This window comes from Arthrobacter sp. 05T444 (assembly GCF_056395905.1).
The window spans coordinates 1-56,768 of sequence record NZ_JBFTKK010000001.1 but is presented as its reverse complement, the minus strand read 5'-3'; the positions used below and the strand labels follow the sequence as shown (position 1 = coordinate 56,768).

Annotated in this window: 50 protein-coding genes, 1 tRNA gene and 2 pseudogenes (1 of these 53 running past the window's edge); 18 read left to right on the top strand and 35 right to left on the bottom strand. The window is 66.9% G+C overall.

Annotated features, from left to right (window positions below):
- Positions 1-1,041, top strand: partial view of an MFS transporter gene (locus AC1DD3_RS00265; RefSeq protein WP_230118653.1) — the 3' portion only. 276 nt of this gene lie to the left of the window's left edge; the window shows 1,041 of its 1,317 coding nt (coding positions 277-1,317); the start codon falls outside the window, past its left edge; the stop codon is at positions 1,039-1,041.
- Here AC1DD3_RS00265 and AC1DD3_RS00260 read toward each other — a convergent pair.
- Together AC1DD3_RS00260 and AC1DD3_RS00255 are read right to left on the bottom strand one after the other, a co-directional pair.
- Positions 1,038-1,556 carry a PLP-dependent transferase gene (locus AC1DD3_RS00260; protein WP_476880733.1) on the bottom strand — a complete coding sequence of 173 codons (519 nt, stop codon included), beginning with the start codon at positions 1,554-1,556 and terminating at the stop codon, positions 1,038-1,040. The genes AC1DD3_RS00265 and AC1DD3_RS00260 overlap by 4 nt on opposite strands.
- A 4-nt stretch (positions 1,557-1,560) precedes the next feature.
- On the bottom strand, positions 1,561-1,755 hold the full coding sequence (locus AC1DD3_RS00255) for a hypothetical protein (protein ID WP_230118688.1): 195 nt from the start codon (positions 1,753-1,755) through the stop codon (positions 1,561-1,563).
- 133 nt (positions 1,756-1,888) lie between these two features.
- Here AC1DD3_RS00255 and AC1DD3_RS00250 point away from each other — a divergent pair, with 133 nt between their 5' ends.
- Complete coding sequence (locus tag AC1DD3_RS00250) at positions 1,889-2,401, top strand: Lrp/AsnC family transcriptional regulator (protein ID WP_230118652.1); 513 nt, start codon at positions 1,889-1,891, stop codon at positions 2,399-2,401.
- Between the two features lie 47 nt (positions 2,402-2,448).
- Here the strand turns inward: AC1DD3_RS00250 and AC1DD3_RS00245 are convergent, their stop codons facing one another.
- The gene (locus AC1DD3_RS00245) at positions 2,449-3,687 is read right to left on the bottom strand and encodes an MFS transporter (protein WP_476880732.1); all 1,239 of its coding nucleotides are present in this window, start codon (positions 3,685-3,687) and stop codon (positions 2,449-2,451) included.
- Positions 3,688-3,858: 171 nt separating this feature from the next.
- Between AC1DD3_RS00245 and AC1DD3_RS00240 the strand changes: the two genes are divergently transcribed.
- Genes AC1DD3_RS00240 through zapE form a run of 4 tightly spaced genes read left to right on the top strand, consistent with a single transcriptional unit; the run spans position 3,859 to position 6,392 of the window.
- The gene (locus tag AC1DD3_RS00240) at positions 3,859-4,419 is read left to right on the top strand and encodes an Lrp/AsnC family transcriptional regulator (protein ID WP_230118650.1); all 561 of its coding nucleotides are present in this window, start codon (positions 3,859-3,861) and stop codon (positions 4,417-4,419) included.
- A gap of 9 nt (positions 4,420-4,428) precedes the next feature.
- Complete coding sequence (locus AC1DD3_RS00235) at positions 4,429-4,854, top strand: DUF1761 domain-containing protein (protein WP_476874543.1); 426 nt, start codon at positions 4,429-4,431, stop codon at positions 4,852-4,854.
- A gap of 25 nt (positions 4,855-4,879) precedes the next feature.
- Positions 4,880-5,875, top strand: a complete 996-nt coding sequence (gene corA, locus AC1DD3_RS00230; protein ID WP_230118648.1) for a magnesium/cobalt transporter CorA — start codon at positions 4,880-4,882, stop codon at positions 5,873-5,875.
- Positions 5,876-5,879: 4 nt separating this feature from the next.
- Positions 5,880-6,392, top strand: coding sequence for an AFG1/ZapE family ATPase (gene zapE, locus AC1DD3_RS00225; RefSeq protein ID WP_476880731.1), 513 nt, complete (start codon positions 5,880-5,882; stop codon positions 6,390-6,392).
- 66 nt (positions 6,393-6,458) lie between these two features.
- Here zapE and AC1DD3_RS00220 read toward each other — a convergent pair whose 3' ends face one another.
- Positions 6,459-8,450: a glycogen debranching N-terminal domain-containing protein gene (locus AC1DD3_RS00220; protein ID WP_476880730.1), complete on the bottom strand. Its 1,992-nt coding sequence runs from the start codon at positions 8,448-8,450 to the stop codon at positions 6,459-6,461.
- Positions 8,451-8,613: 163 nt separating this feature from the next.
- Here AC1DD3_RS00220 and AC1DD3_RS00215 point away from each other — a divergent pair, with 163 nt between their 5' ends.
- Complete coding sequence (locus tag AC1DD3_RS00215) at positions 8,614-9,687, top strand: LacI family DNA-binding transcriptional regulator (RefSeq protein WP_476880729.1); 1,074 nt, start codon at positions 8,614-8,616, stop codon at positions 9,685-9,687.
- A 74-nt stretch (positions 9,688-9,761) separates the two neighbouring features.
- Here the strand turns inward: AC1DD3_RS00215 and AC1DD3_RS00210 are convergent.
- From AC1DD3_RS00210 to galU, 5 genes are all read right to left on the bottom strand, one after another.
- A tRNA-Ala gene (locus AC1DD3_RS00210) sits at positions 9,762-9,834 on the bottom strand.
- Positions 9,835-9,881: 47 nt separating this feature from the next.
- Complete coding sequence (locus AC1DD3_RS00205; RefSeq protein WP_476880728.1) at positions 9,882-10,682, bottom strand: SDR family oxidoreductase; 801 nt, start codon at positions 10,680-10,682, stop codon at positions 9,882-9,884.
- Between the two features lie 24 nt (positions 10,683-10,706).
- A complete protein-coding gene (locus AC1DD3_RS00200; protein WP_230118643.1) occupies positions 10,707-11,693 on the bottom strand; it encodes a hypothetical protein in 987 nt (328 codons plus the stop codon).
- Between the two features lie 111 nt (positions 11,694-11,804).
- A complete protein-coding gene (locus AC1DD3_RS00195; RefSeq protein ID WP_476880727.1) occupies positions 11,805-12,425 on the bottom strand; it encodes a GNAT family N-acetyltransferase in 621 nt (206 codons plus the stop codon).
- 6 nt (positions 12,426-12,431) lie between these two features.
- Positions 12,432-13,337, bottom strand: coding sequence for a UTP--glucose-1-phosphate uridylyltransferase GalU (gene galU, locus AC1DD3_RS00190; protein WP_230118641.1), 906 nt, complete (start codon positions 13,335-13,337; stop codon positions 12,432-12,434).
- An 88-nt stretch (positions 13,338-13,425) separates the two neighbouring features.
- Between galU and AC1DD3_RS00185 the strand changes: the two genes are divergently transcribed.
- The 3 genes from AC1DD3_RS00185 (at position 13,426) to cpaB (ending at position 15,378) form a co-directional block, all read left to right on the top strand.
- On the top strand, positions 13,426-14,037 hold the full coding sequence (locus tag AC1DD3_RS00185) for a 5-formyltetrahydrofolate cyclo-ligase (RefSeq protein WP_230118640.1): 612 nt from the start codon (positions 13,426-13,428) through the stop codon (positions 14,035-14,037).
- A 149-nt stretch (positions 14,038-14,186) separates the two neighbouring features.
- Positions 14,187-14,453, top strand: coding sequence for an FmdB family zinc ribbon protein (locus tag AC1DD3_RS00180; protein ID WP_230118639.1), 267 nt, complete (start codon positions 14,187-14,189; stop codon positions 14,451-14,453).
- Between the two features lie 190 nt (positions 14,454-14,643).
- On the top strand, positions 14,644-15,378 hold the full coding sequence (gene cpaB, locus AC1DD3_RS00175; protein WP_230118638.1) for a Flp pilus assembly protein CpaB: 735 nt from the start codon (positions 14,644-14,646) through the stop codon (positions 15,376-15,378).
- 16 nt (positions 15,379-15,394) lie between these two features.
- Here cpaB and AC1DD3_RS00170 read toward each other — a convergent pair whose 3' ends face one another.
- The 11 genes from AC1DD3_RS00170 to AC1DD3_RS00120 all read right to left on the bottom strand — a co-directional run bounded on the left by AC1DD3_RS00170 (position 15,395) and on the right by AC1DD3_RS00120 (position 32,252).
- Positions 15,395-15,619, bottom strand: coding sequence for a hypothetical protein (locus AC1DD3_RS00170; RefSeq protein WP_476880861.1), 225 nt, complete (start codon positions 15,617-15,619; stop codon positions 15,395-15,397).
- Positions 15,616-19,623, bottom strand: a complete 4,008-nt coding sequence (locus AC1DD3_RS00165) for an AAA family ATPase (protein WP_476880726.1) — start codon at positions 19,621-19,623, stop codon at positions 15,616-15,618. Before AC1DD3_RS00165 ends, AC1DD3_RS00170 begins: the two co-directional genes overlap by 4 nt.
- Positions 19,624-19,796: 173 nt before the next feature.
- Positions 19,797-21,386: a glutamine-hydrolyzing GMP synthase gene (guaA, locus tag AC1DD3_RS00160; RefSeq protein ID WP_230118637.1), complete on the bottom strand. Its 1,590-nt coding sequence runs from the start codon at positions 21,384-21,386 to the stop codon at positions 19,797-19,799.
- Between the two features lie 78 nt (positions 21,387-21,464).
- The gene (locus AC1DD3_RS00155; RefSeq protein WP_230118636.1) at positions 21,465-21,974 is read right to left on the bottom strand and encodes a DUF3817 domain-containing protein; all 510 of its coding nucleotides are present in this window, start codon (positions 21,972-21,974) and stop codon (positions 21,465-21,467) included.
- Positions 21,971-22,819: an SURF1 family protein gene (locus tag AC1DD3_RS00150; protein WP_476880725.1), complete on the bottom strand. Its 849-nt coding sequence runs from the start codon at positions 22,817-22,819 to the stop codon at positions 21,971-21,973. The genes AC1DD3_RS00155 and AC1DD3_RS00150 overlap by 4 nt, the downstream gene beginning before the upstream one ends.
- Positions 22,820-22,878: 59 nt before the next feature.
- On the bottom strand, positions 22,879-23,367 hold the full coding sequence (locus AC1DD3_RS00145; RefSeq protein WP_230118634.1) for a PTS sugar transporter subunit IIA: 489 nt from the start codon (positions 23,365-23,367) through the stop codon (positions 22,879-22,881).
- Positions 23,368-23,419: 52 nt separating this feature from the next.
- Entirely contained in the window at positions 23,420-25,171 is a 1,752-nt protein-coding gene (locus AC1DD3_RS00140; RefSeq protein ID WP_230118633.1) for a glycerol-3-phosphate dehydrogenase/oxidase, read from the bottom strand.
- An 89-nt stretch (positions 25,172-25,260) separates the two neighbouring features.
- The gene (locus AC1DD3_RS00135) at positions 25,261-26,397 is read right to left on the bottom strand and encodes a GuaB3 family IMP dehydrogenase-related protein (RefSeq protein ID WP_230118632.1); all 1,137 of its coding nucleotides are present in this window, start codon (positions 26,395-26,397) and stop codon (positions 25,261-25,263) included.
- 220 nt (positions 26,398-26,617) lie between these two features.
- Positions 26,618-28,453 (bottom strand): ABC transporter ATP-binding protein, encoded by a 1,836-nt coding sequence (locus AC1DD3_RS00130; protein ID WP_230118631.1) that lies wholly within the window; start codon positions 28,451-28,453, stop codon positions 26,618-26,620.
- A 63-nt stretch (positions 28,454-28,516) separates the two neighbouring features.
- The gene (gene guaB, locus AC1DD3_RS00125; protein WP_230118630.1) at positions 28,517-30,028 is read right to left on the bottom strand and encodes an IMP dehydrogenase; all 1,512 of its coding nucleotides are present in this window, start codon (positions 30,026-30,028) and stop codon (positions 28,517-28,519) included.
- 190 nt (positions 30,029-30,218) lie between these two features.
- Entirely contained in the window at positions 30,219-32,252 is a 2,034-nt protein-coding gene (locus tag AC1DD3_RS00120; RefSeq protein WP_476880852.1) for an acyltransferase family protein, read from the bottom strand.
- A gap of 161 nt (positions 32,253-32,413) precedes the next feature.
- Here AC1DD3_RS00120 and AC1DD3_RS00115 point away from each other — a divergent pair, with 161 nt between their 5' ends.
- The gene (locus AC1DD3_RS00115) at positions 32,414-33,382 is read left to right on the top strand and encodes a DUF389 domain-containing protein (RefSeq protein WP_476880724.1); all 969 of its coding nucleotides are present in this window, start codon (positions 32,414-32,416) and stop codon (positions 33,380-33,382) included.
- Between the two features lie 14 nt (positions 33,383-33,396).
- On the opposite strand, the gene AC1DD3_RS00110 is transcribed toward AC1DD3_RS00115, so the two are convergent.
- From AC1DD3_RS00110 to AC1DD3_RS00095, 4 genes are all read right to left on the bottom strand, one after another.
- Positions 33,397-34,095, bottom strand: a complete 699-nt coding sequence (locus AC1DD3_RS00110; protein ID WP_476880723.1) for a hypothetical protein — start codon at positions 34,093-34,095, stop codon at positions 33,397-33,399.
- A 269-nt stretch (positions 34,096-34,364) separates the two neighbouring features.
- Positions 34,365-35,975, bottom strand: a complete 1,611-nt coding sequence (gene groL, locus AC1DD3_RS00105; protein WP_476880722.1) for a chaperonin GroEL — start codon at positions 35,973-35,975, stop codon at positions 34,365-34,367.
- Between the two features lie 76 nt (positions 35,976-36,051).
- Positions 36,052-36,348, bottom strand: coding sequence for a co-chaperone GroES (groES, locus tag AC1DD3_RS00100; protein WP_230118626.1), 297 nt, complete (start codon positions 36,346-36,348; stop codon positions 36,052-36,054).
- A gap of 219 nt (positions 36,349-36,567) precedes the next feature.
- Positions 36,568-36,969: a hypothetical protein gene (locus tag AC1DD3_RS00095; protein ID WP_230118625.1), complete on the bottom strand. Its 402-nt coding sequence runs from the start codon at positions 36,967-36,969 to the stop codon at positions 36,568-36,570.
- 53 nt (positions 36,970-37,022) lie between these two features.
- Here AC1DD3_RS00095 and AC1DD3_RS00090 point away from each other — a divergent pair, with 53 nt between their 5' ends.
- Positions 37,023-38,261, top strand: coding sequence for a THUMP-like domain-containing protein (locus AC1DD3_RS00090; protein WP_230118624.1), 1,239 nt, complete (start codon positions 37,023-37,025; stop codon positions 38,259-38,261).
- A gap of 28 nt (positions 38,262-38,289) precedes the next feature.
- Here AC1DD3_RS00090 and AC1DD3_RS00085 read toward each other — a convergent pair whose 3' ends face one another.
- Together AC1DD3_RS00085 and AC1DD3_RS00080 are read right to left on the bottom strand one after the other, a co-directional pair.
- Positions 38,290-39,108, bottom strand: coding sequence for a shikimate 5-dehydrogenase (locus AC1DD3_RS00085; RefSeq protein WP_476880721.1), 819 nt, complete (start codon positions 39,106-39,108; stop codon positions 38,290-38,292).
- A 105-nt stretch (positions 39,109-39,213) separates the two neighbouring features.
- Entirely contained in the window at positions 39,214-40,953 is a 1,740-nt protein-coding gene (locus AC1DD3_RS00080) for a glycoside hydrolase family 3 protein (RefSeq protein ID WP_476880720.1), read from the bottom strand.
- A gap of 139 nt (positions 40,954-41,092) precedes the next feature.
- Between AC1DD3_RS00080 and AC1DD3_RS00075 the strand changes: the two genes are divergently transcribed.
- Positions 41,093-42,244, top strand: coding sequence for a glutamate--cysteine ligase (locus tag AC1DD3_RS00075; RefSeq protein ID WP_476880719.1), 1,152 nt, complete (start codon positions 41,093-41,095; stop codon positions 42,242-42,244).
- A gap of 37 nt (positions 42,245-42,281) precedes the next feature.
- Here AC1DD3_RS00075 and tsaD read toward each other — a convergent pair whose 3' ends face one another.
- The 6 genes and pseudogenes from tsaD to AC1DD3_RS00045 form a co-directional block, all read right to left on the bottom strand.
- A complete protein-coding gene (gene tsaD / locus AC1DD3_RS00070) occupies positions 42,282-43,415 on the bottom strand; it encodes a tRNA (adenosine(37)-N6)-threonylcarbamoyltransferase complex transferase subunit TsaD (RefSeq protein ID WP_476880718.1) in 1,134 nt (377 codons plus the stop codon).
- 161 nt (positions 43,416-43,576) lie between these two features.
- Positions 43,577-43,996: pseudogene (gene rimI, locus AC1DD3_RS00065) on the bottom strand (ribosomal protein S18-alanine N-acetyltransferase); the annotation flags it as partial.
- A 53-nt stretch (positions 43,997-44,049) separates the two neighbouring features.
- Entirely contained in the window at positions 44,050-44,721 is a 672-nt protein-coding gene (gene tsaB / locus AC1DD3_RS00060) for a tRNA (adenosine(37)-N6)-threonylcarbamoyltransferase complex dimerization subunit type 1 TsaB (protein ID WP_476880717.1), read from the bottom strand.
- The gene (gene tsaE / locus AC1DD3_RS00055; protein WP_476880716.1) at positions 44,721-45,365 is read right to left on the bottom strand and encodes a tRNA (adenosine(37)-N6)-threonylcarbamoyltransferase complex ATPase subunit type 1 TsaE; all 645 of its coding nucleotides are present in this window, start codon (positions 45,363-45,365) and stop codon (positions 44,721-44,723) included. Before tsaE ends, tsaB begins: the two co-directional genes overlap by 1 nt.
- Positions 45,362-46,567, bottom strand: a complete 1,206-nt coding sequence (gene alr, locus AC1DD3_RS00050) for an alanine racemase (protein ID WP_476874517.1) — start codon at positions 46,565-46,567, stop codon at positions 45,362-45,364. The genes tsaE and alr overlap by 4 nt, the downstream gene beginning before the upstream one ends.
- A gap of 91 nt (positions 46,568-46,658) precedes the next feature.
- Complete coding sequence (locus tag AC1DD3_RS00045; protein WP_476874516.1) at positions 46,659-47,750, bottom strand: carbohydrate kinase family protein; 1,092 nt, start codon at positions 47,748-47,750, stop codon at positions 46,659-46,661.
- Between the two features lie 139 nt (positions 47,751-47,889).
- Here AC1DD3_RS00045 and AC1DD3_RS00040 point away from each other — a divergent pair, with 139 nt between their 5' ends.
- Positions 47,890-49,341, top strand: a complete 1,452-nt coding sequence (locus AC1DD3_RS00040) for a family 4 glycosyl hydrolase (RefSeq protein WP_476880715.1) — start codon at positions 47,890-47,892, stop codon at positions 49,339-49,341.
- 59 nt (positions 49,342-49,400) lie between these two features.
- On the opposite strand, the gene AC1DD3_RS00035 is transcribed toward AC1DD3_RS00040, so the two are convergent.
- Positions 49,401-50,663: a glycosyltransferase gene (locus AC1DD3_RS00035; protein ID WP_476880714.1), complete on the bottom strand. Its 1,263-nt coding sequence runs from the start codon at positions 50,661-50,663 to the stop codon at positions 49,401-49,403.
- Positions 50,664-50,831: 168 nt separating this feature from the next.
- Between AC1DD3_RS00035 and mshA the strand changes: the two genes are divergently transcribed.
- From mshA to AC1DD3_RS00020, 3 genes are all read left to right on the top strand, one after another.
- Complete coding sequence (gene mshA / locus AC1DD3_RS00030) at positions 50,832-52,109, top strand: D-inositol-3-phosphate glycosyltransferase (RefSeq protein WP_230121468.1); 1,278 nt, start codon at positions 50,832-50,834, stop codon at positions 52,107-52,109.
- A 54-nt stretch (positions 52,110-52,163) separates the two neighbouring features.
- Positions 52,164-53,846, top strand: a complete 1,683-nt coding sequence (locus AC1DD3_RS00025) for a formate--tetrahydrofolate ligase (protein ID WP_476880713.1) — start codon at positions 52,164-52,166, stop codon at positions 53,844-53,846.
- A gap of 302 nt (positions 53,847-54,148) precedes the next feature.
- Positions 54,149-55,108, top strand: a complete 960-nt coding sequence (locus tag AC1DD3_RS00020) for a DUF559 domain-containing protein (RefSeq protein WP_476880712.1) — start codon at positions 54,149-54,151, stop codon at positions 55,106-55,108.
- Positions 55,109-55,188: 80 nt separating this feature from the next.
- Here the strand turns inward: AC1DD3_RS00020 and AC1DD3_RS00015 are convergent, their stop codons facing one another.
- Positions 55,189-55,812 (bottom strand): DUF2306 domain-containing protein, encoded by a 624-nt coding sequence (locus AC1DD3_RS00015; RefSeq protein WP_230121519.1) that lies wholly within the window; start codon positions 55,810-55,812, stop codon positions 55,189-55,191.
- A 100-nt stretch (positions 55,813-55,912) separates the two neighbouring features.
- On the opposite strand from AC1DD3_RS00015, the gene AC1DD3_RS00010 reads away from it, so the two are divergent.
- Positions 55,913-56,536, top strand: a complete 624-nt coding sequence (locus AC1DD3_RS00010; RefSeq protein ID WP_476880711.1) for a MerR family transcriptional regulator — start codon at positions 55,913-55,915, stop codon at positions 56,534-56,536.
- Between the two features lie 87 nt (positions 56,537-56,623).
- Here the strand turns inward: AC1DD3_RS00010 and AC1DD3_RS00005 are convergent.
- A pseudogene (locus AC1DD3_RS00005) lies at positions 56,624-56,768 on the bottom strand (inositol-3-phosphate synthase); the annotation flags it as partial.

Below are 56,768 nucleotides of genomic sequence, written 5' to 3'. Positions count from 1 at the left end.
ATCGGACGCGTCCGGGCGATGACCTGGGGCATCTGCGCCGCCACCGCGCTGGGGCTGCTCGTTCCGCTGGCTACGTCGTTCCCCTTGCTCCTTGGACTCCGGATGCTGGAAGGCATGGCACTGGGCGGCATCCCCGCGATTGCGATCGCCTACCTGAACGAGGAAATCAACAAGGCCCATGCCGCCATGGCCGCCGGCAGCTATGTGGCCGGAACCACCCTGGGCGGACTGGCCGGACGGCTGGTGGCCGGGCCGGTCGGCGAGCTGTGGGGCTGGCGCGCCGCCGCCCTCGCAGTCTCCGCGCTGGCCACCGTCGCCGCTGTCTTGTTCCTGGTCCTTGTGCCGAAGGCCCGCGGCTTCAGGGCCGTTCCGGCCAAGGGCCTCCGGGGAGCCGCGCGGACGCTGGGCGGCCACGTACGCAATCCGCGCCTGCTGGCACTCTACGTCCAGGCGTTCCTCCTGATGGGCGGCTTCGTGGCCGTCTACAACTACCTCGGATTCCGGCTCTCCGGGGAACCCTTCAGCCTTCCGGCCACCGTCATCAGCCTGATCTTCCTCGCCTACCTGTCCGGGACCGTGACGTCGCGCTGGGCGGGCGGGCTGACACTGCGCTTCGGCCGGCGCTCCGTGCTGCTGGCGGGCATCGTCCTGATGGCGGCGGGCATGGCCCTCACCCTCACCCAGGTGCTCGTCCTCATCCTGGCAGGGCTGCTCATTTTCACCGGAGGCTTCTTCGCCGCCCACAGCATCGGAGCGGGCTGGACGGGTGCCATCGCCGTCACCGGCCGGGCGCAGGCCGCGTCGCTATACAACCTCGCCTACTACCTGGGGTCCAGCATCATCGGCTGGGCCGGCGGCCTGGTCTACCAGTCCCTCGGCTGGACGGCCCTCGCCGTCACCGTGATTGTGCTGGGATGCACGACGGCGGTGATCACCGCCGTCGTGCATCCCGCCGCGGCGGGCGGTACCGGCCGCCGCCCGCACCACAGGGAGCGCGGGCGGCAGGCGGCCGGACAGGAGAACCCGGCAGCCGGCGGCTAGCGGGTCCCTTCGATGGCCTGGACCAGGTCTCCGAGAATGTCCGTGGCGTCTTCGAGCCCCACCGAGACCCGGAGGAGGCTGGCGTGCGGCTTGGCCTCCGGGGCCACCGGGCGGTGCGTGAGGCCTGCCGGGTGCTGGATGAGCGTGTCGACGCCGCCAAGGGACACCGCGTGGGTGATCATCCGGACGGCGGCAGGGACCCGCCCGGCATGTTCGGCGCTGCGCAGTTCAAAGGCGAGCAGGGAACCGGGCCCGGACATCTGCGTTCCCACCAGCCCGTGGGGATCACCTTCGGGAAGGCCCGGGTAGCGGACCGTGCGCACCAGCTCATGTTCCGCCAACCCGGCGGCCACCTTGTGGGCGGTGGACTGCTGCGCCCGCACCCGGACGGGCAGCGTAGCAAGTCCGCGGTGAAGGAGGTAGGCCGGCCACGGTGTGAGGATGCCGCCGGTGACGGCCCTGACTTGACGGAGGCGGGTGGCCCACTCCGGCGAAGACCCCACTACACCGCCCATGGCATCACCATGGCCTCCCATGAACTTGGTTGCACTGTGCAGCACCAGGGCGGCACCCCATCTGCTCGTAGGCGAGGCCGGCGTCCGCGACCGAGGGCAGCGGAGCCGTGGTGGAAAGGTCGATGGGCACCGCATGGATACCCTGGCCTGTGAGCCCGTCGCGGCCGGCGTGGACTGCCAGTGAGTCGAGAGAACGCATTCTGCTCCTTGTGAATTATTCGCCATTGAACGCCGCGAGTATCTGGCAAATATTCGGAGATATACAGTCCTTGTGAATGGATCGGCCGGAAAGCCGCGACTATGATGAACGGAGAACACTTCGAGGAGGATCCGTGACCACGAACGCGAAGAATATTCGGCCTGGATCGGGAAATGCCGAGCCGCTGGACGCCATCGACGAACGGTTGCTGGCCGCGTTGGTTGACGACGCCCGGATCTCCAACAAGCAGCTTGCCGAACTGGTGGGTATCGCCCCGTCGACGGCACTGATGCGCACCAGGGCACTCTCCGAGCGCGGCATCATCCAGGGGTTTGAGGCCAAACTGAGCCTGTCCGCAATCGGCCGCTCCGTCCAGGCCCTGATCGCCGTCCGGCTCCGCGCCCACGACCGCGAGCAGATCGACCGTTTTACGGCCCGCGTCCCCAGGCTGCCGGCAGTGCTGTCGACGTTCCACACCTCCGGCTCGGTGGACTACTTGCTGCACATCGCCGTCGCCACCACCGAGGACCTCCGCGACTGGGTCCTGGACAACCTCGCCACAGATCCTGTGGTGGGACATACCGAAACCACGCTGGTGTTCGACCACATGCAGGGCAACCACGGGCCGCTTCCGGAGCAGGACTAGGCGTTACCGCCGCAGGCAGCAAAACGCCGCCCCGTCAGGCGTCCCCGTCAGGCGTCCCGAAGGGACTGGCGCAGCGTGACCGCAGCAAGCGTCCCGGCCGCAATGCCGCAGAGCACGACGAATCCGGCGACGGCCCCCTCAAGCCCGTAGGCCGCCGTCGCGATTCCCAGCCCGACCACCGGGACTGCACTGCCGAGGTACGTGATCACGTACACCGTGCTGATGATCTGGGCGTGACGGGAGGCTTCCACCTTGCCTGCCACGTCGTTGAACACGGTGCGGAAGGCGATGCCCTGGCCGACGCCGGCGGCCAGGCTGGCACCGACCAGCAGCCAGGAGTTGCTCCAGGACGCCGCGGCGGCGATGAACATTACCGACCCTCCAAGCAGGGCCAGCCCTGCCGGAACCGCGAACCGGCCGCGGACACTGAGCAGCTGGCTCAAGGCTGATGCGCCGAGGGTGAGTCCGGACAGGACGCCGATGAGCGGCCGGGAATCAATGCTGAGGATCCGGGCGAAGTAGCCGGGCGCCAGTGAGAGGCAGAAGCCAAAGACGGTGAAGCTCAGGAACCCGACGGCGGCGGCCAGCCAGAACGCGCCGCGCGCCTCCTCCGACACCGAGGGGCGTCGGGGCGCGAGGGCCCGAAGCGGCCTCGGTCCCTCAGCCGGCTTGATGGCGGGACGGGCGCGGAGCAGGTACAGCGGGACCAAGAGTGCCAGCAGGACCAGGGAGTGAATGAAGTAGGGCGTGGAGGTGGGGCCGGGGAGGAGCGACAGGACTCCCCCGATGGCCGGACCGGCCGCGACTCCCCCGGCAGAGGCCAGAAGGGTGAAGCGTGAGGCCCACTCGGGCCGCGCCGGGAGCAGTTCGCGCAGCGCGGCGGAGCTGGCGCCCGTGGCCAGGGCCACGGCCACGCCCTGGAGGGCCCGCCCCGCCGAAAGCGCCGCAAGGCTGTCCGCGTGGGCGAAGACGAAGGCACCCGCCAGCCCCGTCAGCACAGCGAGCAGCAGTGCTGCGCGGCGTCCGATGTGGTCCGACCAGTGTCCCGCCAGCATAAGGGTGGACACGAGGGCGAGGACGTAGACGGAAAATGCCACCGTGATGTCGAAGGAGCTGAGACCGAGCGTTGCCTGCAGCAGAGGGTACAGCGGCGTTGCCAGATTGGCCCCCACCAGCAGCGTGAAAATCACCACGCCGGCCATCGCAAGCCGTGCGGTGTTGGAAGCATCCCAACCCCACCGGCTGGCGGCGGCCGGTCGCATTCGAAGTTCGCTGAGGACGGTCATACCCGTGCCCTTGCCTGTGTCCCGCGGCTCCGGCTCCTTGTGGGAGCGTCCGCCGCGAATGAGAATGGATACCTAAAGAATGAGGCAGGAGTGCGTACCGGAACCCTCTTTCGTGGGAAAATTGAGCAAAACAGTCAATTTTCTAACGCAGAAGTGAACCGGAGTGATGATTTGAACAGCCTGGACCCTACCGACCTCAGGATTCTGCTGGAACTGGTCCGTGATCCGCGGGTCCAGATCGGCGAACTGAGCGACAAACTGGGCATTGCGCGGAACACAGCACAGTCGCGCGTGCGCCGGATGCTGCGCTCCGGCATACTTCACGACGGCGGCCGGGAAATCGACCTCGAGTCGGTGGGGTACGACGTCGTCGCTTTCGTGACGATCGAGGTGACCCACCGCGAACTCGACGGCGTTGTGGGCGCCCTGCGCCTCCTTCCCCAGGTCCTGGAGGTGCACGAAATTTCCGGCCGGGGCGACGTCTGGTGCCGGGTGGTGGCCACGGATACGCATAACCTGCAGGCCGCCCTCCGTTCGATCCTCCGGATCAAAGGGGTCATCCGGACGGAAACCGTCCTGGCGCTTCACACGCACATCCCGTACCGGACGGAACCGCTGATCAGCCGTCTGGCCCAGGGAGCCGGTGCCCAGGGAGCTGCAGTTCCGGGCACTCCAGGCCCGCCGGCGCGGCCGGCGGCTGGCCGCGCGGCCGACCGCCGCCTTGGGGAATAGGATTCGAAGATGGATTGGCTCTCGTATGTTTCCCAGATCAACTGGCTCGCCGTGCTGCTTGCCTTCGTCGCCAGCATGGCCATCGGCTTTGTCTGGTACCTTCCCGCAGTGCTGGGCAACAGGTGGATGGCGGCGCTCGGCAAGACCGAAGACGACCTGAAGAACGCCGAGGGCGGCGCCGGCATCTGGGTGCCCATGATGGTGGCTGCCGCCCTGACGGCCGTCCTGCTCGCTGTGCTGATCAGCAAGCTGGGGCTGCACAACGCCCTGGCGGGCGGCCTGTTTGCCTTCGTGCTGGCTGTTGTTTTCCGCGCTGGAGGCCACGTCGTCCACAACGGCTTCGCCGGACGCCCTGCGGCCGTGACCCTCATCGATTCCGGCCATGATGTGCTAGCCGTGACTGCCGCCGGTGTCATCATCGGCGCGATGTCCTGAACGGTCGGACAGGAAGCCGCACACCGTGACCATCATCGACAACGCCGTCTACGTTGACGGGATCCGCAGGGCAGAACCCGAAAGCCTTGAGCAGACCTTTGAGACGCTGTCAGCCCACGGCGGCCTGGCCTGGATCGGGCTCTATCGGCCGACAGAACCCGAAATGGCTGCCGTCGCCGCGGAATTCGGCCTCCATGAGCTCGCGGTCGAAGATGCCATCTCGGCCCACCAGCGGCCGAAGCTGGAGCGTTACGGCGACAACCTTTTCACGGTACTGAGGCCTGCGCGCTACATCGACGACACGGAGACCGTGGAGTTCGGCGAACTGCACATCTTCACGGGCAAGAACTTCGTGGTGACCATCCGGCACGCGGAGATGTCCGGCGTTGGGCAGGTCCGGCGCCGGCTGGAGGCGAGGCCTGATCTCCTCCGCCACGGTCCGGAAGCTGTGCTGTACGCGCTCCTGGACAAGGTGGTGGACGACTACGCTCCGGTGGTGGCCGGTCTGGAAAACGACATCGACGAGATTGAGGACCAGCTGTTCGCCGGCGACTCCACGGTGTCGCGGCGCATTTATGAGCTGGCCCGCGAGGTCATCCAGTTCCAGCGCGCCATCCATCCCCTGCCCGAGATGATGCAGCAGCTGAAACGGGGATTCGAAAAGTATGTGGTGGACACGGACCTCCAGCACAGCCTGCGGGATGTGGAGGACCATGTGGAGCGGGTGATTTCCCGGGCCAACTCTTTCCGGGACCTCCTGCAGAACGCCCTCACGCTTGACGGGACGCTGACGGCCAACCGGCAAAATGAGGCGAGCGCTGAGCAGAACGAGCAAGTAAAGAAGATCTCGTCCTGGGCCGCGATCTTCTTCGCGCCGTCGTTCGTGGCGGGTGTGTACGGCATGAACTTCGACCACATGCCCGAGTTGCACTGGGTCTTCGGGTATCCCATGGCGATCGGGCTGATGGCGGGCACCGCCGGGCTGATGTACGCCATCTTCAAGCGGAAGGGCTGGCTCTAGCGACATGTCCGGGTACAGCCGCGGGCTCATCATCACCCCGGGAACCGACCGGCAACTGGGCGCCTGCGGGCTGTTCCGGCCGGCGCCGTCCCAGCAGCGGGTCGTGGCACTCCCCTCGCAGGCCATCGCGGTCAAGAACGCAGATCCGGACATAATCTGGGTCAGCTTCGCCGCGCTGTGCGGCAGCCCGCTGGGAGCTGGGGACTACCTGTCACTGGCGAGCGGGTTCACCGCCTGGGTGATCGACGGCGTCCCGTCCCCCGCCGTGGAGTCCGCCGCGGGTTCCGCCGCCGCCTGGCACCGCTTCCTGGAGGTGCTGGACCTGCTCCACGAGCGGGACGTCACGCCCTTCCTCATCGGTCCAGGGCCCCTCGACTGGGAGGCCGCCGCTGCCCGGACCGCCGGACCGCCGTCGCAGGACCCCTCCGCCCTGGTCAGGATTGCGGACAGGTTGGCCGTACTGCGCAGGGTCGAATCCGACGAACAGCTGGAAGACGAACAATCCAGCGGCTGCTAGCCGCCTCCCCAGCCGGCCGGTGCGGACGCACCGCACCTGCGGTCTGGCCGGACTGCGTGGGCGAGGCTACTTCGGCCCGGTGGAAACCAGCAACTGGTCCTGGCTGCGCGCGCCCGGATCCTCTGCTTTCTGGCCGAGGGCCGCGGCGATCACTACTGAGCTGGCCGATGCCCAGGCCTGCGGGCGGCAGCTTGCGGGGAACGGTACGGGAGTACGCACCGCGTCCGAGCCGTGGCCGCCAAACAGTTCAGGCAGCCGCCAGTCATTGGCCTCGGCCACGTGCAGCAGCCCCGACGCAAGCTGGGCGGCTTCGGCCGAAAAGCCGTCGGCCAGCATGCCGCTGATGATCAGGGCGGTGTCGTGGCTCCACACCGCTCCGGCGTGGTACCGAGTCGGCCAGTAGCCGCCGTTGGTGCTGGACAGGGTGCGGACGCCGTACCCGGAAAACATGGTCGGGTCCATGATGCGCCGGACCACGATCTCCTTCTCCACGTCGTTCAGGATGCCCGTACCGAGCAGGTGGCCCATGTTGGACGTGACGCCGTCAACGGCCTTCTTGTCCGCATCGAGGGCCAGGGCTGGATAGGGACCCAAATCGTCCTCGCACCAGAACTGGGCACGGAACCGCTCAGCCATGCCGGCTGCGTAATCCCGCCACTCCTGGGCGCCGGGCCGGGCGAAGGCCTCCAGCAACTCGGCCCCGACCACTGCTGCCTCATAGGCATAGGCCTGGACCTCAGCCAGGGCGATGGGCCCGGCTGCCAGGGAACCGTCGTGCCAGCGGATGGCGTCAACCGAGTCTTTCCAGCCCTGGTTAACGAGTCCGTGCCCGGAGGTGTCGAGGTATTCGAGGAACCCGTCCCCGTCCAGGTCACCATGGTCCCGGAGCCACTCCAGGGCATCCTGGAGGTTGGGAAGAAGCTCCGCCACTTCCGCATCGGGCATGCCGGCTTTCCAGGCGTCGTGCAGGAGGCAGATCCAGAGCGGAGTGGCGTCGATGGTGCCGTAGTACACAGGCGGCAGCCGCAGGGCCTGGCCGCCCTCGGCCATGGACAGGACCGTCCGCCGGACTTCGTGCAGGATTTTCCCGGGCTGGACCGCAGACGTGTGGTCCGTTTCCGTTCCCTGCCGTCCGGCCAGGGCGCGCAGGGTGCCGGCGGCGATGACCGTGTTGATGGGCAGCAGCATTCGGGCGGCAATGATGGAGTCCCGGCCAAACATGGTGAAGAACCACGGGGCGCCCGCCGCGAGGAAGGTGTCGTTCGGATGGGAGGAATGCGCCAGCCGCAGGCTGTTGAGATCGCTGACCGACCGTTGCAGGAGGCTGTTGATCCGCGGATCGGCGGAACGAGGGGCGACGATGGGCGGGCCGCCGCCGGCAAGCATCGGGGAATCGGCGTCGGTCAGGTCCACTGCCCACTCAAGTTCGACGGCAGCTCCCGGTTTGATCACCACGGACCAGTCGATGGTCACCGTGCTTCCGGCGAAGCCGACGGCGGCTGGCCCCGCTCCGTCGCTTGAGCCGGTGGTAAGGGCCAACACTGTGTCGGCGTCGCGCCAGGACCAGCCGTCGGCGGCCGGTTCAACGGGCCGGCTGGACCGCTCCCCCTGCTTGATCTGTTCCATGGTGGTGTTGTCAGCCGTCATGGTCAGCCGGACGTTCAGTGTCACGGACTGGCGGAACGCCGACTCAAGCCTCAGAGTTTCCGCCACCCGTCCGGAGCACCCGGAGAGCGATTCAGCGTCTTTGCCCGGCCGCAGCCTGCCCGAAGCGGCGGTGCGGGTCCTGACCAGGGAAAGCAGCGGGTCTGCAACCTCGGCCTCCGCACGCACAAAGTAGATGTAGTCAGTCTCCTTGGATGAGCGGAGCTGGGTTGAAACCCAGTCAGGTTCCCGGCCGTCAACAGTCAGGACGGCACTGTTCAGCACGCGGTCGTCGCCGCAGTAGATCCCCTGGGCACCGGCCCTGCGGATCTGTCCGTGGGCGTCCGACCACGCCTGGATGGGGGCGCTGAAGACACCGGAAAGGTTGTGCAGGTATGGCTGCTCAGAGGCCACGAAAATACTCCTGGAAGTCAAGACTGGGGGAAACCGGAAGAAGGCTGCGGAACGGTGCTGGTGAACAAGCGAAGGAGGTCGATCAAAATTTGATCGATCAAATTTCCGCGTTAAAATCGTCTCACACGTTACTGTGAGACGGAAAAAGACCCAAGGAGCATTCGTGGCCAGACCCACCCTCGCAAGTCTGGCCGCCGAGCTGGGGGTGTCCAGGCAGACCATCTCCAACGTGCTCAATGCACCGGCCCGGGTGAAGCCGGCCACACGGGAGCGCGTCCTCGCAGTCATCGAAGCTGCGGGCTACCGGCCCAGCGCAGCCGCACGCCAGTTGCGGACGCGGCGGTCCATGAATCTGGGCATGAGGCTGCTGCCTGCCACTGACGGCATCAACGGCTCCGTCCTTGACCGCTTCCTGCATGCACTCACCGAATCCGCCCAGGCAGCCGGGTACCGGCTGACCCTGTTCTGCGCCGATTCCGATGACGACGAAGTCCTCCAGTACGAACAGCTGCTCCACATCGCCGGCCTCGACGGGTTCATCCTCACCTCCAGCAGACCGGACGACGTCCGAACCCGCTGGCTGCAGGAACACGGAACTCCTTTCGCCGTGTTCGGACGCCCGTGGGACGCGGGCCTGCCGAGCGAATCGGCGAGCCATGCGTGGGTGGACGTTGACGGGGCCGCCGGAACCGCGGAAGCGGTGACCATGCTTGCCCGTCAGGGCCACAGCCGCATCGGCTTCCTGGGCTGGAAGGACGGCGCCCCGGTGGGAGACGATCGCCGCGCCGGCTGGGAACGGGCGATGCGGGCCTCCGGCCTGGGGCAGCACGTTCCCGGGCTCAGCATGGCCGCGCCCGACACCATCTCCGGAGGGGTCTCCGGCGGCCGGGAGCTCATCGCAAGGGACGCCACGGCCATTGTCTGCGCGAGCGACTCGCTGGCCATCGGCGCGCTGGAATGCCTGCGTGAACTGCGACCGGGACTTTTCGCGCCCGGGCAGCCCGCCGGTCCCGGCCTCAGGGCCACCGTGGTCGGGTTCGATGACACGCCCGTGGCCGCGGCCTTGGGGCTCTCCAGTGTGGCCCAGCCGGTGGAGGATGCCGCCCGGCACATAGTGCGCCTGCTGACCTGCGAACTTGCCGGCAACGCTGGAGCCGGGGCCGCCCCGGAGGAGCACCTGCTGCTTGCGCCCCGCGTGGTGGAAAGGGTGCCCCTGCCGCTGGCACCGCGCGGGTGAGGTTGAGCGGGTTGCTATGGGCCCGCCAGGACGGCAACGGATGTGACATCTGAACCGTCACGTCATGAAAACTGTGGAGCTAAGGGGATTCGAACCCCTGACCTCTTCGATGCGAACGAAGCGCTCTACCAACTGAGCTATAACCCCGGGGACGCTGCCTCTGGAAGAGGAACCGCAACGCCGGTTTCCCTAGGCTACAAATTTTCCGGCCGCTTTGCCAACCAAGCCTCGAATGTCTCCCGGCCGTAGGGTTCTCCGGGGGCCAAATTCCTGCCCTCGCGCAGGAAATTTCCCATGGCGCCCGGCAGCGGCAGCCCGACGATCACTCCCTTGGCACCCGTGACGCGCTTCCATGTTTCCGCCATCGCCTTCATGTCAACCGTCTCCGGGCCGCCAACCGTCCGCAACCGGTGCAGCTCCTCCGAAGGCGGCTCAACGGCCGCCTCCAGCAGCGCGGCCGCCACGTCGGCAGGCGCAATCGTTTGGACGCGCGCGCCCCTGATTGCAGGAATGATGCCGATCCGGGCCCCGGCAGTGAAGAGTCGAACCACCAGGCTGTGGAATTGCGTTGCCCGGACGGTCACGGTTTCCAGCTCCGAACGTTTATACAGGCGTTCCTTGTCCGCCCTGGCCCGGTAGTAGCTGTAGGTGCTTTGGTCGCAGTTGATGATGGAGAGGAGGACAGCCCTGGCCACCCCGCCGTCCACCGCCGCCGCCAGCAGAAGTGCGCCGCCGGCGGCGAACTGTTTGAGCGCCTTGCCGGCCATGCCCTCCAGGCAGTCAATGACGACGTCGGCACCCGCCACCGCCTCGGACAGCCCCTCACCGGTGGTGACGTCAGCCCGAAAGTAGGTGACGCCGCCGTGGTGCCCGGCACCACCCTCCAACGGCGGGTTACGGCTGAGGACGGCGACGGCGTGACCCTGGGCAAGGGCCTGGCGCACCACTTCGCGGCCAACCTGGCCGGTACCCCCGGCCACACAGATGCGGGTCATGATCCGACGCTACACGAAAGCAGGCTACGCGCGGCGGCGCTGCAGGACGTCGTCCAGGTTGCTCAGCGCGCTCTGCGCCTTAGTCAGCGGCCGGGCTGGCCCGGCATTCGGGGAGGCGACGGCGGGCGCTGCGGCGGGGCCCTGCTTGAGGGACGGCTTGCCGGCTGACTTAGGGGCCTCCGGCAGGTCAAGGGGTTCGGGCGCGGGCCGTTCCGCCTTTGCGGCCTCCACGTAAGTGGGCTTCGGGACCTCGACGGGCTCCCAGCTGGTGGCTTTAGCGGCCGCCGGCTCGGCAGCTTCCTGCGCCTTGGCAGCCTGGCCGCTGTTGTCGCCGGCGGCGAGGGCTACCGCCAGGGCGGCCTCGCGGAGTTCGACGGCGGTCAAGGGCTTGGGCTGGGGGGCTGCGGCTTCAGCGTCGAACAGTTTGCTTTCGCGAAGAACGGCCTCGCCGGCGGCTGCCGGGACGTCAACGCGCGCGGCGCGGTCCACGCGTTCGGCAGGGGCACCCATGGCTGCAGTAAACGCGGCGTTCACCTTCTTGCGGCGATCCCGCACAGCGAGCCTGCGGAGAAGAACGACGGCGGCGATGCCCGCCAGGAACGACACTGCTGGAAGCCAGCCGTTTCCGAGCCCAAAGATCCGCAGCACTCCCGACACGACGGCCGTAGCGAAGAACAGGAGCCCGGCCAGGGCGATGGCGGTCCGCCCATACCGGATCCGGAAGGCGCCTCCGTCCTTGACGGCAGGCTCGCGGCCGGGTTTGCCCGGCGCAACGCCTGCTGCGGATTCGCTGCTCTTCCTGGTGTCCATGGGGTTCTCCTGCTGGGCGGCCATATGAAGGACCGTTCCGGCTTGCGGGTTTGCAGTTTCGTGGTCGACGGGCTCCAGCGTCAGATCGCCGGCAGCCTGGAACTGATGCCGGCCATTTCGGAGCACGTAAGGGGCAACCCACACAATCCAGAGCGCGACAGCGACCACAAGGATGACTGAGCTGCTAAGAGGGAAGTCCACACACAAAACCGTATGAGGAATAGGTGACCTCTTGTGGCATTCGTCTCGGTGTGTCGCTCCCGGGCTCTCAAATCATTGGACTTATGACGAAAAAGTCGCGGCATGTCCCTGTCAGGCGGGCCTCGTGCGCAGCCATCTGCTGAGAAGGCCCTCCGGAACTTCCTCCGAAGTCAAGGCAAACGTGCGGTGGTCCGCCCATTCGCCGTTGATGTGCAGGAACCGCGGCCTGTAGCCTTCGTCGCGGAAGCCAAGCTTTTCCACGACACGCAGGCTCGGCCCGTTTTCGGGGCGGATGTTGATTTCCATGCGGTGCAGCCCCAGAGCGCGGAAGCAATGGTCCGTGGCCATGGCCACCGCGGTCGGAGCGATTCCCTGCCCCGCCCGCGACTCATCCACCCAGTAGCCGAGCGTGGCCATCATGGCAGAGCCCCACACGATGGAGGAGACCGTCAGTTGCCCAACGATGACGGGATCGCGGAAGCCTGGAGTCCATGCCGTGATCACGAATGGCAGTGCCGTCCCCTGGGTGGCCTGGGCATTCAGGGACCGCACCATCTGCCGGTAATCAGGGAGAGCACCGCCCGGCGCGGGGTTGGAAGCCTCCCAGGGTGCCAGCCACTCAGTGTTGCGTGAACGGACCTCTGTCCATTCCCTGCGGTCCCGGTATCTGATAGGGCGCAGGACAAGGTCCCCGCACTCCAGGGTGACCGGCCAGATGTGGCTGCCCCTCATGGGGAGTTACTTGGTCAGGCTGGCGGCGAACTCGGGCAGCCACTCGCGCAGGCCGGGGCCCAGGTCGTCGCTGTCGATGGCCAGCTGGACACAGGCCTTGAGGTAGCTGAGCTTGTCCCCGGTGTCGTACCGGCGGCCGCGGAACACCACGCCGTACACGCCGTAGCCCTCGCCGGTCCCCGCGGCAAGTTCCTGAAGTGCATCAGTGAGCTGGATTTCCCCGCCCCTGCCCGGTTCCGTCTTTTCGAGGACGTCGAAGACGGCAGGGTGGAGCACGTAGCGGCCAATCACGGCCAGGTTTGACGGCGCTTCGTCGACGTCGGGCTTCTCCACAAGCTTGCGGATCCGCACGTAACCGTTCATGTCGGTTTCGTCGATGTCGGCGCAGCCGTAGGCACTGATCTGGGAAGGTTCCACCTCGATCAGGGCGACGACGGAGCCGCCGGTCTTGGCCTGAACCTCGATCATGGTGCTGAGCAGCTCGTCCCGTGCATCGATGAGGTCATCCCCAAGAAGGACCGCGAACGGCTCGTAGCCGACGTGCTGCTTTGCACGCAGTACGGCGTGGCCAAGGCCCATGGGGTCGCCCTGGCGGACGTAGTGGATGTCGCCGAGGTTGCTGGCCGCCTGGATGGATTCGAGCTTGGTGGTGTCGCCCTTGGCTTCCAGCATTGACTCCAGCGAGGGAACCCTGTCGAAGTGGTCTTCCAGGGCGCGCTTGTTCCGGCCGGTGATCATGAGGATGTCATTGAGGCCCACCTTGACGGCCTCTTCGACGACGTACTGGATGGCGGGCTTGTCCACCACCGGCAGCATCTCCTTGGGCATGGCCTTGGTGGCAGGCAGGAACCTGGTGCCGAGTCCCGCAGCGGGGATGACGGCCTTGCGGACTGAAGGCTTAGTGGAAGTCACTGGACTAATGTATCGGAGGGAACATTCATACGGTAAATGCTTCCGGCAGTGGCCCGGTGGGATTCCGCGCGACAAGGAATGAGGCACCATGTCACCAGAGACCCCGCCATCAAAGGATGAGATCCGCTCCCGGCACCGGAAGATCCGGGTGGGAATGCAGCCCGGCGTCCTGTCCGCCGCGGGAGCCGGAATCGCCGTTCATGGGCTGTCCTGGGCGGACAGCATCGCAGCCGGCAGACCGGCGACATTCACTGCCTACCTGGGCGTGGCCTTCGAGCCGCCTACGCTCCCGCTCATAACGGCGCTCTTCCAGGCTGGCTACAAGGTGCTGCTGCCAGTCTGCGAACCTGACCGTGCTCTCAGCTGGGTCCTCTGGAATCCTGCCACCGAATTTGTCCGCAGCAGGTACGCCCCCATCGAGGAACCGGCAGGGGAACGGCACGGGCTGGAGGCCGTCGGTGATGTGGCAGGGATGTTCCTGCCTGCCACGGCCGTGGACGGAAGCGGCAACAGGATCGGTCAGGGCGGCGGATACTACGACAAGTTCCTGGCAGCCATGGACGCAACCGGCGTGCACGCACCAAGGGCCGCGGTCATCTATGATTCCGAGCTCCTGCCCGCCTCGAGCATTCCTGTTGAAAGCTTTGACCGCCCCGTCGACGCGGTGCTCACACCCTCCGGTGTGGTCCAACTGACATGATGGTTACCGCAGCAAGGTGATAGAATTGGCACTCAGGCCCTGCGACTGCTAATGGAGCCATTTCCGGCACGGAATTCCGTCCAGTATCTTCCCGGAGATGGCGACTTGGCGGCACTGGACCTGTCGTTTGTCCAAGAGGAGGATCTACAGTGCCCACGTATGCCTATGCCTGCAAGGATTGCAGCCATGCCTTTGACATCGTGCAGTCATTCACCGACAGCACTCTGACGTCCTGCCCCGAATGCCAGGGGACCCTGCGCAAGAAGTTCAACAGCGTCGGCGTCGTCTTCAAGGGCTCCGGTTTTTACCGGACGGACTCGCGCGACGCCAAGGGCAGCACGGTCTCACCGTCGCCCGCCACGTCATCGCCGGCGGCCGCCGCTCCCTCGAGCGCGCCTGCCGCTGCCGCCAGCTGAGCTGACCGCGTACTTCGTAGCGCCCAGTTTTTTGCAGAACGCAGTCTTGTGCAAGACGCAGTTTTGAGTAAAGCGCAATTTCCCGCGTAGGGGCTTGCCTGCCTGTGGACGTTTTCCACCACATTTACGTTTTCCACATAGAGCGGCAGTCACCTGTTGCTGACGAGCGGCGGCTCCGTAGCGTGGCAGCATGCCAGCCATCGGATTGTTTCCCCTCAGGGCCTCCCGTCCCGCCGCCCGCAGCAACCAGCGCAATGCCGTGCCCCGGACCGGGCGGTCCGGGACCGGCCGCCTGACAGCCTGGCTGAACCGCAACCGCCGCCTGGCTGTGGCGCTACTGCTCTGTGGGGCGGCCGGAATCGCCGTCCACCAGCTGACCCCGGCCCCCGCACACACAGTCTCGGCTCTCGCCGCCGCACGGGACCTGCCGGCCGGGGCTACGCTTGGCAGCACAGACCTGGCCGCCATCAATGTTCTGCCCTCCATGCTCTCCGCTGGAACATTTACGGAAGCAACGGGACTGAATGGCAAGCAACTGGCCGCACCGCTCCGGATGGGGCAACTCTTCACAGACGCCCAGCTGGTGGGGCCCGGCCTGCTTACCGGCGCTCCACCCGGCTCAGCCGCCGTGCCGCTGCGGATGGCGGACCCCTCGTCAATCCGGCTCGTCTCCCCCGGCCAGCTCGTCAACGTCGTACTCACCAGCGGCAGTGGTTATGAGCAGAAGGCGGCTTCCAAAGTTCTCGCCACGGCGGTGCCCGTACTGTGGACGTCGGCCGAGGAGGGCCAGGACGGCCAGTGGCTCAGCTCCGGGGACTCCGACGGTTTGATGGTGGTGGCCGCCACCCCGGCCGAGGCAAGCGCCCTGGCGGGGGCGTCAACGCAAGGAAAACTCTTTTTCGTACTCGTGGGCCCAGGCCCGTGACACCGCATGAACTCAGCTACGGCTCGCCCCAGTGCGGCGGCTTCTGCTCCTTGAGCCAGGCATCATGGTCGTTGTCGGATTCAGAGTCGCCCCAGGCCCTGGGATCGTCCTCAGACGCTTTGTTGGGCACCGCGCTGCCCGGTTCCAGCGGACCCGATGGCTTCGCCGGAGTGGGAGCCGCAGTGTGAGTGGGAGGCGTTGAACCCGGGCTGGATTCATTGTTCACTGCATCACGATTCACTGCGCTCTCTCCTGCCTGTCCTCGGTATCACCGTCGTAATCGTTCTCGGCGCCGTTTTCTACCTCGTCCTGATCCGGGGTGTCCACGCCGCCCCTATCGTCGTCGTCCCGGTCCTCATCGTCGACGTAGTCCTGGTCCGGGTCTTGCCGGTACGGCTCCTGATCCGCCGACGGCTCATAGGATCCCGCCAGGCTTGTGACGTCGTCATCGAGGAAGCCCGGCCCCGCCGCGGACCTGACGGGACGAGCCGGCTTCTCGAGTCCGAGGTAGCCGCCGATCCGGTCAGCGCACGCCGATGGATCCGTGAACACCTCAATCGTCCACAGCGGCATATACCGCCAGCCGAGGCGCTCCAGAAGCTGCGGGCGCAGCCTGCTGCGTTCACGGACCGTCATCTGCCGGTACTGCTCGGTGCCGTCAGACTCGATGGCTACCGGGCGCGGAATCTCGGCCTCGTCCTGGCCCATCGTGCTCAGGGGGTCGGCAGCGGCCACGACGTCGATGACACCGTCGTACTGGTGCCAGACGCGAGCCCCGCGTGCCCGGAGCCGGTCGCCCAGGTCGGCCACGAGAGGATCTGCCCCGAGCGCCTGCTCGCTGGCCGCGGCGCGGGAAGCCGGAGTCCCGAGGTCGGTGTTGCCGGCGATTTCCCGGTCGAGCAACTCATAGAGGTCCACGGCTCCGTGTGCCAGCCGGGTCCGGTCAAGGTCTTCCGGCTTGAAGCACGTCAGGACATGCAGGGACTGGCGGGCGCGGGTCATTGCCAGGGCAAACTTGGCACGGCCGCCCTCGGCAGAGAGCGGACCAAAGTTATGGAGTGCCCGGCCGTGGGGCGTCCGGCCATAGCCGGGGGAGAAAATCACATGGTCGCGGACCAGACCCTGGGCACGCTCCAGATCCACGACGCGGAACGATTCCTCGCCCGCGGTGAAGAATTCGGCGAGCATCGGATAGTTGGGCAGTTGCGTTCGGATCGCCTCGCCGATCCTCGCGGCGTGCCGCAAGCTGGCGGTGACGACTGCAAGGGACGTGCGGGGACGGAAGCGGGCGTGTTCGAACACCAGCTCCACCACCCGGTTCACTTCGGCCACTACCGACTCCACGCCCTCGTGGTCCGCGCTCGGCAGTCCCGTGCCGTCGGGCAGGTACTCCACCAGCAGGGCACGGTCCAGCCCAGTCGCGGACTGGCCTTCGGGCAGCCGGCGGAGGCCGCCGTCGTAAAAACCCTTGCTGAGCTGCAGGACGAGGTCCTCGTCCACTGCGCGGTAGACGGACCGCAGCCGCCACATCGGCAAGACCTCGGCAAGGGCGCTGAAGGCGCTCCCCACACTCTGGTGCGTCGGTTCCCCGGCAGCGAGCCGCTCCACCGCCACCGTGAAGGAACGGGGGCTCGCAATCTTGTCGTCGCCAAAGGCAATAACCTGCTTGGCCCGGGCCACGGCGGGCAGGACCGCCTGGAGCGAGGTCGCTTCGGCGTCGAGAATCACCACGGCGTCAAACTTCTGCTCGGCCGGCAGGAGACCGGTCATGAGGTACGGGCTGACCGACCAGACAGGTACCAGCATGGGAACCAGCGCGGGAGCCTGGGCCGTGAGCGCCGCAAGGGTGACCCGCCCGTCCTTGAGGAGGCTCCGGAGGAGGTCCGCCTGGCGCGGGTTCTCCGCGATGCCGGCACTCCAGCGCTCGGCGAGCTGCCACCGCAGCCGCCCGGCACCGCTGGCGATGTGGGCGTTGTCGGCAAGTCTGTACTCGGCTTCGAGCTGGCGCAGGGCGTCGCCGTCGGACATGGCGAGGTAGTCGTCGCCGCTGATCATTGCTTCGAGCGCGGACTGCCACCAGGCCAGGTCAAGCTCCGCCGCGACGGACTCCGCCGGGACCTCCCGCTCCGAGAGGTCGGCAAGCAGTTCGCCGAGGCCGTGCTCGCGCATGTTCTCGATGAGGAGTGTGCGTTCAGGCAACGTCTGGAGGGTCTGGGTGTCCGCCACCAGCCGCTCCAGCCGCTCCATCAGTTCCGGGTAGGCCGTTTTTTCGAGTGCTCCACCGGCCGCCGTATGCCGCAGCGCGTCTCCGAGCATCTTCAGTTCGCGGGTGAGCCCGCGGTACATGATGCTGATCTCGGCGAGGCCGGATGGAACCGCCGGATGCCGCTGCGTGGTGGCATAGTCCGACCACAGGGCACGCTGCTCCTGGACCAGCGCCAGCGAACTGTGAAGGTCGGCGATGTGCACGCCCGGGCGGACGTATTCCTTCGCTACGCGGCGCAGGCGCGACCGCTGCATGGACGGCATGTCGATGCCGTGCTCACGCCGCCAGGCCGACGACGCGGTCGCGGAGATCAGGTCGTGGACCGGCCGATCGAAAATGTCCGGGGTGAACTTATCCAGGCTCTCCCGGACTGCCACCAGCAACCGGAGCTGGGCACCCCACTCCGCAAAGTTCGCACCGAGCCGGATCTCGGCATGGTCCGCGACGTCCTTCATGCGGCTGTGCAGCACCGGCAGCTTTTTCTCCACCGAGCGCACGAGCTCCTGCGCTTCTTCTGTCTCCTTGCGCGTCACGAGGCGGGCGCCGTGCCACGGGCTGGACGTGGAAGCGCTGCTGAAGCTCCCGAGTTCCGCGGCGCGCTTCAGCCGGCCCGCGAGTTCTTCCCGGTCCCGGATGTTGTCCAGCACGCTGCGCTTCAGCCGCACGGTGGTGGCCGGGGCGGGCTGGATTGAGGTCAGTTCCGCCAGCGACTGCATTGCTTGGTAGGGCGAGCAGCCCCATCGCTTGCGGACGTTGTGCAGCGACGCCACGTGGTCCATCAGGGCGTGCCGGTGCTCGATGAGTGTCTTGTGCAGGCTGCCCAGCCGCGGCTCGGCTGATTTTTCGTTCCGCACGATTGCCCTGACCAGCTGCCCCTTGAGCTGCTGGGGCGTCGCGCTGCCGGACAGCTGGAACAGGATGGACTCCAGCCCCAGGCCCTCGAAGCGGGCAGCCACTTCATTGAGGCTGGCGCGCCGGTCCCCCACCACGAGGACAGTCTTGCCTTCGTCCACCAGCGCACCAACGGTATTGATCGCCGTCTGGGTCTGTCCGGTGCCGGGCGGGCTGCTGACCAGGAGCGAGTCCCCTGCCCGCACGGCGTCGATCACATACTGCTGGTCCGCGTCGGCGTCGAGCAGGAGCAGTTCGCTGGCTGGATCACGTTCGTCCACGCTCGGGAAGCGTCCGGGCTGCAGCACCGGGAGGTCACCGGCTTCCCCGGCCGCGGCACGGGACAGGGCGGCCACGAGGGGGTTTTGCTGGTTGATCCAGGGGTCGTCGAGGTTGCCCGCAAGGTCCGCGAACGTCGAAACGAGCAGGTTGTGCTCCACCTCGGCGCCGTGGATGGGTTTGACGAGGGTGCTGAGTCTGTCCAGCACGGGCTGCGGGTCGAAGCGTGCGGTGCTGTAGGCCATCCTGGTGACGGCGTTGACGTCGAAAACGATGCCGTGGATGGTCTTCAGGTGGCGGATCAGTGCCGGATTGATGCGGGCCTGTTCCGTGAGCTGAAGCTCGTAGTCGTCTTCCCCGGGCCTGATGGTAAGGGAGATGGCGGTCAGCATGACCGGCGCCGATACTCGCTGGGGCTTGCCCCCGACGGCGGATGTCCACACCACGGTCCCGGCGGACAGGTAACCGGCTTCGATGCCGCGGTCGTTGGCCAGCTCGAAAATCTTGGAGCGAAGGTTCCGGGAGGCGCGGGCAGCCACAACATACTGCTGGTGGTCGCGGATCAGCGTGGACAGCCTGGTGCGGCGTCCGGCCATGAGCTGGGCAAGGCCGGATGGGTGGGCATGCGTCAGGTCTATGGAACCTTCAGGCGTTTTGGTGAAGCGCAGCATGGTGTCCGCTCCGGTGACGGGCTTAAGCCCGGACAGCCACTTCCTGAGCTCCTCCGAACCCTCTGAGTCGACCTGACCAACTGACACTACTGCCTTCTTTTCTGCGCTTGCACGTGACGCCTTGGACCATACGGGCATACTTTCGAGCGTAGCCGGAAACGGCCGCTGGTGAGAGACCGCAACACTGGAACGGGCTAAGTTGCGGCGCATTTCACCCTGCGCCGGTTGCGCGGGACAAACGGCAGTCCCAAACCATGCTTGGCAGAAAGCCAAATGGCCGGCCTCCTCGCGGAGACCGGCCACTCAAAACGCTATTCCCACTCGATGGTTCCCGGCGGCTTGCTGGTGACGTCCAGCACCACCCGGTTGACACCGTCGACTTCGTTCGTGATCCGGTTCGAAATCCGGGCCAGCAGATCGTACGGCAGGCGTGACCAGTCGGCCGTCATGGCGTCCTCGGAGGAGACGGGACGCAGCACGATGGGGTGCCCGTAGGTCCGGCCGTCGCCCTGGACTCCCACGCTGCGGACGTCCGCGAGCAGCACGACGGGCATCTGCCAGACGTCGTTGTCGAGGCCGGCAGCGGTCAGCTCGGCGCGGGCAATGGCGTCCGCCTTGCGCAGCAGGTCGAGGCGTTCCTTGGTGACCTCGCCGACGATCCGGATCCCGAGGCCGGGGCCGGGGAAGGGCTGGCGGCCCACGATTTCCTGCGGCAGGCCCAGCTGTGCACCAACGGCGCGGACCTCGTCCTTGAACAGGGCGCGCAGCGGCTCGACCAGCTCGAACTGCAGGTCCTCAGGCAGCCCGCCCACGTTGTGGTGGCTCTTGATGTTCGCCGCACCCTCGCCGCCACCGGATTCGACGACGTCCGGGTACAGGGTTCCCTGCACGAGGAACTTGATCTTTTCGCCGTGCGCGGCAGCTTCGGCGATGATGGCAAGCTCGGCTTCTTCGAACGCGCGGATGAATTCGCGGCCGATGATCTTGCGCTTGGTCTCCGGATCGCTGACGCCGGCCAGGGCCGACTGGAAGCGCTCCTGCTCGTTGGCCACGTAGAGCTTGACGCCGGTGGCGGCCACGAAGTCGCGTTCCACCTGTTCGGCTTCGCCTTCGCGCAGCAGCCCATGGTCCACGAACACGCAGGTCAGCTGGTCGCCGACGGCGCGCTGGACGAGGGCGGCAGCGACTGCCGAGTCCACGCCGCCGGAGAGGCCGCAGATGACCCGGGCGTCGCCGATCTGCTTGCGGATCCGGTCCACCTGTTCCTCGAGGATGTTGCCCGTGGTCCAGTTCGGTTCCAGCTTGGCGCCCTTGAACAGGAAGTTCTCGAGGACCTGCTGGCCGTAGGCGGAGTGCTTGACCTCCGGGTGCCACTGCACGCCGTAGAGGCACTTTTCCTCGTTCGCGAAGGCTGCAACCTCGGCGCCGGCGGTGGTGGCCAGCACTTCGAAGCCTTCCGGTGCCTCGTGCACAGAGTCGCCGTGGCTCATCCACGTGTTCTGGTGCTGCGGCATCCCCTCAAGCACGGAGCGGCCCTCGCCAAGGATGGTGGTCTGGGTGGAGCCGTACTCGCGCAGACCGGTCTTGTCGACCTTCCCGCCCAGCGCGTTGGCCATCGCCTGGAAGCCGTAGCAGATGCCGAAGACCGGGACGCCTGCCTCGAAGAGGTCGGCGCCGACACTCGGCGCGCCGTCGGCGTAGACGCTGGAAGGCCCGCCGGAAAGGATGATGGCGGCAGGGTTCTTGGCCAGGAGCTGCTCGGTGGTGTAGGTATGCGGAACCACTTCCGAATACACATTCGCTTCCCGGACGCGGCGGGCAATCAGCTGCGCGTACTGGGCACCGTAGTCAACAACCAGCACCGGCTTCTGGGAAGTCTGGGATGCAGTGGGAGTAGTCACCGTCCTAGACTACTTTGCACGGTCACCCGCACGCACCTTAAGGGGCCCTGCTGTGACGCACGAAACGTCAACGGCAGCCTAGTAGCGGCTTGCCGCCTCCGGGTTGGCGGCGAGTTCGGCCTCCACCTCGGCGTGGAACTTCTTCTCCACGATGAAGGACAGGAAAGGGACCACCCCGCCGAGCGCCAGCAGGACCATCTTGGCGAACGGCCAGCGCATGAGCGTCCAGAGCCGGAAGTTGGACATGAGGTACACCACGTACATCCAGCCGTGAACAATCAGCACCGTCACCGATACGTTGACGCCGCCGAGCACACCCTTGGGCTCCGCGTCCGCAAACCCGAACCCGAACGGCTCGCCGGTCACTGCGTCCGTTCCGCCCGCGAACAGGTACTGGCCGAAGGCGTAGCGGGCCACCAGTTCCGAGCAGAGCAGCAGCAGCATGGCACCGGTGAGGTAGGCCATGACCTTGTAGAACTTCAGGGCAGAACGGATCTGCGCCTGCGTGCCGCCGAAACGTCGCTTCTTCGCCCCCGCGCCCGCTGAATTCGATGGCTGCGGCTGGATGGCAGGCTTGGGTTCAATCATGGCTGTACCTTTTGTTGGGTCTGGTCGTGATGGGTCTGTCCGCCTTGGGACTGTTCGTGCTGGTCATCAAGCTCGTCCTCAAGGCGCCGCTGGTGGTCGTCCTTGACCAGCCGCCACCAGATGAAGAGGGCGAAACCGGCGAAGACAATCCATTCCACGGAATAAAAAAGATTGAGCCAATTGATCTTTGCCGGCGGGGGCTGGGCGCCGATGCTGAGCGGCTCGAGGCCGCCGGCGGCGGCGGCAGCACCGACGTCGGACGTTCCGGAAAGCTCGGCAGTGGCGGAAACGAAAGCCGGGTAGCTGCTGACGTTCCAGACGTTGATCAGTTCCGCGACCGACACCGCGGAGGCCTGACCCGGTGCGGGGGCAATATTGGGCACCGGCGCCTCGGACGGCAGGAGCCGCCCGGTCAGCCGGATGGTGCCCGACGGCGGGGCGCCCGCTTCCGCGGGATCGGCAATCCATCCGCGCGCCACCGGTATCCAGGTTTTCGGGGACGCTGCCGTGCCCTTGAGCACCGGGGCGTCGGTGACGGCGAAGGCCGCAACCACCCAGTATCCGGTCTTGCCGCCCTTAAGTCGGCCCGGAACGAGGACCTGCTTGGCGGGATCATAGGTGCCGGTGGCGGTGACCATCTGGTCGGCCACCGAACCGCGGAAGAATTCGCCGGGTTTCAGCGTGCCGGTGAGGTCCTTGACTTCCTCGGTGGTCGGATTGACCGGCACCTCGGGCGTCGTGGACCTGCCGAACTGCCACTGGCTGAGCAGCACAAACACACCGGAAAGGACGATCGCAAAAACGAGGCCTGCGATCCACCGGGGCTTGAGGGCTGTTTTCCACACCCCTTAACCGTACTTCGTCCGCGTGTAGAACAACGAAACGGCTGGTGGTTCCACAGGTTTCAGTGGTCGAAGAAGACCAGGCTCGAGTTGATCAGTTCCGCGATCACTTCGGCGTCATACGCCCGGCGCAGGGACTCACGGAAGGATTCCTTGGACAAGGACCTGGCGAGGGTGGCCAGCACCTCGAGGTGGTCCGAGAAGGAGCTCGCGGGAGTGGCGATCAGGAGCACCACGGTTGCCGGGCCGTCGGCAGCGCCGAAGTCGAGGGCTTTCCCGTACTTGGTGATGCCCACGGCGATGGAGGTCCGTGACACAAATTCGCTGCGGGCGTGAGGCAGTCCCACTCCCCCGGGCAACCCGGTAGCCAGCTGGTGCTCCCGCGCGTTGACGTGCTTCAGGAAGCCGTCGAGGTCGGAGATGCGGCCGGCGTCGTACAGCTTGCGGGCAAGCTGCATCGATGCATCCAGTTTGTCCGTTGCGTCCATCTCCAGAATCACCATTTCCGGTGTGGTGAGCTCCGCATCGTAACGGTCCAGTGGTTCCGCCAAAGTGGTGTCCCTTCAGTGAGGCCGAGCGCCTCTTCCGCGGCGGATTGCGATCTCAGCGCAGCGGGACGATGTCCTCCACGCCCAGGCGAGCAGCGTCTGCGGACTCGTCGTCCGGCTGCTGCTGACTGAGCCTTTCGGCCTCCACCCGCGCCAGGTAATGCTTGATTTCGCTTTCCCGCTGCGCATCGCTCCAGCCAAGAATTTCTCCCATAAGCTTAGCGACTACCGGTACGGCCGACACACCGCGGTCCCACGATTCGATGGAAATGCGGGTTCGACGGGTCAGGACGTCGTGCACATGACGGGCGCCTTCGTGGGTTGCCGCGTAGACGGCCTCGGCCTGCAGGTAGTCGTCTGCCCCGGGCAGGGGCTCTGCAAGCTCAGGGTTCTCGCGGATAAGGGCCAGCACTTCGGACGTCATGGACCCGTAGCGGTTGAGCAGGTGCTCCACGCGGGCCACGTGCACGCCGCTCTCCTCCGCCGTCCGGTTGCGGCGGTTCCAGGCTGCTTTGAATCCGCTGGCGCCCAGGAGCGGGATTGTTTCCGTGCAGCTCGGGGGCACGCGTTCGTCCATGCTCCGGGTGGCTTCGTCCACGGCGTCCTTGGCCATGACCCGGTACGTGGTCCACTTGCCCCCGGCCACCACGACGAGCCCAGGCACCGGATGGGCCACCACGTGCTCGCGGGACAGCTTGGCGGTGGAGTCATTCTCCCCCGCCAGCAGCGGGCGGAGACCGGCGTACACGCCCTCGACGTCCTCCCGGGTAAGGGGCCTCTTGAGGACCTTGTTCACGTGTTCCAGCAGGTAGTCGATGTCCTTGCTGGATGCCGCCGGATGGGCCTTGTCCAGGTGCCAGTCAGTGTCAGTGGTTCCAATGATCCAGTGCCGGCCCCAGGGAATGACGAACAGTACGGACTTCTCGGTCCGCAAAATGAGGCCGACGGTTGATTGGAACCGGTCCCTGGGCACCACGAGGTGTATGCCTTTGGAGGCGCGGACCTTGAGCTGGCCGCGGTCCGTGACCATGGCCTGTGTCTCGTCCGTCCAGACCCCGGTGGCATTGATGACCTGCTTGGCCCTGATTTTGAAGGCGGACCCGTCCTCGTGGTTGACCACCTTGGCACCCACCACGCGTTCCCCCTCCCGGAGGAAATCCACCACCGCCATCTGGTTGACGGCGTGGGCCCCGTAGTGGGCGGCGGTACGGACGAGGTTGGCCACGTACTTGGCATCGTCCACCTGCCCGTCGTAGTACCGGATGGATCCAACGAAGGCATCGTCCTTCAGGCTGGGCGCCGCCCGCAGGGTGCCGCGCCGCGTCAGGTGCTTATGGAACGGAACCCCGCGCTTGTGGCCGCCGGAGATGGACATGAGGTCGTACAGCGCGATGCCCGCCCCGATGTAGGGCCGCTCAAAAAACGGCTTGTGCAGCGGATAGAGAAACGGGACCGGCCGCGCGAGGTGCGGCGCCAGCTCCGAGAGAAGCAGGCCGCGTTCCTGCAGCGCCTCCTTGACCAGCCCGAAGTCCAGCATCTCCAGGTAGCGGAGTCCGCCGTGGATGAGCTTGGAGGAACGGGAAGAGGTGCCGGCCGCCCAGTCGCTTGCTTCCACTATGCCGACGCTCAGTCCCCTGGTGATGGCGTCGAGCGCAGCACCACAGCCCACGATTCCGCCGCCGACGATGAGGATGTCAAGCTCCTTGCCCGGCTCCGTGGTGGCCTTGAGCGCGGCGAGGGAGGCTTCCCTCGCCTCCGGTCCCAGGGCGCCCTTGGGCACGGCCGAACCACCAGCAAAACTGATCATGATACGCCTCCATCCTCATCGAACGTCGTAGTTCAAAGAGTACTTCTTACCTCTGCCGATGGGCAGGGCACGGGAGGAAGGCGGAAGCGTCAGTTGCCGGCGTACGGCGACACCACGACGTCGACCCGCTGGAACTCCTTAAGGTCCGAATAGCCGGTGGTGGCCATGGAGCGGCGCAGTGCGCCAATCAGGTTGGAGGTGCCGTTGGTGTGGTGGCCCGGCCCGAAGAGGACCTCCTTGAGCGGTCCCACCGTGCCGACGTTGACCCTGTCGCCGCGGGGGGACTCCAGGTGGTGGGCCTCCTGGCCCCAGTGCCAGCCCTTGCCCGGTGCCTCTTCCGCCCGGGCCAGCGCACTGCCAAGCATGACGGCGTCAGCGCCCATGGCGATCGCCTTGACGATGTCGCCCGAGGCGCCCATGCCGCCGTCGGCAATGACATGGGCGTACCGTCCGCCGGACTCGTCCATGTAGTCCCGGCGGGCGGCGGCGACGTCGGAAATGGCCGACGCCATGGGCGAATGGATGCCCAGCGCGCGGCGCGTGGTGGTGGTGGCCCCGCCGCCAAACCCGACCAGGACGCCGGCAGCGCCTGTCCGCATCAGGTGCAGTGCGGGGGTGTAGCCGGCAGCGCCGCCCACGATCACCGGCACGTCGAGTTCATAGATGAACTGCTTGAGGTTCAGCGGCTCGTGGTCTTTTGAGACATGCTCGGCGGACACGGTAGTTCCGCGGATGATAAAGATGTCGACGCCGGCAGCCACCACGGTTTTGTAGTGTTCCTGCGTGCGCTGGGGCGTCAGGGAGCCGGCCACTGTGACGCCGGCAGCCCGGATTTCAGCCAGCCGGGAGGTGATCAGCTCGGGCTGAATGGGTGCCTGGTAGAGCTCCTGCATCCTGCGGGTGACGGCGGGGCTGTTGGTTTCGTCTTCGAGGGCAGCGATCTGGTCCAGGACCGACTGGGGGTCCTCATAACGGGTCCAGAGGCCTTCCAGGTCAAGGACGCCGAGACCGCCGAGCCGCCCCAGCGAGATTGCCGTCGCCGGCGACATGGCGGAGTCCATCGGCGCCGCGATGACCGGCATGTCGAACTGGTAGGCATCGATCTGCCACGAGACGGAAACGTCCTTGGGGTCACGCGTGCGACGGTTGGGGACGATCGCGATGTCATCCAGGGAGTAGGCACGACGCCCACGCTTGCCACGGCCAATCTCAATCTCGTAAGTCACGTGACCACTTTACTTGACCCTGCAGGTAGTGACGGATGACGCCCGTCGAGGGCGAATCCAAGACAAAGAATAACCGACAGTTCACACGCTTTTGACACATACCGTCAACCATTTACATGATGTGAAAATAGCTTTAGGTTTGCGCTCGGTTACCCGCTGGTAAGCGGAAAAGCCGCCTGTCACCCCACCCGACTTCGGGCTACCTCTGTGCCCGAAGCCGTCAGACTCCTTCATCTACGCTCAGCTGGGACTCGAACATCCTGAAGTAGCGGCCGCGCAGGGCCACGAGCTCCTTGTGGGTTCCCTGTTCCACGATCCGGCCGTCCTCCAGCATGTAGACGACGTCCGCCTTCTCGATGGTGGCCAGCCGATGGCTGATGGCGATGATGGTGCTGCTGCGGTCGGCGAAGAGCCGCGTAAAGATGCGGTGTTCGGCAAGGGCGTCGATGGCCGACGTGGGCTCGTCCATCACCATGAAGGATGCGTTCCGGTAGAAGTTCCTGGCCATGGCCAGCCGCTGCCACTGGCCGCCGGAGAGGCCGCTGCCCTTCCGTCCCCGCGGATCCTCCATCCAGTTGCTGACGTGGTTGTCCAGGCCGTTGGGAAGCCGGTTGATGAAGTCCAGCGCTTCGGCGTCCCCCGCCGCCCGGCTGATCCGGCGGTCGTCGCGGGCCGAATCGACGTCTCCGAAGAAGATGTTTTCCGCCGCCGTGGCGAACTCGTATTTCAGGAATTCCTGGCTGAGCACTGCCAGGTGGCGGTGCCAGGAGGTGACGTCGACCGCGGCGAGGTCGACGCCGTCGAGCAGTACCTGCCCCGAATCGGGGCGGTAGAGTCCGGCGAGGATGCGGATCAGGGTGGACTTGCCCGCGCCGTTCTCCCCCACGATGGCCACGTGCTGCCCCTCCCGGATGGTCATCGAGATGCCCTTGATAACTTCGAGGTCGCTTCCGGTGTAGGTGAACCGGAGATCGCGCAGTTCAACCATTTTCGGTGCGGACAGCACCGGCGGCGAATGGTCGGAGTGCACCGGCAGCGCCATGAACAGTTCGTAGTCCTTGAGGTTGGCGAGGTCCTCGTCGATGGAGCTCAGGGAGGACACGAGGTTGTTGGCGGTGGACAGCGCACGGCTGACGATCTGCTGCACATACAGGAACTGGCCCACGGGCTGGGCGCGCGCGATGATCTGGCCCACCACCCAGATCAGGGACACAACTTCCGCACCGTACTGCAGGGCGTCCGCTGCGAGCTGCTTGGGGATGTAGCGCTTCTGGAAGTCGAGCCTGCGGCGCTCGTCCGCGTCGCGCAGACGCGAGCGGAGGCCCATGAGGTAGCCCACGATCCCGTACAGGCGCATTTCGGCGATGTGCTGCGGGCGCAGGAGGTTGGTCTCGATCATCCGGCGCTGCCGGCGGGAGTCCACCTGGGTATTCCAGTGCGCAATCTGTTCACGGGAGAGTTTGAACTGCAGGTACACGCTGGGCACGATGGCGACCAGGACGATCACGGCGATCCACCAGCTGACCAGCAGGAGGGCACCAATGGCCAGGAGCACGGAGACCAGCTGCGTGAAGATTGCGGCAATCCGGTCCAGCACCCTGGCATAGGAATCGGAGAACCTCTTGGCCCGGTCGTAGAGGTCCACCGTTTCTTTGTCGTCGTACCGCCAGAATTCCAGGGCGAGGAACCGCTCGTACATGAGGTCACCCACGATGGCGCCCACCTTGAAGCTCATGAGCTGCTGGATGTAGCGGTCCACGCTGCTGAAGCCGCCCCAGAAGAGTCCCAGTGCGGCGGTGACAATGACGTAGACGATCGCCTGCTGGCCCGCCGCGGTATCCCCGGAGTAGGCCGCCGCCAATGCCGTGGTGGTCAATGCCGCGAAGTAGGTGGTTACGAGGGGCAGCAGCGCCGAGATCAGCGAGCCCGCGACCTTCATGACCACGGCCGCCGGCGAGGCCCGGAAACTGACCCGCAACACCTGCGCCACGGCGCGGGCATAGGGCCTGAGCGCGAGCTTGCGCCGGGGCTGGCGGGCGGGGAGGAGCTCGGACATAGCTTCAGCCTAGTCCGGCAGAGCTCCGCCGGTTGAGCTGGGGGCCCAACCGGCGGCGGTAGGTCAGCGGGAACCGTAGTTGGGCGCCTCGACCGTCATCTGGATGTCGTGCGGGTGGGATTCCTTCAGGCCGGCCGGAGTGATCCGCACGAACTTGCCGCGGGACTTCAGCTCGGGAATGGTCGGGGAGCCCACGTAGAACATGGTCTGGCGGAGGCCGCCCACAAGCTGGTAGGCCACGGAAGCCAGCGGGCCGCGGTAGGCCACGCGGCCTTCGATGCCCTCCGGGATGAGCTTGTCGTCACCGGAAACATCGGCCTGGAAGTAGCGGTCCTTGGAATAGGACGTGTTCTTGCCGCGCGACTGCATTGCGCCCAGGGAGCCCATGCCGCGGTAGCTCTTGAACTGCTTGCCGTTGACGAAGATCAGCTCGCCCGGGGACTCGTCGCAGCCGGCCAGCAGCGAGCCGAGCATCACCGTGTCGGCGCCGGCGACCAGCGCCTTGCCGATGTCGCCCGAGTACTGGAGGCCGCCGTCGGCGATCAGCGGAACGCCGGCCGGAATGGCTGCCTTGGCGGACTCGTAGATGGCGGTGATCTGGGGAACGCCCACGCCGGCCACCACGCGGGTGGTGCAGATGGAGCCCGGGCCCACGCCCACCTTGATGCCGTCTGCGCCGGCGTCGATGAGGGCCTGCGCGCCTTCACGGGTGGCCGCCTGGCCGCCAATGATGTCCACGTGCGCGGCCACGGGGTCCGACTTCAGGCGGCGGATCATGTCCAGCACGCCTTGGGAGTGCCCGTTGGCGGTGTCCACGAAGAGGGCGTCCACGCCCGCGTCCACGAGCTTCATGGCGCGTTCCCAGCCGTCACCGAAGAAGCCGATGGCGGCGCCGACGCGAAGCCGGCCTTCGTCGTCCTTCGTGGCGAGCGGGTACTGCTCGGCCTTGGTGAAGTCCTTGGTGGTGATGAGCCCCCTGAGCCGGCCCTGCTCGTCCACGAGCGGCAGCTTCTCGATCTTGTTGGTGGCCAGCTTGTGCGAGGCCTCGTCGCGGCTGATTCCGACGTGGCCGGTGACCAGCGGCATCTTGGTCATGACGTCGCTGACCAGGCGGATCGGGAAGTCCGATTCCGGCACGAAGCGGGTGTCGCGGTTGGTGACAATGCCGAGGAGGCGGTTGCCGTCGTCGACCACCGGAAGCCCGGAAACCCGGTACTGCGCACACAGCTCGTCGAGTTCCTCCAGCGTGGCCTCGGGGCGGATGGTCAGCGGGTTGGTGATCATCCCGGACTCGCTGCGCTTCACGCGGTCCACCTGGTCGGCCTGGTCATCGATGGAGAGGTTGCGGTGCACCACGCCGAGGCCGCCCTGGCGTGCCATGGCGATGGCCATCCGGGATTCCGTGACGGTGTCCATCGCGGCGGACAGCAGCGGGGTCTGGACCGTGATCCGCTTGGAGATCCGGGAGGAGGTGTCGGCGTCGGACGGGATGACGTCCGTGTGGCCGGGAAGCAGCAGGACGTCGTCATACGTCAGGCCAATGAAGCCGAAGGGGTTGTGTTCGGGCTGGGTCATGAGTGCGCCTCTTACCTTGGTTATGGGTTCACGGGTAGGGGTTGCAGCTAATGACCAGCCCGTCATTACGGGACTGGCCTGTGCAGAAGTGTTGAATAAATTCTAGAACCTCGGCGGCGATCCCCATATTCCGGGACGGCATTGTGAGCAATGGCACTCGGCGGCGGCGGCCGCCGGTGCCACAGTGCCGCTATCTCCAGCCGGTGGTGGCGAGCAGCCGCTTCTCAAACATGGGAATCATTGACTGCACGTACGTTTTAGTGAGGTGGTTGTCGTCCTTGTAAACGTACACGTTGCCGACGACGGCCGGGCAGATGCCGTCGGCGCAGATGAAGTCGCTCATGTCCATCAGGTGCAGGCCCTTCACCTTGCCGCGGTAGGCGTCCAGCGGCGATGACGCGGCGAGCGACTCGCCCAGCGGGGCGTTGCACTCTGGCGCCTCGGCACCGAATTTCTGCACGCATTCGGGCATGTTGACGGCGAAGCGGGGGTTGTCGCGGATGCCCACCACGTCCATGCCGGCGTCCGTGAACGGCTTGATGCCGGCCAGGTAACCCGGCACCTCGGTTTCGAAGGGCGCTTCCTTGTGGGTCAGGGAGGCCACGGTGAACACGGCATCCGGCTTGTGTTCCATCACGTAGGCAGCGCTGGCCTTGTTGAAGGCGTTGCACTCGGCGTCACGGTCGGGCGTTTCGGCTCCGAAGCGGCAGTTGCCTTTCAGGAGGGTAACGACCTCCCAGCCGTGCTCCTTGGCGATGGGTCCCAGCGCGGCCATGTACTGCTGGGCGTGCGAATCACCCAGCACGACGATCCGTTTCTTTACCACGTCCGGCCTGCTGTTCTGCAGGCATCCCGCCAGCAGCGGATCGCTGGGAACATTCTGGTCCGTGCACAGGCCGTCGATGTCCGCCCATTCGTTCTTCATGGCCGCGGGCGCCGGAATGACGGTGGCTTCCGGCGTGGGCTTGCCGGCGTTTTCCGGTGCCAGCGCCGCAGCGCCGGGGGTCAGTTCGCGGGGCTGGGCGGCGGCGGCCGCCTCGTCCGCCGTCAGCCTCGTCTGCCAGAGGGCCACCGGTCCGGCCAGCAGGGCACCGCAGGCAACGATGACGACGGCGGTGCGCCAGGCCCGCAGTTGCGGCCAGTGCCATTCCCGCAGCGGCTTTTCCACGAAACGGGTAGTCAGCACAGCCAGCACAACGGAGGCGCCGACGATGGCGAGGCCCTGGACGAGGTTGGGCTTTTCGATGCCGGTGCCGGCCAGGGCAAGTACCAGGACGGGCCAGTGCCAGAGGTACAGGGCGTAGGAGTTGTCCCCGAGGGCAACGAGGGGCTTTGAGCTCAGGACCCGGTCCACGCCAAACCGGCTGCCGCTCTGGCCGGCCACGATGATGGCAGCGGCGGACAGGGTGGGCCACAGCGCGATGAAGCCCGGAAAGGACCTGTCCACCGTCAGGATCAGGCCGCAGGAGATCATCCCCACGAGACCGCCCCAGCCAAGCACGACGCGGAGGATCTTTCCGGGTTTCAGGTAGGGCAGGGACAGAGCCAGCAGGGAGCCCAGCGCGAACTCCCAGAGCCTGGTCCTCGTGTCGAAGTAGGCGTAGGCCTGGTTTGTGGCTGTCTGGTCGATCGAGAAGATGAGGGAGGCAATGAAGATGCCGGTGAAAGCCACCAGCACGACGAGCCGGTAGCTGACGTTCCGCCGGCTCTTGAGGAGCCGCCACACGAGGGCGGAGGCGGCGAAGATGAGCGGCCACAGGATGAACACCTGGCCCTGGATGGACAGGGACCAGAAGTGCTGCAGCGGGCTGGCGCCTGCGTGGTTCTGGGCGTAGTAGTCCACCGCGGTATCCGCCAGCAGCCAGTTCTGCCGGTACAGCAGGGACGCCCAAGCTTCATTGAGGACGTCGGGCCAGCGGCTCTGCGGGATGACCAGCCAAGTGCCCGCAAGGACGCCGAGGATCACCACGACGGCGGCGGGAATCAAACGCTTAAAGAGGTGCAGCCAGTGGCTCACCAGCCGCAGCGGTTTGCCGCTTTCCACTTTTCGCACGAAGGACAGCGTGAGCAGGAAGGCGGAGATCAGCAGGAAGATGTCCACGCCGCCGGAGACACGTCCAAGCCAGACATGGTAGGTGACCACCATGAGCACGGCGAGGGCTCGGAGCCCCTGGACCTCGGGGCGGTAGCCCGGTTTTGCCTTGACCTGGGCAGCCCTCGGCAGCTGGCCCGAATCCTGGCCCTGCTGGTCCGTCGTTCTCGCTACTGACACAAACAACCCCTCAAAGCCGCGGCACAAAACATCCATGTTACCGTTTCGTGATCTTCTGGGCCAAACGACGGCCCCGGCGTGGCTAGTCTTGCAGCAGGCGAAAGGAGTGCGCGGTGATCGTACAGATGCGTGTTTGCGTGCCGGCCGGGCTGTCGAAGCTCGTGGCCGACAGTTGCAGGCAGCAGCCCGGTGCGGCCGAAGTTGCCCTGCACCGCGGCGCCTCCTTGCTCCCGCCCGGGGATGTCATCGTGGTCCAGATTGCAAGGGAGGCGGTCGAGGAGCTGATGGAGAAACTCCAGGCCCTGAATGTCCAGGAAGCAGGGTCCATCGCTGTTTCAACCCCGGAACTGGTCCTTTCGGACCGGGCAGACAAGGCCGAGGAAACCGCCCCCGGCGAAGGCGCCGATTCCGTGGTCTGGGACGAAGTCGCCAGACAGACCGGCGAAGACTCCCGGCTCAGCTGGAGCTATCTTGCGTTTCTGGTGCTCGCCACGCTGCTCGCGGCGATTGGTATTGTGACGGACTCCACCATCGCGATTGTGGGCGCTATGGCCGTGGGGCCGGAGTTCGGCCCGCTTGCCGCCCTGGCCGTTGCACTGGTCCGGCGCAAGTGGCGGCTGGGCCGGCGGGCTGCCCTTGCCCTGGCCGTCGGGTTCCCGGCGGCCATGCTCACCACGGCTCTGGTCACGTGGCTGGCCCTGCCTCTCGGGCTGTTTTCCCGGGATGCTCTGGACAACGCTTCGGCCGCCGAGTTCATCTATCATCCGGGGCCGTTCTCCCTGATCGTGGCAGTACTTGCGGGCGCGGCCGGAATGCTGTCGGTGATCAGCCGGCGTTCAGCCGCCTTAATCGGCGTCTTCATTTCAGTCACAACGGTTCCGGCCGCAGGCTATGTTGCCGTCGCCCTCGTCCTCGGTGAATTCCCCAAGGCGGCGGGCTCTGCCCTGCAGCTCCTGGTAAACCTGGGCGGCATCGTGGCAGCCGCCGTCGCCGTCCTGTATTTCTACCGCCTGGCCACGAAGCGGCTGCCCGACGGCACGGCGGCACGGCTGCGGCGCCAGGCCCTGCGGTCACAACGCTAGGCACGATCCGATCGTCAGCCTGCGTCGAGGGCAGCGTTCACGAGCTTGGCCAGTTCGGGTGCGGACGCGGCAGTGACCGCCCCGACGGGACCGGTTTTCGCCACCGTGGCAGCCAGGGTTCCCTTGATTCCGGTGACGGTGACCAAGGCCTGTTTCTGTCCCTTGGGAAGGGTCTGGATGGTCAGAGCGCTGGTGGACTTATCGGCCTTCACAGCCGCCTCAAGCGGCTTCATGTCACTGGTGATTTTCTGCCCCTTCAATTCGATCGTGAACTTGGAGCACTCTTGGAGCGCCACCGCGCTCTTCTCAAACTGCGTCGTCATCACCGCAGGGTCCTTGACAGCGAAAACGGTCACGACCGTTGCCGTTTTGGCCTTCGCTGCCAGGCTTGCGCCTGCCGCGTAGGTGCTGCCGTCGGGTACCTGGCTGTTGTTGTCGGCCAGCACGCCGCAAGCCTTTGGGGTGATGACCGCGGTTTTGAGCAGTTCCCGGGCTGCTATCAGCCCCTGATCGATTTGCGCTGCCGGGACAACAGTCAGGGGCTGCCCCTGAGCATCCTTGAGCCCGGCGACGATTGAGGTGAGTTCGTCGTTGGTGTAGGCCTTGGCCGCCGGAGTCAGGGCCGGGCCTGACGAGGACGTGTTCGCGGGCGGTGCGGAGGTGCCTGCCTGGTTGGAGCCGCCGCAGCCACTCAGGCTTATCGCGGCTGCCATGACGAGCGCGGATGTGGTGATCGATTCCTCAATTCGCCCCGGCCGGCGCGATTGATCAGAGCCTACAACTCCGGGCAAGACTGCACTGGGGCTGGGTTCTCCTGAACCGTGACTGTGAAGCTTCCGTCCGAGCGCGTCCCCAGGTCGGCGAAAGGGGGTTGTCGATGGTGCAATGTTCGCCATCGACAAGGGCCGGCCCAGCTGCTGCTGGACCGGCCCTTTCTTGGCACTACCGCGGTGAGCGGGACCGCTGTTCGCGGGGCTGCAGCCTAGTGGCTGTGGCCTGCGTGCTGGTCTTCGTCGGCCGGCTTCTCCACCACCAGGGTCTCGGTGGTGAGAACCAGCGCGGCAATGGAAGCCGCGTTGCGCAGGGCTGCACGGGTGACCTTGACGGGGTCGATGACGCCCGCCGCGATCAGGTCCTCGTACTCGCCGGACTTGGCGTTGAAGCCGTTGTTGTTCTCCAGCTCGGCAACCTTGGCCGTGACGACGTATCCGTCGAAACCGGCGTTCTGGGCAATCCAGCGCAGCGGCTGGACCAGTGCGCGGCGGACGATGCCCACAGCTGCAGCTGCGTCGCCCTGGAGGGCCGTAACAGACGGGTCCTCATCGAGTGCCTTCAGTGCGTGGATGAGAGCCGAACCGCCGCCCGCCACGATGCCTTCTTCGAGGGCAGCGCGGGTGGAGGACACTGCGTCCTCGATGCGGTGCTTCTTCTCCTTCAGCTCGACCTCGGTGGCTGCGCCGACCTTGATCACGCCGATGCCGCCGGAAAGCTTGGCCAGGCGTTCCTGGAGCTTTTCCCGGTCCCAGTCGGAGTCGGTGCGGGTCAGCTCGGCGCGCAGCTGGGCAACGCGTGCTGCAACATCCTCGGCGCAGCCGGCACCGTCAACGATGGTGGTGTTGTCCTTGGTGACCGTGATGCGCCGGGCGGTACCCAGCACCTCGAGGCCGACGGAATCCAGGCTCAGGCCCAGTTCCTGGGAGACAACCTGCGCACCGGTGAGCGTGGCGATGTCCTGCAGCATGGCCTTGCGGCGGTCACCGAAGCCCGGTGCCTTGACGGCAACGACGTTCAGGGTGCCGCGGATGCGGTTGACGATCAGCGTGGAGAGGGCCTCGCCGTCGATGTCCTCAGCAATGATGAACAGCGGCTTGGAGCTCTCCAGCGCCTTTTCCAGCAGCGGCAGGAATTCCTGGACGGCGGAGATCTTGCCCTGGTTGATGAGGACGAGGGCGTCCTCGAGGACGGCTTCCTGGCGTTCAGCGTCGGTGACGAAGTACGGGGACAGGTAGCCCTTGTCGAACTGCATGCCCTCGGTGAGGACCAGCTCGGTCTGCGTGGTGGAGGACTCCTCGATGGTGATCACACCATCCTTGCCGACCTTGCCGAATGCCTCGGCCAGGAGCTCGCCGATCTCGTCGCTCTGGGCGGAGATGGCTGCCACGCTGGCAACCTGGGTGCCTTCAACAGGACGGGCGTTCTCGAGGAGGCGTGCGGCAACGGCTTCAACCGCGACCTCGATGCCGCGCTTGATCTGGCCCGGCGCGGCGCCGGCAGCAACGTTGCGCAGGCCTTCCTTGACCAGGGCCTGTGCCAGCACGGTGGCGGTGGTGGTTCCGTCGCCGGCGACGTCGTTGGTCTTGGTGGCTACTTCCTTGGCCAGCTGCGCGCCAAGGTTTTCGTACGGGTCATCCAGCTCGATTTCCCGGGCGATGGTCACGCCGTCATTGGTGATCGTGGGGGCGCCCCACTTCTTGTCCAGCACGACGTTGCGGCCGCGGGGACCAAGCGTCACCTTGACCGTGTTGGCGAGCTTGTCGATGCCGGCTTCAAGCGACCGGCGGGCAGCGTCGTTAAACGCAAGCTGCTTTGCCATGGTTTTGTCCTTTCAAGACAGAAACCCCGTGCTGCCGATCGGTCAGACCAGATCAGCGGCACGGGGATTCAAAGAGTTACTTTACGACGATCGCCAGAACGTCGCGGGCAGACAGCACGAGGTACTCTTCGCCGCCGGTCTTGACTTCAGTTCCGCCGTACTTGGAGTAGATAACGACGTCGCCGATGGCTACGTCGACCGGAACGCGGTTGCCGTTGTCGTCAAAGCGGCCGGGGCCTACTGCAACAACTTCGCCTTCCTGCGGCTTTTCCTGTGCGGAGTCCGGGATGACCAGGCCGGAAGCCGTGGTCTGCTCGGCTTCGAGCGGGCGGACAACAATACGATCCTCAAGAGGCTTAATAGAGACCGACACTCGGACCTCTCCTTTTCGTCAGCAAATTCATGGACAGTAAAACTGTTGCGCCTTGGCGGCAGACCGTCGTCGCGGTGCCGGCAGCAGCCAGGCTGGCAGTTCTTCATGTGTTAGCACCCTCCTAGGGAGAGTGCTAATGACGACTCTATGTAAGTGGTTAGCACTCGGTCAAGGTGAGTGCCAGAATTTCGTCCGCGGTGAACAGCCGGTGCGCTGCCGTCAGCGGTCGGTGAGGGCGTCGAACCCTACGTCTTCGCCGCCGTCGTCGTCGCCGTCCGGCGCGTTCTTGCGCTGGCGGACGAGAATGACGGCGGAGGCGGCGGCCGTGAGCGCCGAGACGATGAGGATGACAACGCCGCCGATGCGGACCCCCGAGTACAGCTCCCGGATCTGGCGCGCCTCGTCGGTCGCGTCGTTGATGTCCTTGCCGCCCACCGAATAGACGGTGGCGTTGAAGGAGTCCAGCAGGAAGATGATCACCAGGAGCACGAGGCAGACGACGGCGACGGCGGCGCCGGCGATCAGCGCGGTGCGCGCGTACCGGGCCAGATGCGAAAACCGGGCCAGGCCGGTGCGGCTGCGGTCAGGCTGATCGGGGCTGGGCGTTGCGCTTGGTTCCATTCAGACCACCCTATCGGCAAGCGGCCGGCGGGCACTCCACTAGGCTTGATTGCATGTCTGACGCACCGCAGGACCAGATCGCACAGCTCCTCACCGAAGAAGGATGGCAGCTGCTGGCCTCGCTGGGTCCGTACCGCGAGGACCAGTCCTTTGCGCTCAACTCAAGCCTCCGCAAGGCGGGGCACTCCCCCGACCTCGTGTCCGCAGTACTCACCCAGTCCCGGCTGCGGACCAGGGCGGAAGGAAAGTTTGGCGAGTTCGCCCGCCAGATGCTGTTCACGCAGGCGGGCCTCGAGCAGGCCACCCGGCTCAACGTGGCGGCCAGGCATGCCCAGCGCTTCGCCCAGGCGGGCGTGCGGCACGTTGCCGATCTCGGCTGCGGCCTGGGCGCGGATTCCATGGCGCTGGCGTCGCTGGACATCGCCGTGACTGCCGTGGAGGTCGATGAGACCACCGCCGCGTGCGCCACCATCAACCTCATCCCGTTTCCGCACGCCACGGTGGTGCATTCGGACGCGACGTCGGTTTCCCTCGGTGACGCGGACGGCGTCTGGCTGGATCCGGCGCGGCGCACTACATCCACATCCGGGACTAAGAGGATCTGGGACCCTGAGGCCTTTTCGCCTCCGCTGTCCTTCGTCGAGTCGCTCGCCGCATCAGGGCTCGCAGTGGGTGTCAAGATGGGCCCCGGCATGCCGCACGACTCCGTGCCGGCCGGCTGCGAGGCGCAGTGGGTCTCGGTGGGCGGCGACGTCACCGAGGTCTCGCTCTGGTTCAATGCGGTGGCCCGGGCCGGGGTGCGGCGGGCGGCGCTGCTGCTCGGACCGCAGGGGGCGGCGGAACTCACCAGCGCGGAGGATTTCGGCGGCGGCCCGGCGGCTCCTGTGGGGCCCGTGGAGGGCTATCTCTACGAACCTGACGGCGCCGTGATCCGCGCCGGCCTCGTGGCGGACCTGGCCCTGCAGCTGGGCGGACACCTCGTGGATGAACATATTGCCTACATTTGTGCCCCGGCTCTGGTGGACACCCCCTTCGCCCGCGCCTACAAAGTCCTGGAGGTCATGCCGTACAGCGTGAAGGGACTCAAAGCCTGGGTGAAGCAGAACGGCATCGGCGTGCTGGACATCAAGAAGCGCGGCACGTCCGTCACTCCGGAGGAGCTCCGGAAGCAGCTCCTCCCGGCGGGGAAGGGCAGCGGGAAAAAAGCAGGAAAAAAGACGGCCACCCTGGTCCTCACCAGGATCGGTGAGGACCGAGTGACCGTCTCCGTGGAGCCGGTCCAGCCGGGCTAAGCCCTTCCAGGGCCCTACCAAGCGTTCGCTACTGCGCGCGCACGAACGCTTCGGCGTCCCGCACCTGCTCGTCGGTGGGGCGGATGCCGGTATACAGCACGAACTGTTCCAGCGCCTGGACGGTGGCCACTTCCGCGCCGGTGATGACCTGTTTGCCGGCCGCCCGCGCCGCCTTGATAAGAGGCGTCTCTGCCGGCAGGGCCACGACATCGAACACCACCTTGGCGGCCTCGACGGCTTCGACGGGGAAGGACAGCGAGCCGGCCTCAGGGCCACCGGCCATGCCGACCGGCGTGACGTTGATGACCAGGTCCGCCGTGGCGCCGCCGAGCTCGGCGCTCCACTGGAATCCGTAGAGACCGGCGAGCGCCCGGCCGGCGGTCTCGTTCCGGGCGATGATGGTGACGTCCTTGAAGCCGGCGTCCCGCAGTGCCGCCGCGGTGGCCTTGGCCATTCCGCCGGCGCCCTTGAGCAGCACCGAGGATTCCGCGGGCACCGCGTTGCGTTCCAGCAGCTGCTCGATCGCGGTGTAGTCGGTGTTGTAGGCGGTGAGGCGGCCGCCGTCGTTGACGATGGTGTTCACCGAATCGATGGCCTTGGCTGACGGGTCCATGGCGTCGACGAGGGCGATCACGTCTTCCTTGTACGGCATGGAGACGGCGCAGCCCCGGATGCCGAGGCCGCGGACGCCCGCGATCGCCTGGGCCAGGTCGGTGGGCGCGAACGCTTTGTAGATCCAGTTCAGTCCGAGCTGGTCGTACAGGTAGTTATGGAAGCGGGTCCCGTTGTTGCTCGGCCGGGCCGAGAGCGAGATGCACAGGGTCATGTCTTTATTCAGAATCGGCACCCCTCCATTAAACGGGCATGCTGCCGGCTGCCACCCCCGGCAGGCCGGACGGCTCGCGGAATCTCTGGTTTGTGACGCTCGGCGGCACTTTCGAGACGGCGGGCGTCAGGGACAGCCGGAACCCTGGCGGTAAGGTCCGACGGCGGCCGGCAGCTTGCCGGGGGCCGTCGCCTTGCCGGCCAGCACCGCCAGCAGGGCCCGGAAGGCGCCGGGCGTCCGGCCGTACAGTGCCACTTTGGTGGGTGCGGAAGACCCGGCCAGCGGCCACGGCGCGTCGAGTGCCACGGCGATGTCTCCGCCCGCAGGAACGCCGCCGTATCCGATCAGGGTGACCAGCGGTCCTGCACCCAGCGCGATGCCCGCGTCCCTGGCAGCAGCGGCAAAGAGCGCCCTGTCCGGAGCCGTCCCGCCCGTCACCCGCAGCCGGCCAGGAACCAGCGGACCCCGGCATTGCCCCGCGAGGACCGTGACGGCCCGGGCGGACACTCTTGCCGACACGCTCCCGGCGCTGCCCGGAAGAGCGTTGAGCTGCGCTGGCTTCGTCCGTCCGCGCCAGATCATCATGGTGACCACGCGGCGGACCGCTTCGTCCAGGCGTGCTGCCGACAGCTTGCCGGCAGCAACAGCAGTGACGATCGCCGCGTGGGCCGCATTGACGTCGGCGGGCATCAGCAGCAGGTCAGCGCCTGCGGCGAGTGCAGCCGGGGCCGCCGAGCCGCGCGGGTACCGCGCGCTCACGGCCCCCATGTTCAGGGCGTCCGTGACGGCCACTCCCTTGAACCCCATGGCCCGCAGCGCCGCATAACTGGCCGGCGAGAGCGACGACGGGACGCCCGGTTCGAGGGCCGGCACAGCAATGTGTCCGGCCATGATCATTGGGGACCCGGCGGCCACGGCCGACTGGAAGGGCTTCCAGTCCCTGGCCTTCAGCTGCGCGACCGTGGCCTTCTGGACGGGCAGGTCCTTGTGTGAGTCCACCGTCACGGAACCGTGCCCCGGAAAATGCTTGACAGCGGACAGCACGCCGGCTGCCAGCATGCCGCGCGAGAACCCGACGCTCAGGTTTCCTGCGGCACGGGGATCGGCGGACATGGAGCGGGCGCCGATGGTGGGGTCAGCCGGGCCGATGGTGACATCGGCGTCCGGCGCGAAGTCAACAGTGAAACCGAGCGTTGCGAGTTCCGCCGCTAGCCCCTTGCCTGCTTCAGTTGCCAGCGGCACGCTGCCGGCTGCGCCGTAGCTCATGGGGGATGGCCAGCCGGTGAGCGGGGCACCCAGCCGGGCCACCAATCCCCCTTCCTGGTCCACGCCGATCAGTCCGGGCCACGTCCGGCCGCCGGATCGGGAAGCGGCGCCCAGCCGCCCGGTGGCGGCCGTCATGCTCCTGACGTCGACGAGTCCGTCGGCCGCCCGGGGCACATTGTCGCCCATGATCATGGAGCCTGACAGGTGAAGCCTTTCAACCGTGGCGGCCTGTGCCTCGTGGTTGAGGCCGGTATAGAACGGCAGGAGCACCTGCCCGGCCTTCTCACTCAGCGTCATGCTGGCCACAGCCGCAGCAGCCGCCGCCTCGTCGCGCTGCTGCGGTCCCCAGCCCAGCGGCGCCGTTCCCTTGCCGGGCGCCCTCGGCGGGGTTGCCGCGGGCGGCGGTGCCGCCGTCGTCGGCTGTTGTCCTGAACCGGACGATGCGGGCGAACCGGAACCGAGTGGACTCGGCACCGGTGCCGCGTCGGACGACGACGGCGGCGTCGGCTGCGGCGTGCAGGCCACCGCCCCGAGCAGCAACGCGAGGGCGGCCGCGGTCAGGACGGGTTTGTTTTTGGCGGGGTTGGCGGAAGCAGTCATGTGAAGACTCTCACGCGCTCTCTGTAGCCAAGCCATCATCTTGATGCTACCCCTGCACTAGACTTGGAAGACCGTTCCCCTGCCAACCGTTCTGCCAGAAACGGCCAGCAAACGGGACTGCAGACAGCGAGAGGAATACATGAAGATTGATTTCGCTTCATCCAGGCAATCAACTCTTGGTGTGGAATGGGAGCTCGCACTCGTTGATGCGCAGACCGGCGAACTTGCCTCCGTGGCAAACGAGGTGCTGCGTGGAGTCTCTGCCAGGCACCCCGAGCTGAACGAAGACGACGAACACCCGCACATCAAGCAGGAACTGCTGCTGAACACGGTGGAGCTTGTCACCGGGATCTGCGAGACTGCCGCGGAAGCCAAGGAGGACCTGAGCCGGTCCCTTGCCGCCGTCCGCGAAGTCACGGATCCCATGGGCGTAGAGGTCTTCTCCGCCGGCAGCCACCCGTTCAGCCCACCCCAGCTGCAGCCGGTCACGGACAAAGCCAGGTACGCCAAACTGATCGACCGCACCCAGTGGTGGGGCCGGCAAATGGTGATCTACGGCGTCCACGTCCATGTGGGGCTGGACCGGCGGGACAAGGTGCTCCCTGTGCTGGACGGCCTGGTCAACTACTTCCCGCATTTCCAGTCGCTGTCCGCCTCCAGCCCGTTCTGGGGCGGCGAGGACACCGGCTATGCGTCCCAGCGCGCCCTCATGTTCCAGCAGTTGCCGACCGCCGGACTGCCCTTCCAGTTCCCCAGCTGGGAAGAATACGAGTCCTACGTTCAGGACATGTTCACCACCGGCGTGATCGACGCGCTCTCGGAGATCCGCTGGGACATCCGGCCCGTGCCCAACCTGGGCACCGTCGAGATGCGCATCTGCGACGGACTGGCCACGCTGGAGGAAGTGGGAGCCGTCGCCGCCCTGACGCAATGCCTGGTCCACGAGTTCTCCACCACCCTGGACAACGGCGGGACCATACCTACTATGCCGCCGTGGCATGTGCAGGAAAACAAATGGCGCGCCGCCCGGTACGGGATGGAAGCCATCATCATCCTGGACGCCCAGGGCAACGAGCAGCTCGTCACCGAGCACCTGCTCGACACCCTCAACCGCCTCGAACCCATCGCCGCGAAGCTGGGCTGCCCAGACGAACTGGCCGACGTCGAGAAGATCATCAGCCGCGGTGCCGGCTACCAGCGCCAGCGCCGGGTTGCGGCCGAAAGCGGCGGTAACCTGCAGGCTGTGGTGCTGGACCTGGTAAAGCAGATGCGGAACGGCCCCACCGCGTAGGACCACTTGGAGCTTTTCGTGTCCGGCCTGGACGGGCCTAGGCGGCAGCCGTCCCGGCCAGTTCCATTGCCGGCGCGGACACGGTGGTCACCGGCATCGAGGAATCCGGGGCGAAGGCGATGCCGCTCGGCTCGCTGCCTGCCATGACCAACTGGGCTCCCAGGGCGGCCACCATCGCCCCGTTGTCCGTGCAAAGATCCAGCGGCGGAACATGCAGCCTGATGCCGGCGGCGGAGCAGCGCTGCTCAGTGAGCTGGCGCAGCCGCGAGTTGGCCGCCACGCCGCCGCCCAGCAGGACGTTGGTGATGCCGTGCTCCCGGCACGCGAGGACCGCCTTGGACGTGATGACGTCCACCACGGCTTCCTGGAAGGCCGCTGCTATGTCCGCCACGGGGACCGTCTCACCCTTGGCTTCGAACTGCTCCACGCAGCGGGCCACCGCGGTCTTCAGGCCGCTGAAGGACCAGTCGTAGCGGTGCCGGCCGGGCTCCTCGGCTGTACCCATGTATTTGGGTTGCGTGAGTCCCCGCGGGAAGCGGATGGCCTTGGCGTTTCCCTCGCGGGCGAGCCGGTCGATGGCGGGACCGCCGGGATAGCCCAGGCCCAGGATCCGCGCCACTTTGTCGTAGGCCTCGCCGGCGGCGTCGTCGATGGTGGAGCCGAGCAGTTCAACGTCGTCGGTGATACTGCGGATCCGCAGGATTTCCGTGTGGCCGCCGGACACCAGCAGGGCACCCAGGTTCTCGGGGAGCGACGGCGCGTTGCCTGGACCGCCCGCGGTTCCGGACTGTGAGTCCAAGAGACCAACGCCCACATGGGCCACGAGGTGGTTGATGGCGTACAGCGGCTTGCCCGTGGCCACCGCCAGGGCCTTCGCCGCACACACCCCAACCATCAGAGCGCCGGCCAGCCCGGGGCCGGCCGTGACGGCGATGGCGTCGATATCGGCCAGGGTGACTTTCGCCTCGGCGAGCGCCGCCTGGAGCGTGGGCACGAAGGCGTCCAGATGCGCGCGGGATGCGATCTCTGGAATGACCCCGCCGAACCTGACGTGCTCGTCCATCGACGAGGACACGGTGTTGGTCAGGAGGTCCGTTCCGCGGACAATTCCGACGCCGGTTTCGTCGCAGGAGGACTCGATGCCGAGCACGAGCGGCTGGGAACGGTTCATTGCTGGTCTGCCTCCGTGGGGGTGGTTTCGCCGGGCTGGCCGGCTGTGTGCTGATCGGCGCTGTTTATTTCGGCGTCCTGGTAGCGGGCGTCCGGGTAGCGGACGTTTTGGTAGCGGACGTCCTCGTGCGGGATGTCCTCGTGGACCGTGAGGACATCCGCGAGCTCCAGCCTCATGATGAGGGCGTCGACGCCGTCGCGGTAGTATTTCCGCCGGACATGGATCTGCTCAAATCCGAACCGCACGTAGAGCTGCTGCGCACGGGGGTTGTCGGCCCGCACCTCAAGCAGGACGTCCGCCGCACCCCGGCGACGGCCCTCACGGATCAGCTCCGTGAGCAGGGCCGATCCGATGCCCCTGCCTTCATACTCCGGTACGACGGCGATGGTCTGGACGTCGGCGATCGGCTCGATGCACATCAGGCCCGCGTAACCGACGATGCCGTCCGGCGCCTCCGCGATCAGGTAGCGTCGGGTCTCGGGCTGGGCCAGCTCGTCCACGAACATCTGCAGCGGCCAGGCATCCACCGGAAAGAGCCGCACCTCCAGCTCATGAACCGCCGGGATGTCGGCCGGAACCATGTCCCGGACCGTCACGCCCGGGCCCGGCAGCCTGGTGGTTCCGGACAGGCCGTTCACAGCGCGCGCTTCCGGGGGCCCGGAACCTGTGCGTCGGATTCACGGAGGTACAGCGGCGTGGAGTCCATGAGCTGCTCCCCCGCCTCCAGCCTCGCCAGGGCGAACTGTCCCAGATACAGCGCGTCAGGCTGTTCCGTGCTGAAGTCCGGGTCGGCCCGCAGGACATCGGAGTACAGCCCGGCGCCGGCGCCGTAGGCGGGCAGGTCAGGAAGATCGGAGGCGAAACCCACATGCGGCCCGTCCACGAGCCTGGGAAGCTGGCCCACCTGCAACGTATACCGGGCCCAATACACCTCTTTACGCCTGGCATCGGTGGCCACGAGAAACTCGGGCGCCGCCTCGGTTGACTCGGCCACTTCCAGTGCCACGGCATCCAGGCTCATCAGTCCGTAGAGCGGTTTGCCCCAGACATAGGCAAGGGTCCGGGCTGTTGCAATGCCCGAGCGGAGCCCGGTGAACGGACCGGGCCCGACGCCGACGACGATTGCGTCGACGTCCGCACCCGTGACATCGGCTTCGGCCAGCAGCTTCTCGATTCCCGGCGCGAGCACCTCGGCGTGGGTGCGCGTGTCCTGGGTGGAAAAGCTGCCCACGACGCCCTCGAGGGCATCGTCGGACACCAGTGCGGCGCTGGCCACGGCGGAGGTATCGATGGCAAGGATGAGCATCAGGATGTCCCTTCGGAGGCCTGCTTCAGGACGGGTTGGTCCTCCCAGCGCGGCCCGAAGCCGCGGATGATGATAGTGCGGGGCTCGTCGTCGTCCTCGGTATCGAAGTCCAGGACAGCGTCCGCCCCTCGCGGTTCGGCGCCTGGGTCCGGGCCGTCTCCGACCGCAGGGTGTTCAAGTGCGCCGCTTCCAACAGTGGCGCTTCCAATAGTGCGGTGCAGCTCCACCTCGAGCCGGCTCTCGCTCAGGTGCTCCACGCGGTCACGTCCCCACTCCACCACGGTGACGGAGGAATCCATGGTGTTTTCCAGATCGATGTCATCGATTTCCGACGCCGATCCCAGCCGGTAGGCGTCTACATGGACCAGGTCCGGGCCGCCGGGCCTGGGACCGCCGGGGAGGTTGGGATGGATTCTGACCAGCACAAAGGTGGGCGAAATGATGCCCTCCCGCACCCCCAGGCCCTCCCCGAGGCCCTGGGTGAACGTCGTCTTGCCCGCGCCAAGTTCACCCGTGAGGACCAGCAGGTCCCCCGCCCGCAGCAGCTCCGCGAGTGCCGCGCCGAGTGCGTGTGTCTGTTCCGCCGTCGTGACTTTCAGGGTCTGGACCCAGCGCGGCGGATTAAGGGCTGCCGGAAGGCTCACTGCGCGGGCGTTTCGTTGATGAAGGTGCGCGGCACGCGGGGGCTAATGCGGGTCACGATTTCGTAGTTGTTGGTGCCGGCGGCACGGGCCCAGTCATCGGCGGTGGGGCCGCCGTCGGCGCCGTCGCCAAAGAGCAGGGCCTCCGCGCCGAGGACGCTGTGGCCGCCTGCTGATACGTCCCGGCGGCCGAGGTCGATCACCATCTGGTCCATGGCGATCCGGCCGACCACCGGGTAGGTGACGCCTTCCACCCGCACCGGCCCGCCGGTGGCCACGCGCGGCACGCCGTCCGCGTAGCCCAGCGGGATGAGTCCAAGAGTGCTTTCGCCGGAGGTGCGGTAGTTGAACCCGTAGGAGACGCCCTGGCCGGAGGGGACGTCCTTGCAGTGGGCCACCACCGTGCGCAGGGTCATTGCCGGGCGGAGTCCCAGTTCAGCGGACGTCTGCCCCTCGAACGGCGACAGGCCGTAGATGCCGAGACCCACCCTGACGAGGTCGAAGTGCGTGTCCGGCCGGGACAGGGTGGCCGGGGTGTTGGCCAAATGGCGGACTTCGGGGTCCACGCCGGCGTCCTCGGCGATGGCCAGGACGTCGCGGAAAGCGGCGAGCTGATCGTCGGTTTCGGGGCGCTCGGGTTCATCGGCTACTGCGAGGTGCGAGAAAATGCCCACCACGCGCAGCAGGCCTTCGTCCTGGTATTCCATGGCCTCGCCCACGAGGCGGTCCCACACCTCCACGGTGGCGCCGTTCCGGCCAAGGCCCGTGTCCACCTTGAGATGGATGCGCGCCGGACGCTCCTGGTCCCGGGCGGCAGTGACGATCCGCTCCAGCTCCCAGCCCGAACACCCGATGTCGACGCCGGCGGCCACCGCTGCGCCGAAGTTGCTTTCGGGGGTGTGCAGCCAGGCGAGCAACGGCGCCTCGATGCCGGCGGCGCGGAGGGCCAGCGCCTCGGAAATGTGCGCCACTCCCAGCCAGCTGGCTCCCGCCTGAAGGGCTGCGCGCGCCACCGGTACCGCGCCGTGGCCGTACGCATCGGCCTTCACTACTGCCATGACCCGCGCCGGCGAGGCGGCTGCCACAAGACGCCGCACGTTGTGGCGGATGGCTTCGAGGTCGATCACGGCGGACCGTTCCTGGGACAGGTGCGGCACCGGACCTGTCGCGCGGGGGAGGTCTCCTGTTGCTGCTGGATATGTCACTCTATTGATTCTAATGCTGGCGCCCGGGGCCGGATAATTCGCCGAGCGGCGCAGGCCGGTGCGGGGCCTGGCGGGGCCTGGGCGGGCGGGGCTAGGCGTCCGACAGGTGTGCGATCGTGGCGGCCGCCCGCCGCTGGGCCTCCGGCGGCACGTCGCGGACGATGTCGGCGAGGAAGGCGTAGCGCCGCATCCATTGGCTCCCCCGGCGTTCCGGCCGGGCGATGGCGCGCTTCCACCAGTCAGCGATGTCCCCCCAGCCGGGCGCCGCGAGCGAGCCCCCGACTTCCTGGACGGCCAGTGCGGCGCACAGGTTCGCGAACCGCAGCCTGTCACCCAGCGGCCAACCCGCCAGGCAGCCCACCACGAACGCCGCCCCGAAGCAGTCCCCGGCCCCCGTGGGATCGTAGGCGGTCACCGGCAGGGACGGCACCCATTCCTCCTCGCCGGTCTCCGAGTCCACGGCCATGGCTCCCTGTTGCCCCAGTGTCACCACGGCCACGGGCACACGGTCCGCCAGCGAGTACAGGGCGGCCCAGGGATTCTCCTTGCCGGTGAAGGCCATGGCCTCGCGCTGGTTGGGCATGAAGGCGTGGAAATACCGCAGATTCTCGAGCCGGGCGTGCGACCACTCGCCGCTGGGATCCCAGCCCACGTCGCCGAACAGCTTCACGCCGGCGTTGTGCGCCGCCAGCGCCCAGGGCTCAAGCTCGTGGCCGAGGTCCGCCACTGCCGCCAGTGCGGGCGGGGGCTCCCCGATCAGCTCGGAGGCCGTCACCGGCGCGGGATGCCCGTGGGTCACCATGGACCGGTCGTGGTCCACACTCAGGGACACCGTCACCGGCGAATGCCAGCCCGGAACGCGCCGAGACAGGGACAGATCCACGTGCTCCTGCCCGGCAAGAATCTTCCAGTTGTAGTCCCCGTAGCCGTCGTCACCGAACGCCGCCGCAAGGCCCGTCCGCAGGCCCAGCCGGGCGGCCGCGATGGCCTGGTTCGCCACGCCCCCGGGGCAGCTTCCCATCCCTTCGCTCCAGATTTCGGTCCCGGGCTGGGGCGCGTGCGGCAGTCCCGTGAAAATGATGTCCTGGAACACCGTCCCGGCCAGCAGCAGGTCAAAACCTCCGGCCGACGTCGTTCGGACGGAAGAGAGCGGATCGAAGCGGCCTGCGGGAATCGCATCCATGTTCGGCACACTACGCCGTGGGCCTTGGTGTTGAAACCCCAAGGTCTGGGGGTACGGCCAGGACCGGCGGTGCTCGCCGCCGGTCCGCAACGGTGAGCGGATGGATGGCGAAGCGGCACAGTGCGCATAGACTCCTGCCATGCGGCTCATGATCGCCGGTGGCGGCGGATTCCGGGTTCCCCTCGTGTACCGGGCGCTCTGCTCGGGGCCATACGCCGGGCTGGTCCGGGAACTGGTGCTCTTCGACGTCGATCCCGGCCGCCTCGCTGCCATCAGCGCGGTGCTCCGCTCCATGGCGGCGGCCTCCGGGACGGACGGCAGGGCCGCCGTCGGGCAGCCCCTGGCGGTGACCACCACCTCGTCCCTCCGCGAGGCACTGGCGGGCACCGACGTGGTGTTTGCAGCCATCCGGCCGGGCGGGACGGCAGGCCGGATAGCGGATGAACGCGTCGCGCAGGACCTCGGGCTGCTGGGCCAGGAAACCACGGGCGCGGGCGGCATCTCGTACGCGCTGCGCTCCATCCCCGCCATGCTGGAACTGGCCCGCGAAATGCGGACGCACTGCCCGGACGCGTGGCTGGTCAACTTCACCAATCCGGCGGGGATGGTCACCGAAGCGCTGCTGCCCGTGCTGGGCCGGAAGGTCATTGGCATCTGCGATTCCGCGAGCGCCCTGGTCCACCGCGCCGCCAGGGCTGCGGGCGCGCCCCTGCCTGCCGGGAAGCTCGACGGCGTGGGCTACTACGGGCTGAACCATCTCGGCTGGCTGTACCGGCTGGAGTCCGGCGGCCGTGATCTCCTGCCGGGGCTGCTGGCCGACGCCGGCGCGCTTGCCGGCTTCGAGGAGGGCAGGCTGTTTCCGCAGCCCGTCCTGCAGGCGCTGGGCGTCCTGCCGAACGAATACCTGTTCTACTACTACGAAACAGCGCGGGCGGCCGCGGCGATGCGCGCCATGGAGGGCACCCGCGGCGAGTCCATCCATGGCCAGCAGGCCGAGCTGTATCCCCGGCTGGCCGCCGCTGGCGAGGCGGCGTTTGGATTGTGGGATGCCGCACGCAGGTCCCGCGAAGAGGGTTATCTGGCCGAAGCCCGCAGCGCCGGAGAGGCGCGCGATGCCGAGGATCTTGCCGGCGGCGGCTACGAACAGGTGGCGCTGGCGGTGATGCGGGCACTTGTCGGTGAAGGACCGGGCGGGTCTGGCACGGACGGCGGCAGCACCCAGCTGATCCTCAACACGCGGAACTCAGCCGTTTCTCGACCGGGCGGCGGCGCGGAGCCGGCGATTCCAGGGCTGCCGCCGGACGCCGTCGTCGAGGTTCCCTGCACCGTGACCGCCAGCGGCGCGGTGCCCATTGCGCAGGACCGTCCGGCCGAACCGCAGCTGAGCCTCATGCAGCGCGTGAAGCGCGTGGAGCTCCTCACCGTGCAGGCCGCGGCCGGCGGCGAGCGCGATGCTGCGCTGGAAGCCTTCGCCGCTCACCCGCTGGTAGGGACGGAGAAACTCGCCGGACAGCTGCTTGCCGGGTACGAGGCCGCGTTCCCCGGGTTGGCGACGTTGTGGCGGAGATCCGGCGGGGACAGCCGCAGTTAACCGGGGCGTGCTACTTCGAACGGTGCCCCGACGGCCGCAGCTGCGTGACGGCCGCAGCCTCACCTCGACACCAGCACCTCCAGCTCGTCGATCAGGCCGTCCACGCCCGGCGACGCCGCGATCGCCGCGCCAATCCGCCGGCTGCCGGCCTGGTATCGCCCGTCACTCAAGACCTTCTGCACAGCATCCCGGATGGCAGCCGGGGCCGGCCGCCCGGTTCCGAGACTAATTCCTGCGCCTGCCCAGGCAACCCGGGCGGCTCCCTCGGGCTTGTCCTCAGTGTCTCCGGCGACCACAATGGGCACGCCGTTTTCCATCGCGTAGTGCAGTCCGCCGTATCCCCCGTTGGTCACATACACCGCGACCTTCGGCATGAGCTCGGCGTCGGGCAGGAATTCGGCGGCACGCGCGTTCGCAGGGAGCGGCGGCAAATCAGCCAGCGGACGCCGCCCCGTGCTGACCACCACAGTCACGTCCTCCTGCGCGAGCGCCTCCAAGGTCGGCGCCACGAGTGCCGAGAAGTCTGTGTTCGACACGGTTCCCTGGGTCACGTAGACCACCGGACGGGAACCGTTCAGATCTCCCCACCACTCGGGCCTTGCAATGCCGCTGGGAACGTGCCGGGCCGTCGGTCCGAAGTAGCGCAGGTTCGCCGGCGCATCCGATCGAGGGTATTCGAACTCAGGGACCGTAAACTGCGCGATGAGTTCCGCCCGCCGCGGCCAGTCGAGCATGAATAGCCCCTCCAGCCCCACTCCTGTCAGCTCCCGCATGATGGCGTCGACCTGCCGGTCGCTGTCCCGCAGCAGGATCTTTTCCACCAGCCAGTTCAGGGCGCGGTTCCGCAGGCGGGCGGCCGGCCCGCGTCCGGGCGCCAGACCGAGACCGAACGGCGCGCAGTCCGCGCTGGAGAGCGTTAACGGCAGGATGCCGCAGGCGATGACCGGCGGACGGTCCTCCAGCGGCAGCCCCGAGAGTGTGCCGGCTCCGACGAACGTGACTTCTGCAAGAACCAGATCTGTCGGTTCGGCCTGGATCGCCGCCGACAACGCCTCGAACTGGCCGCGCGCCGGCTCGATAACCAGCACGCGGACGCCCTCCCGCACCGCCGCAATGCCCTTGGCGCTGCTGGCCGGGGGCGTGTACTCGGCCCCGGCACCCAGGGGCACAAATTCTGCACCGACTGCCCGGACCGCCTCCTGGTATGCAGGACCCGTCAGAAACCGCACACGGTGCCCGCGGTCGATCAGTCGCCGGGCAACGCCCAGCATCGGTGAAACGTGGCCGTCGTGAGGACCGCTGCAAACGATGATGGAAGCCATGGTTGGAGCCTATGGGGCGGGCAGCAGAACGTCTACAGCCGGTCACGAGGGCCCGGGCCGTGAATGCGCGGGCGCTTCAGGAGTAGTGTTTTACCGGATGCAGTTCCCGGGCCGGGCGCCGCAGTTGGCGCTGGCGTGTGTGAGTCCCCGTGAACCGAAAGGAGAGCCGTGACCCCGATCAAGCGCGTGGCCTTCCTCTCCCTTCACACCTCCCCGATGGAGCAGCCCGGTTCCGGGGACGCCGGCGGCATGAACGTATACATCCGCGGACTGGCGTCGGCACTCGCCGAAAGCGGCGTGGAGGTGGAGATCTTCACCCGGTCCACGGACGCCGGCCAGCCCGCCGTCGAACATCCGGACCCCGGGGTGTGCGTCCACAACGTCTTGGCCGGACCGACGCGGAAGCTGCCCAAGGAGGAGCTGCCGGAGCTGCTGCACAGCATGGTGGCCGAGATCGAACGGATCCGCGAGCGGCAGCCGCACGGCCGCTACGACATCATCCATTCCCACTACTGGGTGTCGGGCGTGGCCGGACTGGAGCTTTCCAGGCTGTGGGGCGTCCCGCTGGTCCACACCATGCACACTATGGCCAAGGTCAAGAACCTCCTCCTGCAGTCCGGCGAAAAGCCGGAGCCGCGCCGCCGTGAGGACGGCGAACACCGGATCGTGGAGGGCGCCGCGCGGCTGATCGCCAACACCAGCGCCGAGGCCGCCGAACTCGTGTCGCACTACGACGCCGACTTTGACCACATCGACGTCGCTCCCCCGGGCGTTGACCTCGCCGTTTTCACCCCCGCCTTCCGCGGCCGCTCACGCGCCGCGCACGGCATCCTGCCGGGCACCTTCCACCTGTTGTTCGCCGGCCGCATCCAGCGGCTTAAGGGGCCCCAGATTCTGGTCAAGGCGGCCGCCCTGCTCCGCGAGCGCCGTCCGGACATCGACCTGAAGCTGACCATTCTGGGAGCGCTGAGCGGCGCGAAGGACTTCAACCTGAAGTCGCTGGTCACCGCCGCCGGAATGGACGACGCCGTCACCCACCACCCGCCGGTCGGCGCGGCCGAGCTGGCGGGCTGGTACCGCTCGGCCGACGTCGTCGTCATGCCGTCCTACAGCGAGTCCTTTGGCCTCGTGGCGCTGGAGGCCCAGGCCTGCGGCACGCCTGTGGTGGCCACGCGTGTTGGCGGGCTGTCCCGCGCCATCTTTGACGGCCGCACCGGGCTGCTGGTGGACGGCCACCGGGCCGCTGACTGGGCCGACGCCCTCGAAGCCCTCTATGACGACCCGGTCACGAGGGAGGACATGGGCCGCGCGGCCTCCGTGCACGCGCAGAGCTCGGGGTGGCAGCGCACGGCCGCCATCACGCTGGAAAGCTACCATGCCGCCGTCGACGAGTTCCCAGCCGGCCACAGCGTGCCGGCCGGCTACGTTCCGCGGCTCACCGGCTGAGCCGGGCCCGGCCGGAGAAGACCCAAACGGATTCCCCCGAACCAAAGGACGACGATGTCTGACAGCAGCACTCCGAGCGATCTGGAAATTGCCCGCGGCGCCAGCCTGCGGCCCATCGGGGACATCGCGGCCGCCGCCGGCATCGATGCCGGGGCCGTGGAGCTCTACGGCCGGTTCAAGGCGAAGATCGATCCGGCCAAGCTGTCCGCCGCGGCCGCGCAGGGAAAAGTGGTTCTGGTGTCGGCGATGTCGCCCACTCCTGCCGGTGAGGGTAAGTCCACCACCACGGTGGGGCTTGCCGACTCGCTGGCCAGGGCGGGCCACAGGGTGATGATCGCGTTGCGTGAGCCCTCGCTCGGGCCGGTCCTGGGGATGAAGGGCGGGGCAACCGGCGGAGGCTATTCCCAGGTGGTGCCCATGGACGAGATCAACCTGCATTTCACCGGCGACTTCCACGCCGTGACGTCGGCCAACAATGCCCTCATGGCGCTGGTGGACAACCACATCTACCAGGGCAACGAGCTGAACATCGACCCGCGCCGCATGACGTTCAAGCGGGTGCTGGACATGAACGACCGCTCACTCCGGGAGGTGGTGATCGGCCTCGGCGGACCGACGCAGGGCATCCCGCGCCAGGACGGCTTCGACATCACCGTGGCTTCGGAGATCATGGCGGTGTTCTGCCTCGCCACCGACATCGCAGATTTGCGGGCACGGCTGGGCCGCATCACGTTCGGCTACACCTACGACCGCGCGCCGGTCACGGTGGCCGACCTGGGCGTCCAGGGCGCCCTGACCCTGCTGCTCAAGGACGCCATCAAGCCCAACCTGGTGCAGACCATCGCCGGCACCCCGGCGCTGGTGCACGGCGGCCCGTTCGCCAACATTGCCCACGGCTGCAACTCCCTCATTGCCACGCAGACGGCCCGCCGGCTCGCTGATATCGTGGTCACGGAGGCCGGCTTCGGCGCGGACCTGGGGGCCGAGAAGTTTATGGATATCAAGGCGCGCATCGCGGACGTGGCACCGGCCGCCGTCGTGGTGGTGGCCACGGTCCGCGCCCTGAAGATGCACGGCGGGATCGCCAAGGACCAACTGAAGGAGCCCAACGTTGAGGCGCTGGCCGCCGGTGTGGCCAATCTCCGCCGCCACGTCCGCAACGTGGAGAAGTTCGGCGTCACCCCCGTGGTGGCCATCAACAAATTCGCCACGGACACACAGGAGGAACTTGACTGGCTGCTCGACTGGTGTGCAGGGGAAGGCATCCAGGCTGCCGTGGCGGATGTCTGGGGCCGTGGCGGAGGCGGGGACGGCGGCGATGAACTGGCGGCGAAGGTGGCGGCTGCCGTTGCCGGGCCCAACAACTTCCGTCACCTGTACCCGCTGGAGCTGTCTGTGGAGGACAAGATCCGGACCATCGCGCAGGAGATCTACGGCGCGGACGGGGTGGATTTCTCCGTGCCTGCACTGCGGCGGCTGGCGGACATTGAGAAGAACGGCTGGTCCGGGCTGCCCGTGTGCATGGCCAAGACGCAGTACTCCTTCACCGACGACGCCTCCCGGCTGGGCGCACCCAAGGGCTTCACCATCCACGTGCGCGACCTGATTCCCAAGACCGGCGCAGGCTTCATCGTGGCCCTCACCGGCGCGGTGATGACGATGCCCGGGCTTCCTGCCGTGCCGGCGGCCCTGCGGATGGACGTGGACACGGACGGCAACCCGGTGGGCCTGTTCTAGACGCTCTCTCACTTCCTGCCGCCCCCAAGGCGACGCTCTCTCACTTCCTGCGGCCTCACCCCCAACGCTCTCTCACTTCCTGCCGCCCCACCCCCAACGCTCTCTCACTTCCTGCCGCCCCACCCCCAACGCTCTCCCACTTCCTGCCGCCCCAAGGCGACGCTCTCCCACTTCCGTGCGCCCAAGGCGACGCTCTCTCACTTCCTGCCGCCTCCAAGGCGACGCTCTCTCACTTCCGTGCGCCCAGCGACTGCCTGTGGATAACTTCTGCAGCGTCGCCGCTTTTGGGTCAGACTGCCTGCATGCAAATGAGCAATAATCTGCCCGGACTGCTGGCAACAGCTCCGTTCACGATCGACTCGGCGCGGGCCGCAGGCGTTTCCGCAAACAGGCTGCGGCGAAAAGACGTGGTCCATGTGGGTCGAGGGCTCTACCGCCCGTCGGACTGGAGCTTTGAGCTGGAGGCCGCGGCGCGGGCGCTGTCGAACGCATCGCCAGGGGCCTGGATCTCACACGTCACTGCGGCACGGCTTCGGTGCCAACTGCTGCCGCCCTGGCTGGCCGACTCGACGGAGTTGCATCTAAGCAAGCCCCGGGCCCTGCCCTCGGTGCGCCGCAGCGGCGTACTCGGCCACACGGTACTGGCACTGGAAGACGAAACTGAGTGGGCCGACGGCATCCGCATCAGCACGCGATCGCGGACGTGGCTGGATTTGGCGCGACGACTGTCGGTGAGTGATCTGGTGTGCATGGGTGACCAATTAGTCCGCATCCCGCGACTGGTCTTCGAGGGACGGACGCAGCCCCACGACACCTTGGACGGACTGCGCACCTTGGCGGGTCACCATCCGAACCTGCAGGGTGTGGTCCGTGCCCGGGCAGCACTGGATCTGATGCGGGTCGGCGCCGACTCCGCGCCGGAATCGTTGCTTCGCCTGGCGATGGCCGATGCCGGCCTCCCCGAGCCGGGTCTCCAACTGGCATTGCGCATCGGTGACGGCATGTCGCCTACCGCCGATCTCGGTTACCGCCATCGGCGGCTCGCCATCCAGTACGACGGCGGACATCACCTCCTCGACGCACAGTCCCTTAGTGACAGACGCCGTGACAAGGCTTTCGAAGCCGCCGGCTGGACTGTCCTGATATTGGACAAGGACGATCTTGCTGACGATTTCCAAGCGGCCATCGGCAAGATCAAGCGCACGTTGCGCACCGCGTGGCGAGATCATTCCCAGTTATCGGGCTTCGCCGACGCCGGGTGAGAGAGCGTCACGTCCAAATATGCAGGAAGTGAGAGAGCGTCACCCAAAGACCTGCAGGAAGTGAGAGAGCGTCCGGTCCTTCACCAAGAACTCCGGCCCGCTGCTGGTTGTCCGTCCCGCTGTTCTGCCCGTTCTGCCCGTTCTGCCGGATCAGCCGGATCAGCCCGTTCTGCCAGACCTGCCGAAGCGGCCGAAGCTGCCCGTCCCGTAGCCAGTTCCGCCTGGGTCTTCGAACCGCCCCGGGCACTCGTGGAACCGCCGCGCTTGAGCGAAACGAAGACCACCACCACGCACAGCACCACCAGCCCGGCAACGTACGCTGCGGTGGCCGGGTCCTCGGCAAGGAGCTCCGGAATCGCGCGTCCGGGCACCGCGACGGCAAAGATGAAGGCAACGGCAATGCCGATGTAACTGCCGATCATGTTCCGCAGGTGCGACCGCATGTCACGTCGGATCGCGCCGATGAGGCCAAGGGTGACCGTCACGATGGTGAAGGCAGACAGCCCGTGCAGCCAGGTGAAATGCCCGGCCGTCACAATCCAGAAACTGCTGACACAGACGTAGTACATGGCCGCCACCCATAGGTAGCCCATGGTGCGGTGGAAACGGTCGCGGCGTCGGCGAAGAATTTGGAAGGGGCCGATCGCAAGGACAAACAGTGCGGCGGTCACGTGGCTGATAAGCAGTACATTCCAGTGGTCCATGCCCTTAGGATAGAACCACTATCCAGTACACGTACATCAGGATAATTGGCGCCGGATTCGCTATCCAGTGGATCCGGGACTTCGCAGGAAGGAACGCGGCATGCAGCTCAAGGAACTGAGCGAGCACTCGGGAGTCTCGGCCGCCAGCATCAAGTACTACCTCCGCGAGGGCATGTTGCCGGCCGGCCAGACCGTCCACGCAACTCGCGCGCAGTATTCGGCCAGGCACGTCGAGCGTCTCAATTTGATCCAGGCGCTCCGCCGGATAGTCGGACTGAACATTGAGCAGATCCGCGGTCTCCTCAAAATGGCCGACGACGGCGCCCCGCGCCTTACGCTCTTAGCGGCGGTTCAGCGCGTGGTGCTGGACCTGGGCGCCTCCACCACCAGCAGTGGCGGGGTCCGCGCACCGGCGGGGGACGCCGTCGTGCGTCTCCGGAATTGGCCGGATTACCCAAGTGACGCCCGGAGTGCTTTGAACGCCCATCTCGAGCTGATGGAAAACCTCAACATTCGGGTTTCCAGCGAGCTCCTGGATACCTACAGCAAGGCCATGGACGACGTCGCCGGACTCGACATCGCGGTGACGACCGCCCCAGACAGCGTCGACCAGCTCATTCTCACCGCCGCCGTCGGCATGCACCTGCACAGCCAACTGCTGCTAAAGCTCCTCGCCCTCGCCCAGGCGAGCCACGCCATCCGGCGCTACGAACAGGACGCTTAAAGCACGACGCTCCCCCACCAAAAGTGAGAGAGCATCGCGCCACAACCCACCAAAAGTGAGAGAGCGTCGCGGAAGGAGGGAGAGGGTTTAGCGCTCGAGGTCGCCGCGGATGAAGGCCTCGACCTTTTCACGGGCGAGGTCGTCATTGAACTGCTCCGGCGGGGACTTCATGAAGTAGCTCGAAGCCGACAGGAGCGGCCCGCCGATACCGCGGTCCAGGCCGATCTTGGCG

What these genes read in the sequence shown, in the direction of transcription:
- AC1DD3_RS00260 (WP_476880733.1), bottom strand. Translation starts at nt 1,556, where the DNA reads ATGGGCGGTGTAGTGGGGTCTTCGCCGGAGTGGGCCACCCGCCTCCGT.
- AC1DD3_RS00255 (WP_230118688.1), bottom strand. Translation starts at nt 1,755, where the DNA reads ATGCGTTCTCTCGACTCACTGGCAGTCCACGCCGGCCGCGACGGGCTC.
- AC1DD3_RS00245 (WP_476880732.1), bottom strand. Translation starts at nt 3,687, where the DNA reads ATGACCGTCCTCAGCGAACTTCGAATGCGACCGGCCGCCGCCAGCCGG.
- AC1DD3_RS00235 (WP_476874543.1), top strand. Translation starts at nt 4,429, where the DNA reads ATGGATTGGCTCTCGTATGTTTCCCAGATCAACTGGCTCGCCGTGCTG.
- zapE (WP_476880731.1), top strand. Translation starts at nt 5,880, where the DNA reads ATGTCCGGGTACAGCCGCGGGCTCATCATCACCCCGGGAACCGACCGG.
- AC1DD3_RS00205 (WP_476880728.1), bottom strand. Translation starts at nt 10,682, where the DNA reads ATGACCCGCATCTGTGTGGCCGGGGGTACCGGCCAGGTTGGCCGCGAA.
- AC1DD3_RS00195 (WP_476880727.1), bottom strand. Translation starts at nt 12,425, where the DNA reads ATGAGGGGCAGCCACATCTGGCCGGTCACCCTGGAGTGCGGGGACCTT.
- AC1DD3_RS00185 (WP_230118640.1), top strand. Translation starts at nt 13,426, where the DNA reads ATGTCACCAGAGACCCCGCCATCAAAGGATGAGATCCGCTCCCGGCAC.
- cpaB (WP_230118638.1), top strand. Translation starts at nt 14,644, where the DNA reads ATGCCAGCCATCGGATTGTTTCCCCTCAGGGCCTCCCGTCCCGCCGCC.
- AC1DD3_RS00165 (WP_476880726.1), bottom strand. Translation starts at nt 19,623, where the DNA reads ATGCCCGTATGGTCCAAGGCGTCACGTGCAAGCGCAGAAAAGAAGGCA.
- AC1DD3_RS00155 (WP_230118636.1), bottom strand. Translation starts at nt 21,974, where the DNA reads ATGATTGAACCCAAGCCTGCCATCCAGCCGCAGCCATCGAATTCAGCG.
- AC1DD3_RS00140 (WP_230118633.1), bottom strand. Translation starts at nt 25,171, where the DNA reads ATGATCAGTTTTGCTGGTGGTTCGGCCGTGCCCAAGGGCGCCCTGGGA.
- AC1DD3_RS00130 (WP_230118631.1), bottom strand. Translation starts at nt 28,453, where the DNA reads ATGTCCGAGCTCCTCCCCGCCCGCCAGCCCCGGCGCAAGCTCGCGCTC.
- guaB (WP_230118630.1), bottom strand. Translation starts at nt 30,028, where the DNA reads ATGACCCAGCCCGAACACAACCCCTTCGGCTTCATTGGCCTGACGTAT.
- AC1DD3_RS00110 (WP_476880723.1), bottom strand. Translation starts at nt 34,095, where the DNA reads ATGGCAGCCGCGATAAGCCTGAGTGGCTGCGGCGGCTCCAACCAGGCA.
- groL (WP_476880722.1), bottom strand. Translation starts at nt 35,975, where the DNA reads ATGGCAAAGCAGCTTGCGTTTAACGACGCTGCCCGCCGGTCGCTTGAA.
- AC1DD3_RS00095 (WP_230118625.1), bottom strand. Translation starts at nt 36,969, where the DNA reads ATGGAACCAAGCGCAACGCCCAGCCCCGATCAGCCTGACCGCAGCCGC.
- AC1DD3_RS00090 (WP_230118624.1), top strand. Translation starts at nt 37,023, where the DNA reads ATGTCTGACGCACCGCAGGACCAGATCGCACAGCTCCTCACCGAAGAA.
- AC1DD3_RS00080 (WP_476880720.1), bottom strand. Translation starts at nt 40,953, where the DNA reads ATGACTGCTTCCGCCAACCCCGCCAAAAACAAACCCGTCCTGACCGCG.
- AC1DD3_RS00075 (WP_476880719.1), top strand. Translation starts at nt 41,093, where the DNA reads ATGAAGATTGATTTCGCTTCATCCAGGCAATCAACTCTTGGTGTGGAA.
- tsaD (WP_476880718.1), bottom strand. Translation starts at nt 43,415, where the DNA reads ATGAACCGTTCCCAGCCGCTCGTGCTCGGCATCGAGTCCTCCTGCGAC.
- tsaB (WP_476880717.1), bottom strand. Translation starts at nt 44,721, where the DNA reads ATGCTCATCCTTGCCATCGATACCTCCGCCGTGGCCAGCGCCGCACTG.
- AC1DD3_RS00045 (WP_476874516.1), bottom strand. Translation starts at nt 47,750, where the DNA reads ATGGATGCGATTCCCGCAGGCCGCTTCGATCCGCTCTCTTCCGTCCGA.
- AC1DD3_RS00040 (WP_476880715.1), top strand. Translation starts at nt 47,890, where the DNA reads ATGCGGCTCATGATCGCCGGTGGCGGCGGATTCCGGGTTCCCCTCGTG.
- AC1DD3_RS00035 (WP_476880714.1), bottom strand. Translation starts at nt 50,663, where the DNA reads ATGGCTTCCATCATCGTTTGCAGCGGTCCTCACGACGGCCACGTTTCA.
- AC1DD3_RS00025 (WP_476880713.1), top strand. Translation starts at nt 52,164, where the DNA reads ATGTCTGACAGCAGCACTCCGAGCGATCTGGAAATTGCCCGCGGCGCC.
- AC1DD3_RS00020 (WP_476880712.1), top strand. Translation starts at nt 54,149, where the DNA reads ATGCAAATGAGCAATAATCTGCCCGGACTGCTGGCAACAGCTCCGTTC.
- AC1DD3_RS00015 (WP_230121519.1), bottom strand. Translation starts at nt 55,812, where the DNA reads ATGGACCACTGGAATGTACTGCTTATCAGCCACGTGACCGCCGCACTG.
- AC1DD3_RS00010 (WP_476880711.1), top strand. Translation starts at nt 55,913, where the DNA reads ATGCAGCTCAAGGAACTGAGCGAGCACTCGGGAGTCTCGGCCGCCAGC.